General features: G+C 74.6%; 57 protein-coding genes, 1 pseudogene and 1 riboswitch (1 of these 59 only partly in view). Of the genes and pseudogenes, 28 read left to right on the top strand and 30 right to left on the bottom strand.

Annotated elements, in window-relative coordinates; translation table 11 throughout:
• Positions 1-440 carry the 5' portion of a mycothiol-dependent nitroreductase Rv2466c family protein gene (locus tag PKE99_RS32605; protein ID WP_037052380.1) on the bottom strand. It extends 271 nt beyond the left edge of the window, so 440 of the gene's 711 nt are visible here — the first part of the coding sequence; it begins with the start codon at positions 438-440; the stop codon falls past the left edge of the window.
• Positions 441-510: 70 nt separating this feature from the next.
• On the opposite strand from PKE99_RS32605, the gene PKE99_RS32600 reads away from it, so the two are divergent.
• Entirely contained in the window at positions 511-951 is a 441-nt protein-coding gene (locus PKE99_RS32600) for a DUF2795 domain-containing protein (RefSeq protein WP_231498403.1), read from the top strand.
• Between the two features lie 18 nt (positions 952-969).
• Here PKE99_RS32600 and PKE99_RS32595 read toward each other — a convergent pair whose 3' ends face one another.
• Positions 970-1,617: an alpha/beta fold hydrolase gene (locus PKE99_RS32595; protein WP_037052327.1), complete on the bottom strand. Its 648-nt coding sequence runs from the start codon at positions 1,615-1,617 to the stop codon at positions 970-972.
• An 8-nt stretch (positions 1,618-1,625) separates the two neighbouring features.
• Positions 1,626-2,432, bottom strand: coding sequence for an SDR family oxidoreductase (locus PKE99_RS32590; RefSeq protein ID WP_051738150.1), 807 nt, complete (start codon positions 2,430-2,432; stop codon positions 1,626-1,628).
• Between the two features lie 150 nt (positions 2,433-2,582).
• On the opposite strand from PKE99_RS32590, the pseudogene gvpJ reads away from it, so the two are divergent.
• Positions 2,583-2,867 (top strand): annotated as a pseudogene (gene gvpJ / locus PKE99_RS32585) (gas vesicle protein GvpJ); the annotation flags it as partial.
• Positions 2,868-2,891: 24 nt separating this feature from the next.
• Here gvpJ and PKE99_RS32580 read toward each other — a convergent pair.
• The 3 genes from PKE99_RS32580 to PKE99_RS32570 are packed head-to-tail and all read right to left on the bottom strand — an operon-like array spanning position 2,892 to position 6,446.
• Positions 2,892-4,532, bottom strand: coding sequence for an HlyD family efflux transporter periplasmic adaptor subunit (locus PKE99_RS32580; RefSeq protein ID WP_037052325.1), 1,641 nt, complete (start codon positions 4,530-4,532; stop codon positions 2,892-2,894).
• Positions 4,533-4,560: 28 nt separating this feature from the next.
• The gene (locus PKE99_RS32575) at positions 4,561-5,781 is read right to left on the bottom strand and encodes an ABC transporter permease (protein WP_037052323.1); all 1,221 of its coding nucleotides are present in this window, start codon (positions 5,779-5,781) and stop codon (positions 4,561-4,563) included.
• On the bottom strand, positions 5,778-6,446 hold the full coding sequence (locus PKE99_RS32570; RefSeq protein ID WP_037052320.1) for an ABC transporter ATP-binding protein: 669 nt from the start codon (positions 6,444-6,446) through the stop codon (positions 5,778-5,780). The genes PKE99_RS32575 and PKE99_RS32570 overlap by 4 nt, the downstream gene beginning before the upstream one ends.
• 169 nt (positions 6,447-6,615) lie before the next feature.
• On the opposite strand from PKE99_RS32570, the gene PKE99_RS32565 reads away from it, so the two are divergent.
• Positions 6,616-8,211, top strand: a complete 1,596-nt coding sequence (locus PKE99_RS32565) for an FAD-dependent monooxygenase (RefSeq protein WP_037052318.1) — start codon at positions 6,616-6,618, stop codon at positions 8,209-8,211.
• A 115-nt stretch (positions 8,212-8,326) separates the two neighbouring features.
• Positions 8,327-8,644 (top strand): hypothetical protein, encoded by a 318-nt coding sequence (locus PKE99_RS32560; RefSeq protein ID WP_037052316.1) that lies wholly within the window; start codon positions 8,327-8,329, stop codon positions 8,642-8,644.
• Positions 8,645-8,661: 17 nt separating this feature from the next.
• Here the strand turns inward: PKE99_RS32560 and PKE99_RS32555 are convergent, their stop codons facing one another.
• The gene (locus PKE99_RS32555; RefSeq protein WP_037052302.1) at positions 8,662-9,246 is read right to left on the bottom strand and encodes a dihydrofolate reductase family protein; all 585 of its coding nucleotides are present in this window, start codon (positions 9,244-9,246) and stop codon (positions 8,662-8,664) included.
• A 204-nt stretch (positions 9,247-9,450) separates the two neighbouring features.
• Here PKE99_RS32555 and PKE99_RS32550 point away from each other — a divergent pair, with 204 nt between their 5' ends.
• On the top strand, positions 9,451-10,515 hold the full coding sequence (locus PKE99_RS32550; protein WP_037052300.1) for a PIN domain-containing protein: 1,065 nt from the start codon (positions 9,451-9,453) through the stop codon (positions 10,513-10,515).
• A gap of 9 nt (positions 10,516-10,524) precedes the next feature.
• Here PKE99_RS32550 and PKE99_RS32545 read toward each other — a convergent pair whose 3' ends face one another.
• Together PKE99_RS32545 and PKE99_RS32540 are read right to left on the bottom strand one after the other, a co-directional pair.
• Complete coding sequence (locus PKE99_RS32545; protein ID WP_051738149.1) at positions 10,525-11,091, bottom strand: hypothetical protein; 567 nt, start codon at positions 11,089-11,091, stop codon at positions 10,525-10,527.
• A 230-nt stretch (positions 11,092-11,321) separates the two neighbouring features.
• A complete protein-coding gene (locus tag PKE99_RS32540) occupies positions 11,322-12,101 on the bottom strand; it encodes an SDR family NAD(P)-dependent oxidoreductase (RefSeq protein WP_037052297.1) in 780 nt (259 codons plus the stop codon).
• An 80-nt stretch (positions 12,102-12,181) separates the two neighbouring features.
• Here PKE99_RS32540 and PKE99_RS32535 point away from each other — a divergent pair, with 80 nt between their 5' ends.
• Positions 12,182-12,694, top strand: a complete 513-nt coding sequence (locus PKE99_RS32535) for a MarR family winged helix-turn-helix transcriptional regulator (protein ID WP_037052293.1) — start codon at positions 12,182-12,184, stop codon at positions 12,692-12,694.
• 3 nt (positions 12,695-12,697) lie between these two features.
• Entirely contained in the window at positions 12,698-13,555 is an 858-nt protein-coding gene (locus PKE99_RS32530) for an EamA family transporter (RefSeq protein ID WP_037052290.1), read from the top strand.
• A 3-nt stretch (positions 13,556-13,558) separates the two neighbouring features.
• Here the strand turns inward: PKE99_RS32530 and PKE99_RS32525 are convergent, their stop codons facing one another.
• The 4 genes from PKE99_RS32525 to PKE99_RS32510 all read right to left on the bottom strand — a co-directional run bounded on the left by PKE99_RS32525 (position 13,559) and on the right by PKE99_RS32510 (position 16,069).
• Complete coding sequence (locus PKE99_RS32525) at positions 13,559-13,978, bottom strand: hypothetical protein (protein ID WP_037052288.1); 420 nt, start codon at positions 13,976-13,978, stop codon at positions 13,559-13,561.
• A gap of 53 nt (positions 13,979-14,031) precedes the next feature.
• Positions 14,032-14,394 (bottom strand): VOC family protein, encoded by a 363-nt coding sequence (locus PKE99_RS32520; protein ID WP_037052287.1) that lies wholly within the window; start codon positions 14,392-14,394, stop codon positions 14,032-14,034.
• Between the two features lie 37 nt (positions 14,395-14,431).
• Positions 14,432-15,205, bottom strand: coding sequence for a sulfite exporter TauE/SafE family protein (locus PKE99_RS32515; protein WP_037052285.1), 774 nt, complete (start codon positions 15,203-15,205; stop codon positions 14,432-14,434).
• 159 nt (positions 15,206-15,364) lie between these two features.
• Positions 15,365-16,069, bottom strand: a complete 705-nt coding sequence (locus tag PKE99_RS32510) for a GntR family transcriptional regulator (protein WP_231498402.1) — start codon at positions 16,067-16,069, stop codon at positions 15,365-15,367.
• A gap of 292 nt (positions 16,070-16,361) precedes the next feature.
• On the opposite strand from PKE99_RS32510, the gene PKE99_RS32505 reads away from it, so the two are divergent.
• Genes PKE99_RS32505 through PKE99_RS32485 form a run of 5 tightly spaced genes read left to right on the top strand, consistent with a single transcriptional unit; the run spans position 16,362 to position 20,618 of the window.
• Positions 16,362-17,525 carry an NRAMP family divalent metal transporter gene (locus PKE99_RS32505; protein WP_037052360.1) on the top strand — a complete coding sequence of 388 codons (1,164 nt, stop codon included), beginning with the start codon at positions 16,362-16,364 and terminating at the stop codon, positions 17,523-17,525.
• A 25-nt stretch (positions 17,526-17,550) separates the two neighbouring features.
• Positions 17,551-18,309, top strand: coding sequence for a LamB/YcsF family protein (locus PKE99_RS32500; protein WP_037052283.1), 759 nt, complete (start codon positions 17,551-17,553; stop codon positions 18,307-18,309).
• Positions 18,306-18,920: a 5-oxoprolinase subunit B family protein gene (locus PKE99_RS32495; protein ID WP_037052281.1), complete on the top strand. Its 615-nt coding sequence runs from the start codon at positions 18,306-18,308 to the stop codon at positions 18,918-18,920. The genes PKE99_RS32500 and PKE99_RS32495 overlap by 4 nt, the downstream gene beginning before the upstream one ends.
• Positions 18,917-19,762 carry a 5-oxoprolinase subunit C family protein gene (locus PKE99_RS32490; protein ID WP_037052279.1) on the top strand — a complete coding sequence of 282 codons (846 nt, stop codon included), beginning with the start codon at positions 18,917-18,919 and terminating at the stop codon, positions 19,760-19,762. Before PKE99_RS32495 ends, PKE99_RS32490 begins: the two co-directional genes overlap by 4 nt.
• Before the next feature lie 58 nt (positions 19,763-19,820).
• Complete coding sequence (locus tag PKE99_RS32485; protein WP_081924656.1) at positions 19,821-20,618, top strand: putative hydro-lyase; 798 nt, start codon at positions 19,821-19,823, stop codon at positions 20,616-20,618.
• Here the strand turns inward: PKE99_RS32485 and PKE99_RS32480 are convergent.
• Complete coding sequence (locus tag PKE99_RS32480; RefSeq protein ID WP_051738148.1) at positions 20,615-21,205, bottom strand: TetR/AcrR family transcriptional regulator; 591 nt, start codon at positions 21,203-21,205, stop codon at positions 20,615-20,617. The two genes, PKE99_RS32485 and PKE99_RS32480, sit on opposite strands and share 4 nt — an antisense overlap.
• A gap of 292 nt (positions 21,206-21,497) precedes the next feature.
• Between PKE99_RS32480 and PKE99_RS32475 the strand changes: the two genes are divergently transcribed.
• Together PKE99_RS32475 and PKE99_RS32470 are read left to right on the top strand one after the other, a co-directional pair.
• Complete coding sequence (locus PKE99_RS32475; protein ID WP_051738152.1) at positions 21,498-22,700, top strand: cytochrome P450; 1,203 nt, start codon at positions 21,498-21,500, stop codon at positions 22,698-22,700.
• A gap of 155 nt (positions 22,701-22,855) precedes the next feature.
• Positions 22,856-24,100, top strand: a complete 1,245-nt coding sequence (locus PKE99_RS32470; RefSeq protein ID WP_037052276.1) for a cytochrome P450 — start codon at positions 22,856-22,858, stop codon at positions 24,098-24,100.
• 66 nt (positions 24,101-24,166) lie between these two features.
• Here PKE99_RS32470 and PKE99_RS32465 read toward each other — a convergent pair whose 3' ends face one another.
• On the bottom strand, positions 24,167-24,871 hold the full coding sequence (locus PKE99_RS32465) for a type 1 glutamine amidotransferase (protein WP_037052272.1): 705 nt from the start codon (positions 24,869-24,871) through the stop codon (positions 24,167-24,169).
• Between the two features lie 63 nt (positions 24,872-24,934).
• Positions 24,935-25,510, bottom strand: a complete 576-nt coding sequence (locus tag PKE99_RS32460) for a TetR/AcrR family transcriptional regulator (RefSeq protein WP_037052269.1) — start codon at positions 25,508-25,510, stop codon at positions 24,935-24,937.
• Positions 25,511-25,616: 106 nt separating this feature from the next.
• Here PKE99_RS32460 and PKE99_RS32455 point away from each other — a divergent pair, with 106 nt between their 5' ends.
• On the top strand, positions 25,617-26,630 hold the full coding sequence (locus PKE99_RS32455; RefSeq protein WP_231498401.1) for a phosphotransferase family protein: 1,014 nt from the start codon (positions 25,617-25,619) through the stop codon (positions 26,628-26,630).
• 2 nt (positions 26,631-26,632) lie between these two features.
• Here PKE99_RS32455 and PKE99_RS32450 read toward each other — a convergent pair whose 3' ends face one another.
• Positions 26,633-27,370: a CDP-alcohol phosphatidyltransferase family protein gene (locus tag PKE99_RS32450; RefSeq protein ID WP_231498400.1), complete on the bottom strand. Its 738-nt coding sequence runs from the start codon at positions 27,368-27,370 to the stop codon at positions 26,633-26,635.
• A 46-nt stretch (positions 27,371-27,416) separates the two neighbouring features.
• On the opposite strand from PKE99_RS32450, the gene PKE99_RS32445 reads away from it, so the two are divergent.
• Complete coding sequence (locus PKE99_RS32445) at positions 27,417-28,220, top strand: class I SAM-dependent methyltransferase (protein ID WP_051738146.1); 804 nt, start codon at positions 27,417-27,419, stop codon at positions 28,218-28,220.
• Here PKE99_RS32445 and PKE99_RS32440 read toward each other — a convergent pair.
• Both PKE99_RS32440 and PKE99_RS32435 read right to left on the bottom strand, forming a co-directional pair.
• Positions 28,213-29,877, bottom strand: a complete 1,665-nt coding sequence (locus tag PKE99_RS32440; protein WP_037052263.1) for an alkaline phosphatase family protein — start codon at positions 29,875-29,877, stop codon at positions 28,213-28,215. The two genes, PKE99_RS32445 and PKE99_RS32440, sit on opposite strands and share 8 nt — an antisense overlap.
• An 87-nt stretch (positions 29,878-29,964) precedes the next feature.
• A complete protein-coding gene (locus PKE99_RS32435) occupies positions 29,965-30,783 on the bottom strand; it encodes an MOSC domain-containing protein (protein ID WP_037052260.1) in 819 nt (272 codons plus the stop codon).
• 69 nt (positions 30,784-30,852) lie between these two features.
• Between PKE99_RS32435 and thpR the strand changes: the two genes are divergently transcribed.
• The gene (thpR, locus tag PKE99_RS32430; protein WP_197040846.1) at positions 30,853-31,389 is read left to right on the top strand and encodes an RNA 2',3'-cyclic phosphodiesterase; all 537 of its coding nucleotides are present in this window, start codon (positions 30,853-30,855) and stop codon (positions 31,387-31,389) included.
• On the opposite strand, the gene PKE99_RS32425 is transcribed toward thpR, so the two are convergent.
• Together PKE99_RS32425 and PKE99_RS32420 are read right to left on the bottom strand one after the other, a co-directional pair.
• Positions 31,376-32,206, bottom strand: coding sequence for an LLM class flavin-dependent oxidoreductase (locus PKE99_RS32425; protein WP_037052258.1), 831 nt, complete (start codon positions 32,204-32,206; stop codon positions 31,376-31,378). The genes thpR and PKE99_RS32425 overlap by 14 nt on opposite strands.
• The gene (locus PKE99_RS32420) at positions 32,203-32,892 is read right to left on the bottom strand and encodes a DUF4386 domain-containing protein (protein ID WP_231498399.1); all 690 of its coding nucleotides are present in this window, start codon (positions 32,890-32,892) and stop codon (positions 32,203-32,205) included. Before PKE99_RS32420 ends, PKE99_RS32425 begins: the two co-directional genes overlap by 4 nt.
• 75 nt (positions 32,893-32,967) lie before the next feature.
• Here PKE99_RS32420 and PKE99_RS32415 point away from each other — a divergent pair, with 75 nt between their 5' ends.
• From PKE99_RS32415 to PKE99_RS32405, 3 genes are read left to right on the top strand one after another with little or no spacing between them, the layout of a single operon-like run.
• Positions 32,968-33,429 (top strand): MarR family winged helix-turn-helix transcriptional regulator, encoded by a 462-nt coding sequence (locus PKE99_RS32415; protein ID WP_037052256.1) that lies wholly within the window; start codon positions 32,968-32,970, stop codon positions 33,427-33,429.
• Positions 33,430-33,476: 47 nt separating this feature from the next.
• Complete coding sequence (locus PKE99_RS32410) at positions 33,477-34,952, top strand: peptide MFS transporter (RefSeq protein WP_037052253.1); 1,476 nt, start codon at positions 33,477-33,479, stop codon at positions 34,950-34,952.
• Positions 34,949-35,944 carry a Gfo/Idh/MocA family protein gene (locus tag PKE99_RS32405; RefSeq protein ID WP_037052250.1) on the top strand — a complete coding sequence of 332 codons (996 nt, stop codon included), beginning with the start codon at positions 34,949-34,951 and terminating at the stop codon, positions 35,942-35,944. The genes PKE99_RS32410 and PKE99_RS32405 overlap by 4 nt, the downstream gene beginning before the upstream one ends.
• Positions 35,945-36,028: 84 nt before the next feature.
• On the opposite strand, the gene PKE99_RS32400 is transcribed toward PKE99_RS32405, so the two are convergent.
• Positions 36,029-36,304 carry a hypothetical protein gene (locus PKE99_RS32400; protein ID WP_037052248.1) on the bottom strand — a complete coding sequence of 92 codons (276 nt, stop codon included), beginning with the start codon at positions 36,302-36,304 and terminating at the stop codon, positions 36,029-36,031.
• Positions 36,305-36,475: 171 nt separating this feature from the next.
• Entirely contained in the window at positions 36,476-37,351 is an 876-nt protein-coding gene (locus tag PKE99_RS32395) for an NAD(P)H-binding protein (RefSeq protein ID WP_037052245.1), read from the bottom strand.
• A gap of 136 nt (positions 37,352-37,487) precedes the next feature.
• Between PKE99_RS32395 and PKE99_RS32390 the strand changes: the two genes are divergently transcribed.
• Positions 37,488-38,465 (top strand): AraC family transcriptional regulator, encoded by a 978-nt coding sequence (locus tag PKE99_RS32390; protein ID WP_197040845.1) that lies wholly within the window; start codon positions 37,488-37,490, stop codon positions 38,463-38,465.
• Here the strand turns inward: PKE99_RS32390 and PKE99_RS32385 are convergent.
• Positions 38,374-39,651 (bottom strand): MFS transporter, encoded by a 1,278-nt coding sequence (locus PKE99_RS32385; RefSeq protein ID WP_197040844.1) that lies wholly within the window; start codon positions 39,649-39,651, stop codon positions 38,374-38,376. The genes PKE99_RS32390 and PKE99_RS32385 overlap by 92 nt on opposite strands.
• 65 nt (positions 39,652-39,716) lie before the next feature.
• Positions 39,717-40,841, bottom strand: coding sequence for a DUF2332 domain-containing protein (locus PKE99_RS32380; protein WP_051738145.1), 1,125 nt, complete (start codon positions 40,839-40,841; stop codon positions 39,717-39,719).
• Between the two features lie 109 nt (positions 40,842-40,950).
• On the opposite strand from PKE99_RS32380, the gene PKE99_RS32375 reads away from it, so the two are divergent.
• Positions 40,951-41,463, top strand: coding sequence for a bifunctional nuclease family protein (locus PKE99_RS32375; RefSeq protein WP_037052238.1), 513 nt, complete (start codon positions 40,951-40,953; stop codon positions 41,461-41,463).
• On the opposite strand, the gene PKE99_RS32370 is transcribed toward PKE99_RS32375, so the two are convergent.
• Positions 41,438-42,664 (bottom strand): FAD-dependent monooxygenase, encoded by a 1,227-nt coding sequence (locus tag PKE99_RS32370; protein ID WP_051738144.1) that lies wholly within the window; start codon positions 42,662-42,664, stop codon positions 41,438-41,440. The genes PKE99_RS32375 and PKE99_RS32370 overlap by 26 nt on opposite strands.
• Before the next feature lie 150 nt (positions 42,665-42,814).
• Between PKE99_RS32370 and PKE99_RS32365 the strand changes: the two genes are divergently transcribed.
• The gene (locus PKE99_RS32365; protein WP_037052236.1) at positions 42,815-43,699 is read left to right on the top strand and encodes a TetR/AcrR family transcriptional regulator; all 885 of its coding nucleotides are present in this window, start codon (positions 42,815-42,817) and stop codon (positions 43,697-43,699) included.
• Positions 43,700-43,714: 15 nt separating this feature from the next.
• Here the strand turns inward: PKE99_RS32365 and PKE99_RS32360 are convergent, their stop codons facing one another.
• Positions 43,715-45,586, bottom strand: a complete 1,872-nt coding sequence (locus PKE99_RS32360; RefSeq protein WP_037052234.1) for an ABC transporter ATP-binding protein — start codon at positions 45,584-45,586, stop codon at positions 43,715-43,717.
• 146 nt (positions 45,587-45,732) lie between these two features.
• Positions 45,733-46,590, bottom strand: coding sequence for a bifunctional 5,10-methylenetetrahydrofolate dehydrogenase/5,10-methenyltetrahydrofolate cyclohydrolase (locus PKE99_RS32355; protein WP_037052232.1), 858 nt, complete (start codon positions 46,588-46,590; stop codon positions 45,733-45,735).
• A 14-nt stretch (positions 46,591-46,604) separates the two neighbouring features.
• A riboswitch (ZMP/ZTP riboswitch) is annotated at positions 46,605-46,693 on the bottom strand.
• Between the two features lie 96 nt (positions 46,694-46,789).
• Here PKE99_RS32355 and yczE point away from each other — a divergent pair.
• Positions 46,790-47,452, top strand: coding sequence for a membrane protein YczE (gene yczE, locus PKE99_RS32350; protein WP_081924652.1), 663 nt, complete (start codon positions 46,790-46,792; stop codon positions 47,450-47,452).
• Positions 47,453-47,503: 51 nt separating this feature from the next.
• On the opposite strand, the gene PKE99_RS32345 is transcribed toward yczE, so the two are convergent.
• Positions 47,504-48,868, bottom strand: a complete 1,365-nt coding sequence (locus PKE99_RS32345; protein ID WP_037052231.1) for a carotenoid oxygenase family protein — start codon at positions 48,866-48,868, stop codon at positions 47,504-47,506.
• A 73-nt stretch (positions 48,869-48,941) separates the two neighbouring features.
• Between PKE99_RS32345 and PKE99_RS32340 the strand changes: the two genes are divergently transcribed.
• Positions 48,942-49,475 carry a PadR family transcriptional regulator gene (locus PKE99_RS32340; protein WP_037052228.1) on the top strand — a complete coding sequence of 178 codons (534 nt, stop codon included), beginning with the start codon at positions 48,942-48,944 and terminating at the stop codon, positions 49,473-49,475.
• 87 nt (positions 49,476-49,562) lie between these two features.
• On the opposite strand, the gene PKE99_RS32335 is transcribed toward PKE99_RS32340, so the two are convergent.
• On the bottom strand, positions 49,563-50,870 hold the full coding sequence (locus tag PKE99_RS32335) for a multidrug effflux MFS transporter (protein ID WP_231498398.1): 1,308 nt from the start codon (positions 50,868-50,870) through the stop codon (positions 49,563-49,565).
• A gap of 153 nt (positions 50,871-51,023) precedes the next feature.
• Here PKE99_RS32335 and PKE99_RS32330 point away from each other — a divergent pair, with 153 nt between their 5' ends.
• From PKE99_RS32330 to PKE99_RS32320, 3 genes are read left to right on the top strand one after another with little or no spacing between them, the layout of a single operon-like run.
• On the top strand, positions 51,024-52,694 hold the full coding sequence (locus tag PKE99_RS32330; RefSeq protein ID WP_037052226.1) for an SDR family oxidoreductase: 1,671 nt from the start codon (positions 51,024-51,026) through the stop codon (positions 52,692-52,694).
• Positions 52,695-52,703: 9 nt separating this feature from the next.
• Positions 52,704-53,699 carry an alanine racemase gene (locus tag PKE99_RS32325; RefSeq protein ID WP_037052223.1) on the top strand — a complete coding sequence of 332 codons (996 nt, stop codon included), beginning with the start codon at positions 52,704-52,706 and terminating at the stop codon, positions 53,697-53,699.
• Positions 53,700-53,701: 2 nt separating this feature from the next.
• Positions 53,702-54,844: a pyridoxal phosphate-dependent aminotransferase gene (locus tag PKE99_RS32320; protein ID WP_037052220.1), complete on the top strand. Its 1,143-nt coding sequence runs from the start codon at positions 53,702-53,704 to the stop codon at positions 54,842-54,844.
• Positions 54,845-55,098 lie beyond the last annotated feature (254 nt).

The raw sequence follows: 55,098 nt of genomic DNA, 5'->3' as shown, positions 1-55,098 counted from the left end.
GCGAGGGCCTCGTCGGTCTCCGCGCGGACCACCGCGTCGAGCCCCTCGTCGTCGAGCGCGGTGCCGAGCCGGGCCGGCAGCCCGACCGCTTCGAGCGCCCCGGTCGCGATCGCGCGCGTGCGCGAGCCCCCCTCGTCCGGTTGCTCCGTGCGCTCGTAGAGGAGCCGGCCGAGCGCCTCGTACAACGGGGCGACCACGTCGGGCCCGTGCTCCTCGCGCACCCGGGCGGCGAGCCGCAGCAGCCGCAGGCCCGCGGTGTGGCCGGCCTCGTAGCCGGCGGGGAAGTGGGCGTCGTAGTCGACGTGGGCGTTGAGCAGGCGCAACGAGACGAACCGCCACTCGACCTCGTAGGCGCGCCGGCGCTGCACGGTGCGCACCCACTTGCTGGTCATCCACGCGAACGGGCACGCCGGGTCGAAGTAGAACCGCAGATCGGGCACATGCCCACGGTAGGCGCGCCGACCGTCGATCGTGGGGCGTGAGCCCGCGCGCCCCGGGTACGCCCCCGCCATGGCGTTCCAGGTGACCGAGGTCCAGAAGGCGCTCAAGGGCGCGGACTACCCCATGAACGGCGACCAGCTCGCCGAGCTGGCGCAGAAGAACGGCGCCGACGAGGAGTTGGTGCAGAACCTGCGCGGGCTCCGCCAGGTCGACGGCCCCAACGCGGTGATGGCCGAGCTGAAGGGTGAGCTCGGCGGGTCGACGCCGGGCGGCAACTCGCAGGCCGAGCGGCCGACCAAGGACATCGACGGCCCGGCCTTCCAGGTCAACGAGGTGCAGCGGTACCTCAAGGGGGTCGACTACCCGGCCGACGGCTCGCGGCTCGCGGAGACCGCGAAGCAGAACGGCGCGCCGGACGACCTGGTCGACACGCTGAAGGGCCTGCGCGAGGTCGACGGGCCCAACACCGTGATGAAGGAGATCAAGGACCACCTCGGCGGTCCGGCCTGACCTGCGGCGCCCCGGTCGTCAGCCGAGCCGGCTGACGACCGGGGCCAGCAGCTCCGGATGGGTGATCGGCACCATGTGCCCGCCCGCCGGCAGCGTGAAGGCCCGGCCCCTCGGCGCGGTGCGTGCGAGGTGTTCGGCCCAGCCCGCGGGGGCGATCCGGTCGTGCCGCCCCCGCACCACGAGCACGGGGCAGCGGACGGCCGCGAGCGCCGGCTCGATCCGGTGCCGGCGGGCGACGTGCAGCGTGCGCGCCATCCCGCCGAGCCCGGTCCGCAGGTAGTCCCGCACGAGCAGCGGCGCCTGCGCAGGCCACTCGTGCGCGGCCGTGCGCAGCCAGCGCTCCACCAGCCGCGGCCAGGTGCCGCCGGAGGGGTCCGTCGTCGGCCCGACGAGCACCAGCGCCCTCGGCGGGCGCGGTGCCCGCGCTGCCGCCTCCGCCACCACCTGGCAGCTCGCCGAGTGCCCCAGGACGACCCGGTCGGCGAGATTCGCCGCTTCCAGCACGCGACAGGCCTGCGCCGGCGGATCGAGCCGGTCGCCCCGGCGGACGCGCTCGCCGAACCCGGGCAGTGTGACGACGTCGGCGCCCGCCCCGAGCTCGCTCAGCGTCGGGCCCCAGCTCGCCCCGGACAGACCGAGCCCGGGGACCAGCACGAACGGGTGCACCGGGCCGCTCAGCCGCGCCGCCAGTCGTCGGACGGGAGGTGGGAGCCCGCCATCGGGCCCATCTGCAGCATGCCGCCGTCGACGACCCACGAAGCGCCCGTGACGTACGACGCCGCGGGCGAGGCGAGGAACGCGATCACGTCGGCGATCTCGGCGGCGTGCCCGGGCCGCCCGAGCGGCACGCCGGGCCGCGAGGTCCCCGTCGGGTCCTCGTCCTCCTGACCCGTCATCGGCGTCGCGATCTCCCCGGGCGCCACCGCGTTGACGGTGATCCCGTGCTCGGCGAGCTCGATCGCCGCGGTCCTCGTGAGCAGGCCGAGGCCGCCCTTCGCCGCGCAGTACGGCGCCGCGCCGACCCGCGGCGCGTGCTCGTGCACGCTGGTGATGTTGACGATCCGCCCGCCGCGGCCCGCGTCGACCATGCGCCGGGCGGCCCGCTGCAGGCAGAGGAAGGCGCCGTCGAGGTCGGTGGAGATCACCTCGCGCCACTGGTCGAAGCCCAGCTCGAGCAGCGGCGTCGAGGTTCCGGTGCCCGAGCCGTTGACCAGCACGTCCACCCCGCCGAGAGCGTCGGCGAGCTCGTCGACGACGTCGGCCGCGCCGGGCAGCCCGGTCAGGTCGAGCCGGCGCACCTCCGCGCGGCGGCCCAGGCCGCGGACCTCCTCCGCGGTGGCCTCGGCGCCCTTGTCGTCCTCGTGCCAGGTGATGCCGAGGTCGCAGCCGGCCCTCGCCAGCGCGACGGCGGTGGCCCGCCCGATGCCGGAGTCCGAGCCGGTGACGATCGCGGTGCGGGGGAAGTCGTGGGGAGTCTGCACGGGGCACGGGTGCCCGTTCCGCGCGGAGTCACGCTCCGCTGAGCGACCACCGACGGCCGTCCGCCGTCACCCGCGCGGCCCAACTTCGCGTCACCGCGCGTTCCGCATCACCGGATCGGGTACCTGATGCCGTCGACGGAGGGAGACACGGTGACGGTGGCGACGACGGGCGGCGGCCACGTTCAGCGTTCGGGCGGTGGCGGCTCCAGCGGGCTCGCCGACGTCGTCGAGCTGATCCTCGACAAGGGGCTCGTGATCGACGTGTTCGTGCGCGTGTCGATCGTCGGCATCGAGCTCCTCACGATCGACGCGCGCGTGGTCGTGGCCAGCGTGGACACGTTCCTGCGGTTCGCCGAGGCCACCAACCGGCTCGACCTCTACAGCAGCGAGAAGCGGGGCACCGACCTCCCGGAGATCCTGCAGAAGACCACCGAGAAGGCGATGCGCTGACGCCGCGCCTCAGTTGCCGCGGGGGCCCCCGCCGCCGTTGGCGGTGGCCTGGACGGTCGCCTGCGGCAGGAGCACCTCCTGGCCCTCGTCGAGGCCCGCGCGGACCTCGGTGAAGCTGTCGCCGACCACGCCGGGCGTGAACTCGCGGGTGACCGCCTGGCCGTCGGAGCCCGGTACCGACACCACGGTCCGCCCGTTCTCCTGGCGCACGGCGGCGGCCGGGACGCGGAGCACGTCGTCGACGACCTTCGTGAGGACGTCGGCCTGCGCGGTCTGGCCGTCCTTGAGCTGCGGGTCGACCTGGGTGAGCACGATCGTCGCGTAGAAGCTGACCACGCCGGAGATCTGGTCGGCGGTCGGCGCGACGGCGACCACCGTCCCCGGCGAGGTCAGGCCCGGCACCGCGTCCACCGTCACGTCGACGCGCTGGTTGGGCGCGACCTGCGCCGCGTCGCTCTCCTCGAACGGGACGACGAGCTGGAAGGTCTGCAGGTCGTTCAGCGTGATGAAGGCGCCGTTCGAGGCGGAGTCCGCGGCTGCCGCGTCGGCCGAACCGGCGGCCGCCGGGATGCGGGCGTCCGTGCCGGGGGCCAGCGGGGTGGCGCCGCCGGCCGCGGCGACGAAGTCCCCGACCGCGCCGTTGACCGCGGACACGGTCCCGGCCACCGGAGCGCGGAGCACGGCGTTGTCGACGGCCCGCTGGGCGTCGGCGACGGTGTTCTCGGCGTCGCGGACCACGGCCGCCTGCACGTCGATGTCGGCCGGGGCGTCGTTGCCGGCGCTGTCGAGCTGGCTCTGGGCGTCGGAGACGGTGCTCTCGGCGTTGGCGATGTTCACCCGGCCCTGAGCCCGATCGGTGTCGCGCTGGTGCTCGGCGGCGTCGAGGGCGGTCTGGGACGAGACCACGTTGGCCTTGGCGGTCTGCACGGCCTGCTGGTCGGTGCGGAGGGCTGTGCAGGCCGGGTCGGTGCTGGTGTCCCCGTCGGCCCCGGTCCCTGTGCCGGTCCCTGTCGACCCGGTGTCAGCGGCACCTCCCGTGCTTCCCAGCGGAAGCAGCGTCGTGCTCGACGATTCAGTCGCAGCCGCGGTCGCCGCCGCACACGCCTTCTGGTCCTTCTGCAACTGCCGCTTGGCCAGTTCCAGCTGCTTCTTGTCGAAGGCGAGCTGCACCCTCGCCCGGTCGACCGCGGAGGCGTCCGCCGCGTCGGTGGCCGCGACCTGGTCGCGGGTGGCGTCGAGGACCTCGTGGGCGGAGTCGAGCGCCGCCTGCGCCGCCTCGACCGAGTTCCCGCCGGTCAGCTTGCCGAGCGAGGCCTGCTGCTGGTCCAGCTTGGCCTGGGCGGAGGCGAGCTGGGAGCGGGCGGCGGCGTCGTCGAGCCGGGCGAGCGGCTGTCCGGCCTGGACGGCGTCGCCCACCTTCACGAACAGCTCGGCGATCTGCCCCCGGTCGGCGAAGCCGAGGTTCTGCTGGGTGATCGAGACGAGGCTGCCCGACGCCGAGACGGCCGAGGACACCGTGCCCCGGTCGACGGCGGCGGTCGGCGGCGCCGGGGTGTCCCCGGTGCACGCCGCGGCCAGGGCGAGCAGGCCGGCCAGTCCGGCGGCGCGCAGCACCCGGGTCCGGGCCTTCGCTGTGGTCCGTGCGGTCACGACGGGATCACTCCCCGGGTCGTCGGGATCATTGGTGCCGGAGGGCGTCGATGGGCCGCATCCGGGCGGCGCGGTTGGCGGGGTAGCCGCCCGCGACCAGCCCGATGAGCAGGCTGACGGTGAAGGCGAGCACCACCGAGCCCACCGACACGGACGGGGCGGGGAAGTCGGTGACGAGCTGCGGGAGCACGATGCCCGCGGTCACCGAGAGGCCGATGCCGAGCAGGATGCCCAGCACCCCGCCGACCCCCGTGAGGATCATCGACTCGATCAGGAACTGCTGGAGGATCGCGCGCCGGCGCGCGCCGATGGCCTTGCGGATGCCGATCTCGCGGGTCCGCTCGGTGACCGTGACCAGCATGATGTTGGCGACGCCGATGCTGCCCACGATCAGCGAGATCCCGGCGACGGCGGCCACGAAGATCGTCACGAAGGACAGGACCTGCGAGGACTGGTCGAGCAGGCTCTGCAGCGCCGTCACCGTGAAGTCCCGCTCGCCCGGGTCCCGGATCTGGTGCCGCTGGTCGAGGATCGCCGAGGCCTGCTGCACGGCCTGGGGCACGACGTCGGTCGAGGCGGCCCGCACCGTGATCGAGTCGACGACGTCGCCGCCGCCGAGCAGGTAGCTGCGCGCGGCGCCGAGCGGCATGACCGCGACGTCGTCCTGCTGGCCGTTGCCCTTGAGTACGCCGATCACGCGGAAGGTCGTGCGGCCGACGCGGACGTCCTTGCCCAGCGCCTCGCCCGCCTGCCCGCCGAAGAGGGTGGCGACCGGGTTCGGCCCGAGCACCACGACCTTGGCCTTGTTGCGGGCCTGCTGGTCGTCGAAGAAGGAGCCGACCACGAGCTCGCGGTTGGCGACGTCGAGGTAGTCGGCCTGGGTGCCCAGGATCGACGACCGGTACTGCCCGTCGCCGACCACCTGCAGCAGCGCGCTGCCGTTGACGGACGGCGTGACCGACCCGATGGCAGGGGCGCGGCTCCGGTCGGACAGGGCGTCGACGTCGGCGTCGGTGAGGTCGCGGGCGGCCCGGTTGCCGCTGATCGCGCCCTGGGTCTTGGTGATCTGGATCTGGTTGGCCAGGGGGCCGAAGGCGTCGGCGACGAAACGCTGCAGCCCGTTGCCGAACGCGACCAGCACGATCACCGCGGCGACGCCGATGATGATCCCGAGCATGGTCAGGACCGACCGCAGCTTGTTGGTGCGCAGCCCGCGTGCGGCGATCCGGGCGGCTTCGGCGAGGTTCACCGGCGCTCGTCCCCCACGATGTGACCGTCGCGCAGGGTGACCACGCGCGAGGCGAACTCGGCGACCTCGGGCTCGTGGGTGATCAGCACGATCGTGCGCCCGGCCTCGTTGAGCTCCACGAAGAGGTTCATGACGTCGACCGTCGAGGCGGTGTCGAGGTTCCCGGTCGGCTCGTCGGCGAGGATCATCGTCGGGTCCGTGACCAGGGCGCGGGCCACCGCGACGCGCTGCTGCTGTCCGCCGGACAGCTCGTTGGGCTGGTGGTTCGCGCGCTCGGCCAGGCCCACCCGCGCCAGCGCGCGCCGGGCGCGCGTGCGGCGGTCCTTCGTGCCGGCGTAGACCATCGGCAGCTCGACGTTGCGGATCGCCGAGGTCCGCGGCAGCAGGTTGAAGGACTGGAAGACGAAACCGATCTTGCGGTTCCGGATGTCGGCGAGCCGGTTGTCCGACAGGCCGCCCACGTCCGTGCCGTCGAGGCGGTACACGCCCGAGCTCGGGACGTCGAGGCAGCCGAGGATGTTCATCATCGTCGACTTGCCGGACCCGGAGGGCCCCATGATCGCGACGAGGTCGCCGTCGTCGATCCGCAGGCTCACGTCGTCGAGCGCCCGCAGCGCGATGTCCCCGGTCCGGTAGACCTTCGACACGTGCTCCAGCTCGATCATCGTCCCCCCGGCCGTGGTCCCCCCGAACCACTCGTTCGGCCCAACGACCGGACGAGCGTTCGGTGATCACCCGGTCCGGCGAATCGGGCGGTTCTTCCGCCGACGCCCGTTGATCGGTAGCGTCCGGGCGCGCTCCCCCGAGTGACCCGGTGACACACAAGGGGGAGTCATGCCAGGAGAGAGTTCGGTCGACGTACTCGTGGTCGGTGCCGGTCCGGTCGGCCTGACCGCCGCGCTCGAGCTGCGCCGCCGCGGCGTCGCCTGCCGCGTGATCGACAAGCTCGTCGAGCCGCCGCAGTACGCGAAGGCCGTCGGCATCCAGCCGCGCACGCTGGAGCTGTGGGAGGCGGCGGGCGTGTTGCGCTCGGCCCTCGACGCCGGCATCCAGATGCGCGGCCAGATCGTGCTGCGCGACGGCGACCAGGTGGCCCGCGTGGACCTCGAGGTGCCGCCGGACGTCCCCTTCGCCTTCCTGGCGCTGCCGCAGTACGAGACCGAGCGCCTGCTGGCCGAGGCCCTGGCCGGGTACGGGACCCGGGCGGACCGCGGCGTCGAGCTGCTCTCCTTCACCCAGGACGACGAGGGCGTGACGGCCGAGCTGTCCGGCGGCGAGCGTGTGCGGGCCAAGTACCTGGTCGGGGCCGACGGCGCGCACAGCGTCGTCCGCAAGGGCCTCGAGCTCTCCTTCGAGGGCGGCGCGTTCGCCGAGGAGTACATGCTCGGCGACGTCGAGGTGGACTGGTCGCTCCCGCGCGGGTACGCCCTGCGCGCCACCCGCGACGACGACCTCCTGGTCGCCATCCCGCTCCCCGGCGACCGCCGCTACCGGATGTCCATGCTGGTCCCGCCCGACCTCGCCACCCCGGCGAGCGGCGAGATCACCCACGGCTTCGAGGCGGGCCGCACGCCGCAGCTGCACCACATCCAGGCCGTGCTCGACCGGCTCGCGCCCGAGCCGTGCACCGCGTCGACCCTGCGCTGGTCCTCGGTCTTCCGGATCAGCCACCGGATCGTCGACACCTACGGGCGGGGCCGGGTGTTCGTCGCCGGCGACGCCGCGCACATCCACCCGCCGACCGGCGCGCAGGGCATGAACACCGGCATCCAGGACGCTGTCGGGCTGGCCTGGCGACTGGCCCTGGCGGTCGACGGGGTCGCCGCGCCCGGCCTGCTCGCGACCTACGACGACGAGCGGCGGCCGGTGGGCGAGGAGGTCGTCGGGCGGACGGTCCGGGCCGCGACCAGCGGCGGCGTCCAGATCGACCGGGACGACCCGTGGACGACGGTCCGCCGCGAGGCGCAGCTGCTGGTCGGCTACCGCGGCAGCCCGGCGGTCTCGCCGGCCGACCCCGGCCTCGCTGTCGACGCGCCGCAGCCAGGCGACCGGGTGCCCGACGCCCGCGGGCTGCTCCGCGAGGTGGTGCGGTTCCCGGTGCGCCTGTTCGACGAGCTCGCGGATCCCGACCATGCGCTGCTGCTGTACGCCGAGACCGCCGAGGGCGCCGCGGCCTTCGACAAGCTCGCCGCCACCACCGCCGAGCTCGCGCACGGGCGGATGCGCGCGGTCGCCGTGCTCGCTCCCGGGATCGACGCGCCGTACCTGCGGATGCCGGTGCTGCGCGACGGGGCGGGGGAGGTCCGCGCGCACCTGCGGGCCGCGGACGGGGAGGCGTTCGTCGTCCGTCCCGACGGGTACCTGGGTCACCGCGGTCCGGCGGCCGATGTCGCCGGGGTGGGCGGGTACCTGGGGCGGGTGTTCGGCTGAGGCGAGCTCGCGGAGCGGGCGTCGGCGCTGATCACCCCTCCGTTCGGTCGTGGCAGGGGGCCCGCGCGCCGCGTTGAATGGTGGGCGAGGCGCGGTTCGAGGGGAGCGAGGCACCGTGGGCAGGACGGACGAGCTGGTGGTCACCGACGGACGGCCGGTCGTGGACGGCACGGTGCGCTCCTCGGCGCAGCTGCGCGCGGAGATCCGCGAGCAGCTCGACGCGCAGGAGGACGGGCGCGACGACGATCTCGCCCGCGAACGGGTCGAGCTCCGCGAGAGCCTCGAGCGGCTGGACTCCGGACTGCAGGCCCTGCGGGCCCGACTGAAGGAGAAGGCCGTGCATGCCGCGAAGATCGCGGGCGGGGTGGTCGGGGTGGGTGCGGCCCTCACCGGCGCCGCGATCGTGTGGTGGAAGCGGTCGGCGCCGGAGTGAGTGCGGCCGGCAGTGCCTCAGGCCGCCTCGCCCGGGCGGTGCACCCGGTACCGGAGGTGGACCACGTCCCGGCCGTCGATCCGACGGAGCAGCTCCAGCTCGGTGCGCCGACCGTCGAGGTGGTCGAACAGCCTCCGCCCCTCGCCGAGCAGGACCTGCACCAGATGGATCTCCATCTCGTCCAGGAGGCCGACACGCAGGAGTGACTGCGCTGCGCCCGCCCCGTGGACCAGGACGGCCCGGTCCCCGGCCGCAGCACGGGCCTCGCGCACGCACTCGTGGACGTCGGTGACGAACCGCGTGTGGCCGGGCGGCGCGTCCCCGTCGTCGACGTGGTGCGTGAGGACGAGGACGGGCACGCCGCCGTGGTGGTCGCCCTGCCACCGGCCGGCGAGCTCGAAGGTCCGTCGACCCGAGATCACCGCCCCGGTCTCCATGGCCTCCCGGAAGACCTGGCCGTTCGGTCCCTCGGACTCGCGGTCGTCGAGCCAGTTGAACAGTCGTCCCCCACCGCGGCCGAGCTCCTGCCCGGCCCGGTCGTCGGGACCGGCGATGTAGCCGTCGAGCGACATCGACATGTACAGCCGGATCGGACCGCTCATCGTGAGGCCTCCCGTCTCTCGTCACTCGAGCGAGGTAGTGGACGGGAGACCGTCTTCGGCCTGCGTACTCATCGGCCCTCATCCCACGGGCTGGAGGAGGGGTGGTGGTTGTCGGCGGGGTGTGCGGGTGTGGTCGATGCTGCCGCGAACCCGCACCGCGTCGTCGGGACGCTTCGCTCGGCCCCCCTCGCTAGGCTCCGCCCGGTGGAGAACGACGACGAGCGGATCGCGCTGTTCCTCGACTACGAGAACCTCGCGATCGGCGCGCGTGACGGGCTGGGCGTGGCGCCCTTCGACCTGGGCCCGGTGGCGGACGCGCTGGCCGAGCGGGGCCGGGTCGTGGCCCGGCGGGCGTACGCGGACTGGTCGGCCTTCGACGAGGACCGCAGGCTGCTCGCGCGGCAGCAGGTGGAGCTGATCGAGATCCCGCAGCGGCTCGGGGTGGCCCGCAAGAACGCCGCGGACATCAAGCTCGCCGTCGACGCGATCGAGCTGGCCTACGAGCGCGGCTTCATCACCACGTTCGCCATCGGCACCGGGGACTCGGACTTCACCCCGCTCGTCCACAAGCTCCGCGAGCTGGACAAGCGCGTGATCGGGATCGGGGTGGAGTCGTCGACGTCGCGGCTGCTGCCGCCGGCCTGCGACGAGTTCCTGTTCTACGACCGCCTGCCCGGGGTGGAGCCCCGGCCGGCCCCGCGGCGATCCAGGAGCCGGACCGTCGTCGTCGAGCCGGACCCGGTGCCGACCCCCGAGCCGGAGCCCGCGGAGGACACGGAGGACACGGAGGACGAGGAGCGGGAGGACGTCGGCAAGCTCGTGGCCAGCACGCTCGCGGGCCTGCAACGGCACACCGACGGGCCGGTCCTCGCCTCGCGCCTCAAGCGGGCGATCCTGCGCAAGGATCCGACGTTCGACGAGGCGGACTGGGGCTTCCGCGGGTTCGGCGAGCTGCTCCGCCACCTCCAGGAGGAGAGGGTGGTCGAGCTCGGCGAGGGGGCGGCCCAGGGCGACCCTTCGGTGACGTTCCCGGAGCCCGGGCCGGACGACGACGCGTTCGGCCTGCTCGTGGAGGTCGTCCGCGCCCTGGGTCGCCCGCAGCTGTCCGGGCTGAAGAACCAGCTGCGCAAGCGGCGCCCGGACTTCAGCGAGAAGCGCTACGGCTTCAACGGATTCCTGACCTTCGTCCGGGCCGCCCGCGCCCGCGGTCTCGTCGAGATGGAGCGCGACGAGGACCTGGGCGACTACGTCCTGTCGGTCCGGCGCTGAGGACGCCCGTCAGGGGGTGGCGGCCTTGGAGCCGTCGGGCGCCACGGCGAACCACGTCCCGCCGGTGCCCTGCCCCGCGGTGGTGGTGAGGCTGCCGTCGTCGCCGGCGTAGCGGTAGAGCGGCCAGCCGGCGAGGGTGACCTGCTGGGTGCCGTCCTCACGCGTGACCGTGCCGACCTTGCTCGCGTCGACGCCCATCAGCTCGGGCTGCTGTCCGTCGCCGAGCAGCACCGGCGGCCACTCCGCGGCGCAGTCCTCGGTGCAGGTCGTCGTCGACGGGGAGGCGGAGTCGTTGTCGTAGCGGTGCATCACGTGCCCCGCCGCGTCGGTGACGACCGTGCCGAGCGGCCCGCTCTGCACGGCCCACAGCTCGACGCCGCCGTCGCCGTGGTGCATGCCGGCCATGTCGCCGCTCATGTTCGACATGTCGTGGCCCTGCATGGACGACATGTCGTGACCCTGCATCTGGGTCTGTGCCTGCGGGGTGACCTGCTCGTCCTGCGCCCCGGAACCGCAGGCGCTCAGGCTGAGGACCCCGGCGGCGAGACCGGCCAGGATGAGGTGCGTGCGGCCCATCGGCGTCTCCTCTCGTGTCGGCGGAGACGGTAGGCCCGGCACGACGGGAGGACGCGCGACCTGAAGGGGAGGTTGCGTCCGCACCGCCGATTCGTGCCCACGGCGAGGCGAATGGCCACGGGTTGCTCCGGGGGGAGCAGCCGGCTCGGCCGGACGTGCGGTGCCCTGTTCTCAGGTTCGTCGACGAGCGGGCGAGCGGCCGCGCGGCACCGGGCGGCCGCTCGTGGGCTCTAGGCGTTCCGGATCGTGAGCCCCCCGTCCACCACGATCGTCGCGCCGGTGATAAACGACGACGCGGGCATCAACAGCGACACGGTGGCGTGCGCGACCTCCTCCGGGTCCCCGTAGCGCCGCAGCGCGGTCCGGCGGCGGGCGAAGACCTCCTTGTCGGCGTCCGGGATCCGGGCGGTCATGCCGGTGCGGATCGGGCCGGGGCACACGCAGTTCACGGTCACGCCGGTCTTGCCGTACTCGACGGCGAGGGACCGGGTCAGGCCGATCACGCCGTGCTTCGAGCTGGTGTACGGGGCGATCTGGGCGGTCGCGCCCAGGCCCTCGGTGGAGGCGATGTTGACGATCCGGCCGTCGCCGTTGCGGACCAGGTCGGGCAGCGCGGCGCGGGCGAACAGGGTCTGCGCGGTGAGGTTCACGGCGAGGGTGGTGGCCCAGGCCTCGGCGAACCCGTCGTCGGAGAAGGGCAGGTGGATGCTGACGCCGGCGTTGTTGACCAGCCCGTCGAGCGGGCCGAGTTCCTGGCGGACCTCGGCGACGGCGGCGGCCGGCGCGGCGGGGTCCGACACGTCCGCGACGACGGGGTGCACCGTCGCCCCGACCCCGCGGATCTCGTCGGCCACGGCCTTGAGACCGTCGGCGTCGCGGTCGACGATCCCGACCTTGGCGCCCTCGTCGGCGAGCAGGTGGGCGGTCGCGCGCCCCATCCCGCTCGCGGCGCCGGTGACGAGGACGACCCGGTCGGCGACCGACCGGCTGAGCTTCGTGAGACGGGCCATGGACCAGGACTACCAGGAAACCGGCCGGAACTGAACGCTCGCTCAGGAGTAGGGCTCTCCCACACGGGTATGCATAACTCATGCATGAGTCGCGCCTCGGCAACCTGCTCGGCGCCGCCGCGCTCGCCCTGTCCGACCTGATGCTGGCCCGGGTGCGGGAGGCGGCCGGGGTGAGCGTGAGCGGGGCCGCCGCGCTGGTGGTCCTCGCCCACGCGCCCGGGGTCAGCGTGACCGAGCTCGGCCGGCGGGTGGGGCTGTCCCAGCCGGCGACCGCGCGGATGGTGATGTCCCTGGAGGCGGCGGGCCTCGCTCTCCGCGGCCCCGGCGAGGGCCGGACGGTCCCGGTCGCGCTCACGCCGGCCGGGGAGCGGACGGTCCGGGAGGTTCTCACCTCCCGGGCGGCGGGCACGGAGCAGGTCCTGGCCGGGCTCGACGAGGACGACCGCCGCGTCCTGACCCGCCTCCTCGAGGGGCTCCTCGCGCAGCTCCACACCGAGGTCGGCAGCGCGGAGGTGCTCTGCCGGCTGTGCGACCGGGCCTGCTGCACCGCCGGCGCGGTCTGCCCCGTCGGGCAGGCCGAGCGGGAGCGGTGACCGGTGGGCGCCGCACTCGCCCTGGTCTCCGCGCTGAGCTACGGGCTGTCCGACGTCGTCGGGGGCATCGTCGCGCGCCGGATGCGGGCCGTGCACGTGGCCTTCCTCGGCCAGCTCGGCGGGCTGCTCGCGGTGGCGGTCGCCGCACCCCTCCTGACGCCTGCGCCGCCGACGCTCCCCGATCTCCTGTGGGGCGGGCTGTCCGGGCTCGGGACCGGGCTCGCGATGGCGTTCCTCTTCCGCGGCATGGGCCGGGGCGCGATGTCGGTCGTGGTTCCGGTGAGCGCGGTCGGCGGGGTCGCCCTCCCCGTCCTGGTCGGGGCCACGGTGCTCGGCGAACGGCCCACCTGGCCGACCTGGCTCGGGGTAGGGCTGGCCCTGCCCGCGCTGTGGCTCGTCTCCCGCGCGGGCGGCCCGGCACGGGGCGGGGCGACGCCGGGCGCGGTGGCGGACGGGCTGGTGTCCGGCGTCGGGATCGCGATCCAGTACCTCGCGCTGGCCCGGGCCGGCCCCGCGTCCGGGCTGTGGCCCGTCCTCGCCGGCCGGGTCACCGCGCTCGCCGCGGTCGGGTTACTGGCCTGCACGCTGATGCGCGCCGCCGGCACGGACGGCGAGCGCCGGGCCGGCGCCCGGGAGGCGGTCGCGGCGGGCGGCGCCGGCGTGCTCGCCGCCGTGGCGCTGGGCGCCTACCTGGGCGCGGCGCAGAGCGAGTTCGTGACCGTGGCGGTGGTGCTGTCCTCGCTCTACCCGCTCGTCCCGGCGGTGATCGGTGTCGCCGTGCTCGGCGAGCGCCTGTCCCGCGGGCAGGTGCTCGGCCTGGTCGTGGCGCTCGCCGCCGCCGTCCTGATCGCGCTCTCCTGATCCTCAGGGCAGGAAGAGCCGCACGACCTGCCGCTCGACGGCCGCGCCGGTCGACAGGTCGGCGACGAAGCTCGAGACGATCGTGCCGGTCGCACCGGCGTAGCGGCCGCGGCCGGCGACCCGCCACGCGATCGTGCCCTGCATGACCGGCTCGCCCTCGGCCGAGGGCTCCATCGACCCCTGCCCGATGGTCGTGAGGTCCAGCGTGCCGTCGCCGAGGTTCATGGTCCCCACCTCGTCGAACGTGGTCTGCCCCGTGAGCTGCACGCGGCTCTCGTAGCTCGCGAGGTCCGGGGCGTCGCCCGGGTCGCCGTCGAGCACCGTGACGCGGCCGCTGCCGGACTTCACCGCGAGGACGGGCGGCTCGCCCTCCGGGGGCGTGGACTGGGGCTCGAACGTCAGCAGCAGGGTCAGGCGTCGCACGGCGGCCTCCTCGCGTCGGTGTGCGGGGAGGCTCGACCCGATCTCGGCAACCGTTAGGCCGGGACCGGCTGGGTCAGGTTGACCGCGTTGCCGTCGGGGTCCTGGATGTGCGCCACCCGCTGGCCCCAGGGCATGTCGTTGGGCGGGCCGAGGACGGTGCCGCCGAGCGGCTCGACGCGCTCGAGGCGCGCCCGCACGTCGTCGACGTCGATGCTGAGCAGGACGCGGCCCGGCCCGGCGGGCGCCTTCTCGTCGTCGATCAGGCCGAACTCGGCCGCGCCCGCTCGCAGCCCGACGTAGAACGGCTCGCCCTCGGGCGGCTGGCGCACGGTCTCCTCGGCGTCGAGCAGGCCGCGGTAGAAGGCGAGCATCCCGGGCAGGTCGGCCGTCACGAGGATCGGCTGGATCGTCGTCATGCCAGGGAGGACCGGCCCGCGCGGCCGAAGTCATCGCTCACGCCTGGATCCACAGGCTCGCGGCCAGGCCGAGGCCGGCGAGCCCGATGGCGATCCGCAGCGGCGTGGCCGGCACCCGCCGGACGATCGCCGGCCCGATCCGCGCTCCGAGGAGCAGCCCGGCGGCCAGTACCCCGACCGCGGCCCAGTTCACGGGCGCGACGATCGCGAACACCACCGCCGCGACCAGGTTCGCCGCGCCGGTCGCGAGGTTCTTCGCGGCGTTGGAGCGGGCGAGGCTCTGCGACCACGCCACCGACAGCAGGGCCAGCATCATCACGCCCGCCGCGGCCCCGAAGTAGCCGCCGTAGAGCGCGACACCGAACGCGGCGGCGAGGGTGAGCGGGCCGAGCGGGGTGGCGCCCCGGATCGTGCCCGACGACTCGGCGCGGCGCTCGGCCCACCGCCGCAGCCGCGGCGCCGCCACCAGCAGCACCGAGGCCAGCGCGATCAGCCACGGCACGATCACCTCGAACGTTTCCGACGGCGTGACCAGCAGCAACGCGCCGCCTGCGGCCCCGCCGACGCCGGTGAGCAGGCAGAGCCGCAGCAGGGTCCGGCCCTGCCCGACGAGCTCGGGGCGGGACCCGGCGACCGAGCCCACGGTCGTCCCGAGCATCGCGACCGTGTTGGTGACGTTGGCGATCACCGGCGGCAGCCCGACCGCGAGCAGCGCGGGGTACGAGACCAGCGAGGCCAGCCCGGCCACGGAGCCGGTGAGGCCGCCGCCGATCCCGGCCACGAAGAGGAAGGCCAGCTGCCAGACGCTCACGGGACGGGGGTGACCAGCGTGCCGTCGGCCAGGAAGCGGAGGGTCTCCGCCGGCGAGGGCTTCATCCGGCCCATCGAGAGCACGTGCGTCATCCGGTCCCCTTCCGTGGGACTCCATCCTGCGGCAGGCGCGGTGGAGCGCTCCACGGAATGTGAGCCGTCACAGGTTCGCGAACGCCGCCAGGATCTGCGCCTCGGCGGTGCGCAGGTAGCTCGCGACCTCGGCCGCCGCCCGCTCGCGCTCGCCGGACTCGACGAGCCGGGTGATGGCGTCGTTGCCGTCGAGGTAGGGCTCGTGGAACTCCCGCACCGAGGTCATCCGGTGGAAGACCAGCCGCATCTCGGCGAGCAGCAGGCCCATCTGCTGGTCGAGCCGTGCGCTGCCGGCCAGCCCGACGAGCGCGCGGTGGAAGTGCTGGTTGGCGCCGGCGACCCCGGGCCAGTCGTCCCGCGCGGCGGCCTCGCGGCCCTCCCGCACGGCCGCCCGCAGCCGTCCGACGGCCTCCGGGTCGTCCGCGCGCTCGCCCTCCCGGACTGCGGCCGGCTCGATGAGCAGCCGGGCGCGGTAGACGTCGCGGACCGCCTCGGCGTCGGGCACGGCGACGAACACGCCGCGGTTCGGCTCGCGGACCAGCACCCGCTCCGCGACCAGCTGTGACAGGGCCTCACGCACCGTGTTCCGGGAGACCCCGAGCGCATGGGACAGCGCCTGCTCGGGTAGTCGGCCGCCAGGGCGCAAGCGACCCTCGACCACCTCGTTCCGCACGGCGTCGGCCACGCGTTCGGCCGTGGAGGTGCGGGCGACGAGGGCCCGCGCCCCGGTGAGCGAGGCGAGAGCGGCGCCGGCCGGATCCGCGATCGTCACGGGCAGAGCCTACGTGACCATCGTGTTTCCGCATCCAGGCTTCCTCTTGCTGAATTGTTGAGCAATTCTTACGCTCACCACCTGAACGACCGGGTGTGGTCCCGGTCATGGTCCGGCGGGAGGGCACGTGAGCGCGAACGGCGGCAAGGCACAGGACGGCGACCCGGCGGTGCGGGCGCGGGACGCGGGCCCGGAGGGCCCCGGCGGCGGCACCGGCAGACGGGAGGGCGACGAGCGGGGCCGCGCGGCCACGCGCCCGACCACCGCCGTCGCGAAGGGCGGCCGCGGCGCGCTGCTCGGCGCGATGTTCCTGATGGCGACCAGCGCCATCGGTCCCGGGTTCATCACCCAGACCACGACCTTCACCGTCCAGCTCGGCGCGGCCTTCGCGTTCGCGATCCTGGTGTCGATCCTGATCGACGTCGCCGTGCAGCTGAACGTCTGGCGGGTCGTCGGCGTCTCCGGCCGCCGCGCCCAGGACCTGGGCAACCGGGTGGCCCCGGGCGTCGGCTGGGTGCTCGCCGCGCTGGTGCTGATCGGCGGGTTCGTCTTCAACATCGGCAACGTCGGCGGCACCGGCCTCGGCCTCAACGCGATGCTGGGAGTCGACTCGAAGATCGGCGGCGCGATCTCGGCAGTGATCGCGATCGCGATCTTCCTGAGCAAGCGGGCCGGGGTCGCGCTGGACCGGATCGTGGTGGCGCTGGGCGTCCTGATGATCGGCATGACGACGTACGTCGCGATCGTCTCGCAGCCCCCGCTCGGCGAGGCGCTGCGCAGCTTCGTGCTGCCGGACACGGTCAACTTCCTGGCCATCACCACCCTGATCGGCGGCACGGTCGGCGGGTACATCACTTACGCCGGCGCACACCGGATGCTCGACTCCGGCGTGACCGGGCCCGAGAACGTCGGGCCGATCACCCGCAGCTCCGTGCTGGGCATCATCGTCACCGGCGTCATGCGGGTGGTGCTGTTCCTGGCGGTCCTCGGCGTGGTCGTGGGCGGCGTCGCGCTGGCGAAGGACAACCCGGCGGCGAGCGCCTTCCAGGCCGCGGCCGGCCAGGTCGGGCTGCGCCTGTTCGGCGTGATCCTCTGGGCGGCCGCGATCACCTCGGTGATCGGCGCGGCCTACACGTCCGTCTCCTTCCTGACCACCGAGCGGACCTCGCCGCGCACGCGGAACCTGCTGACCGTCGGCTTCATCGCCCTGAGCGCGCTGGCGTACCTGCTGATCGGCACCGCGCCCGTCACGCTGCTGGTGTTCGCGGGCGCCTTCAACGGCCTGATCCTGCCCATCGGGTTCACCGTGATCCTCTGGGTGGCCTGGCGGCGCCGCGACCTGTTGGGCGGCTACCGCTACCCGCGCTGGCTGCTCGGCGTGGGCGTCCTCGCCTGGCTGATCGCGCTCTACCTCGGCTGGTCCTCGCTGGCCGCGGTGGGCAGCCTGTTCTCGTGATCCTTCTCGACCCGGAGGTGCCGTCGTGACCGCCTTCGACCTCAACTCCGACCTCGGCGAGTCCTTCGGCCGCTGGGAGCTCGGCGACGACGAGGCCATGCTGGACGTGGTGACCAGTGCGAACGTCGCCTGCGGCTTCCACGCCGGGGACCCGGCGACACTGCGGCGGACGGTGGCGAGGGCCGCCGCGAACGGCGTCGTCGTGGGGGCCCAGGTCGCCTACAACGACCTGGCCGGCTTCGGTCGCCGGTTCATGGACCTGCCGGCCGCCGAGCTCACCGCCGACGTGCTCTTCCAGATCGGCGGCCTGGAGGCCATGTGCCGGGTGGCAGGGACGACCGTGCGGTACGTCAAGCCGCACGGGGCGCTCTACAACGCGACCGTGCACCACCGGGAGCAGGCGAAGGCCGTGGTCACCGCGGTCGCCGAGTACGACGCCTCGCTGCCGATCCTCGGCCTTCCCGGCTCGGAGCTGCTGCGCGCGGCCGAGGAGGCGGGCCTGCGCGGGGTGCCCGAGTTCTTCGTCGACCGCGGCTACACGCCGGAGGGCGCGCTGGTCTCGCGGCGGGAGGAGGGCGCCGTCCTGCACGATCCGGAGGAGGTCACCGCACGGCTGCTGCGGATGCTCGAGGAGGGTGTGGTCCGGGCCGTCGACGGCTCGGACGTGCGGGTGTCCGCCGAGTCGGCCTGCGTGCACGGAGACTCCCCGGGCGCAGTCGGCATGGCCGCCGCCGTGCGTGTGGGGCTGCAGAAGGCCGGCGTGGAGCTGAAGGGGTTCGTGTGAGGGTCCTGCCCTACGGCGACGCCGCGCTGCTCCTCGAACCCGAGGGGGAGATCGCGCAGGTCGTGGCGCTCGCCGACGCCTGCCGGGAGGCGGAGCTGCCCGGGGTGCTCGACGTCGTCCCCGCGGCCCGGGCCGTGCTGCTCGTCGCCGAAGCCGGCTCCGACCTGGGGCGGCTGCGGGCGGCCGTCGACGCCCTGGAGATCCGCTCGACCGAGGCGGGCGCCCCGGCCGGTACCGTGGAGATCCCGGTGGTCTACGACGGCCCGGACCTCGACGGCGTCGCGCGGCTGACGGGCCTGGACCATGCCGAGATCGTCGCCGCGCACACCGGCACGCCGTGGCGGGTGGCCTTCGGCGGGTTCGCGCCCGGCTTCGCCTACCTCTCCGGCGGCGACCCGCGGCTGCAGGTGTCGCGCCGCGAGGAGGCCCGCACCAAGGTCCCGGCCGGGTCCGTGGGGCTGGCCGGTGAGTTCAGCGGGGTCTACCCGCGGTCGTCGCCCGGCGGGTGGCAGCTGATCGGCCGCACGGACGCGCAGCTCTGGGACCTCGACCGCGACCCGCCCGCGCTGCTGCAGCCGGGCGCCGAGGTCCGGTTCGTGGAGGCGTCGTGATCGAGGTCCTCGACGCGGGTCCGCAGGCCCTGGTCCAGGACCTGGGGCGGCCCGGGCTGGCGGCGATCGGCGTCGGGCGCTCCGGGGCCGCCGACCGGGCCGCGTTGCGGCTCGGCAACCGCCTGCTGGGCAACGACGAGGGTGCCGCCGGCGTCGAGATCCTCCTCGGCGGGTTCGCCGCCCGGGTCGGGAGGGACCTGCTGGTCGCGCTGACCGGGGCGCCCGCCCCGGCGACCGTCGACGGCCGTCCGGTCGGCCACCACGCGCACGTCCGGCTCCGGCGGGGGCAGGAGCTGCGGCTCGGCCCGCCGCCCACCGGCCTGCGCACCTACCTGTGCGTGCGCGGCGGGATCACGGTGCCGCCGGTGCTGGGCTCGCGTAGCACGGACGTCCTGTCCGGTATCGGGCCCGAGCCGCTGGAGAAGGGCGCGGAGCTGCCGGTCGGTCCGGAGCCGGAGGAGTTCCCGCCGATCGACTTCGCGCCCGTCGCGACGCTCCCCACGGGGCTCGTCACGCTGCGCGCGATCTCCGGGCCGCACGCCGAGCACGCCGTCGACCCCCGGGCGCTGGCCACCGCGCGGTGGGTCGCCTCCGGCCGCACCGACCGCGTCGGGATGCGGCTCGAGGGTGCGGCACTGGAGGTCGCCGAGGGCGCCGGCTCGCTGCCCAGCGAGGGCCTCACCCGCGGGGCGATCCAGCTGCCCCCGGGCGGCGAACCCGTCGTCTTCCTCGCCGACCACCCCGTGACCGGGGGCTACCCCGTGATCGCGGTCCTGCGCGACGCCGACGTCGACCGCGCCGCCCAGGTCCGCCCCGGCCAACCCGTCCGCATCACCCTGTGAGTGGCGATAGTCGTTATAGCGACTATCGCCACTCACAGGGGCTGACCAGGGAGAACACGTGCAGAACCTGACCCCCGCCGAGGCCCGCGAGCGCTTCCGCGCCGGCCTCGTGACCCCGACCGCCGGCTGGTGTGCCGGCTTCACCCAGGCCAACCTCATCGCCCTGCCCCGCGACCTGGCCTGGGACTTCCTCCTGTTCGCGCAGCGCAACCCGCAGCCCTGCCCGGTGCTCGACGTCCTGGAGCCCGGCGAGTTCGGCGGCCCGATCCTCGACGGCGACGTCCGCACCGACATCCCGCTCTACCGGATCTACCACGACGGCGTGCAGGTCGCCGAGACGCCCGACGCCCGCGAGTTCTGGCGCGACGACCTGGTCGCCTTCCTCGTCGGCTGCAGCTTCACCTTCGAGCGGGCGCTGCTGGCCGCGGGCGTCCCGGTGCGGCATGTCGAGGAGGGCCGCAACGTCCCGATGTACCGGACGAGCCGGCGGTGCCGCGGCGCCGGGGCACTCGGCGGCCCGATGGTCGTCTCCATGCGCCCGGTCCCGGAGCACCTGGTGGACACGGCGATCGCCGTCACGGCCCGCTACCCGTCCGTGCACGGCGCGCCCGTGCACGTCGGCGACCCCGGTGAGCTGGGCATCGCCGACCTCGCCGCCCCGGACTACGGCGATGCCGTGACCGTCCGGGAGGGCGAGGTGCCGGTGTTCTGGGGGTGCGGGGTCACGCCGCAGGCCGCCGTCGTCGAGTCCCGGCCCTCGCTCGCGATCGCGCACGCGCCCGGCCACATGTTGATCACCGACGCCCATGACGCGGACTACCTCGTGGGCCCCGAGCCGCTGGTGGGCGCCAACTAGCCGCAGATCTGGTCCAGGTAGGCGGTCAGCGTGCGCCGGATCGCCTCCGGCGAGGTGAGCCGCGGCCGCGCGCTGCCCTGGAAGATCAGGCCCTGGAGCAGGGCGTCGAGGCAGAAGGCCGTGGCCTCGGGATCCAGCTCCGGCCGCAGCTCCCCGCTGGCCTCGAGGACGCCGACGGCCCGGCGGGCGAGCCGGCGGATCCCGACGCCGGTCTCCTCGCTGATCGCCGCCAGCGCCGGCGACGACCGGGCGTGCGCCGCGAGGGCGAGATAGGTCTCGGGGTCGGCGCGCTGCCGCTCGTCGACCGGCAGCAGCTCGAGCAGCATCCGCTCGACGCCCTTGCGGTCCACCGCCTCCACCAGCAGCGGCACCACCCGGGCGGCGCCGCTCGTGACCGTCTCGACCATCGCCGTCTGCAGCAGGGCGTCCTGCGACGGGAAGTAGTAGCGCAGGGCGGTGGGGGACAGGCCTGCCTCGGCGGCGACCGTCCGCACGGACACCCCGGTGAGGCCGTCGCGCCGGAGCACCCGCCAGAGGGCCTCGACGATCTCCGCCCGCCGGGCGTCGTGGTCGGCGAGGCGCGGCACGGGCTTTGTCTACCACGCCGCGGCGGGTAGGTTCTGGTACGGCCGTACTAGCAACGCTCCGTGCCGGTGGGTGACCGACGGGGGGTCGGCACGGGGTTCGTGACGTGCGGTCGGGGCGCGGTCCCGGTCCCAGGACCGGGGCCGCGCTCCCCCGAACGCCGTCTCAGGGGTGTCTCAGCGTCGTAGCGGTGCTTGCATCGGATGTTCACGAGCCACCGCTAGGGTCGGCCGCGTGCTGCCCACGCTCCGAGCACGCCTCGCGTCCTGGTTCGTCCGCCGTCAGCTGGCCCGCATGAACCGGAAGGGGCTCGACCTGGGGTCGCTGCTGCCCGACTCCGCGCTCATGCCGTTGCGCCGCGACCGGCTCGACCCGGTCCCGGCCCTGGCCGAGAGCCGGGAGGCCGCACCGGTCAGCCGGCTCGACCTGCCGCTGAAGATCGACGTCTGGCTGGTCACCGGGCGTGACGAGGTCCGGTCCGTCCTCGGCTCCGTCGACACCTACTCCAGCGACTTCAACCACCTCGCCGTGCAGGTCGGGATGGCCGAGAGCGAGAACCCCGGCGGGCTCGGCTTCTCCGACCCGCCCGTGCACACCCGGCTGCGCAAGCTCCTCACCCCCGAGTTCACGATGCGCCGGCTCGCCCGGCTCACCCCGCGCATCGAGGAGATCGTGGGGGAGTGCCTCGACCGGATGGACGCGGCCGAGGGCCCGGTCGACCTCGTCGAGGAGTTCGCGCTGCCCATCCCCTCGCTCGTGATCTGCGAGCTGCTCGGGGTGCCGTACGCCGAGCGCGAGGCCTTCCAGGAGGTCGCCACCGCGCGGTTCGACCTGCTCGGCGGGGCCAGTGCCTCGCTCGGCGCGATCTCCGACTCACTGGTCTTCCTGCGCGAGCAGGTCAAGAAGCAGCGGGACGCCCCCACGGACGGCCTGCTCGGCATGATCATCCGGGAGCACGGCGACCGGGTGGACGACGAGGAGCTCGCCGGCCTCGCCGACGGCGTCCTGACCGGCGGGTTCGAGACCACCGCCAGCATGCTCGCCCTCGGCACCCTCGCGCTGGTCGAGGACCGCGAGGCCGCCCGGATGGTCCGCGAGGACGACGCCGCGGCCGGCCCGATCGTCGAGGAGCTGCTCCGCTACCTCACCGTCGTGCAGGTCGCGTTCCCGCGGTTCGCCACCCGGGACGTCGAGATCGGCGGGGTCGTGGTGAAGGAGGGCGACGCGGTGGTCTGCTCGCTGCTCTCCGCCGACCGGGACGGCGAGCGGCTGGAGACCTTCGACCCGCACCGCGTGCCGGGCTCGCACTACGCCTTCGGCCACGGCATCCACCGCTGCATCGGCGCCGAGCTGGCCCGGATGGAGCTGCGCGCCGCCTACCCGGCGTTGTTCCGCCGGTTCCCCGACCTCCGCCTGGCCGTGCCGGTCGACGAGCTGGAGTTCCGGGACGCCTCGATCGTCTACGGGGTGGAGACGCTGCCCGTGCTCGTGCGCTGAGCGCGCCTGCTCTCGCAGAACTCGACGAACGCCGCCGCCCGGCGGGTGAGCCGGACGCCCGCCGGCGTCGCCACCACGACCGGCATCGGCGGCGGGGGTGTGCGCGGCACGCCGGCCGCGCCCATCCTGGGCGCAACCGATGACGGAGGTCGACGATGACCGCACCCGACACCCGTGGCTGCCCGGTCCGCGCGGACGTGGACCCGTTCGACCCGGCCTACCTCGCCGACCCGTACCCGCTGCTCGCGGAGCTGCGCGAGCACGAGCCGGTCGCCTACCTGCCGGTCCTCGACATGTGGGCCGTCACCCGGCACGCCGACATCGACGCGGTCTTCCGCGACCCGGCGACCTTCTCGGCCTCGATCGCGCAGGACCCGATCTTCCCGCCCGCTCGGGAGGCCCGGGAGGTCCTGGCGGGCTTCCGCGCCGCACCGACGATGTCGAACTGCGACCCGCCGAAGCACACCCGGATCCGCCGCCACACCGCCCGCGCCTTCTCGGCGCGACGGATCGCGGTGGTGGAGCCGGCGATCCGGGCGAAGGCCGGCGAGCTGATCGCCGCGATGCTCCGTGAGCCGGAGGCCGACGTCGTCGAGTCCCTGACCTTCCCGCTGCCCGCCTCGATGATCTTCACCCTGATCGGCTTCCCGCCCGGCGACACGGAGATGCTGCGCGGGTGGTGCGGCAATCGCACGGCCTTCAGCTGGGGCCGGCCGACCGTCGAGGAGCAGACCGGGATCGCCCGGAACATGGTGCGGTACTGGCGTTACTGCGAGGACTTCGTGCACGCGCGGCTCGCCGATCCGGCCGACGACTACACCAGCGACCTCCTCCGGGCCCATCTCGCCGACCCGGAGGACCTGACGGTCGACGAGATCGTCAACGTCGTCTACGGGCTGAGCTTCGCCGGCCACGAGACCACGACGAACCTCACGACCAACGGCCTGCGCCGGCTGCTGGAGGACCGCAGCCGGTGGGAGGCGCTGTGTGCCGATCCGGCGCTGATCCCGGCGGCGGTCGAGGAGGTGCTCCGGTACGACACCAGCGTGATCGCCTGGCGCCGGCGCACCACGCGCCCGGTCTCGGTCGGTGGCGTCGACCTGCCGGAGGGCGCCCGCCTGCTGCTCCTGCTCGGCGCGGCGGGTCGTGACCCGCGGGCCCACCCCGAACCGGACACCTTCGACCTCCGCCGCGAGCCCCGCCCGCACCTCGCCTTCGGCAAGGGAGTGCACTTCTGCCTCGGCGCCCCGCTCGCCCGCTCGGAGTTCCGGATCCTCCTCGAGCTGCTGCTGGCGGCGGCGCCGGATCTCGAGCTCGTCCCGGACCAGGAGCTGCGCTTCTCCCCGAACGTCAGCTTCCGCGGCCCGCGCCGGCTGCTCGTGCGCCGCGGGGGCGGGTGAGCCTGTTCGCCGGCGCCCGGCGTCGTTGCCCCTGGTGTTCACGCCCGCCGGGTGAGGCCCGGGGGCCTACGCCGCGGAGGGGAGGTCCGCCCGGGCGAGGAAATCGGCGACGAGGCTGCGGCAGGCGTCGGCGAGCTCGTCGGCCCGGGTGACCAGCTCGGCGCGCACCGCGTCGAGGTCCACCTCGGCGGCGACGGCGGCCCGGACGTCGGACGGCTTCGACTCGAACCAGGCGTCGAAGACGTCCGGGGTGATCTCGGGGTGGAACTGCAGGCCGAGGTGCGGGCCGAGGGCGAAGGCCTGCAGGGCGACGGCGTTGCGGGACAGCTCCTCCGCCCCGGGCGGCAGGGTGAAGGCGTCGTAGTGGAACTCCATCCACCGCCCGGCCGGGAGCACGTCCGGGCGGAGCGTGTCCAGGTCGACGAGCCCGCGCTCCGGCTCGGGCGCCCGGCCGACGGTCCCGCCCAACGCCCGCGCCAGTGCCTGCCCGCCGAAACAGATGCCGAGCACGGGCGTGCCGACGTCGACGGCCCGGCGCAGGAACGCCAGCTCGGGCGCGAGCCACGGCAGCGAGTCGTCGTACGCGGCGTGCGCCGAGCCCATGACCACGACGAGGTCACGGTCGGCGGGGTCCGGGACCCGACCGCCGCCCATGAACGTCGCGATCTCGGCGTCGACGCCCTGCTCGGCGAGGGCCGGCAGGACGGTCCCCGGAATCCGGCGCTGCCGGAGGGGATCGGTCTCGTGGACGACGACGAGTGCGCGGGGCATGCCCCCGTGGCTACCGCCCTCAGCCCCTCCCGTCCACCCCGCCGTGAGCTGCCCCGCCCCGACTCACCCCGCCCCCACCAACCGGAGGGCGAACTCGGTCTGCTGCCACACGACCTCGTTCTCGCTGAGCTCGCCCTCCTCGCGGTACCAGGTGGCGAGGCCCATGCCGAGGTCGAGGATCGCGTAGGAGGCCAGGCGCGCCGAGGGGACGCGGAAGCGGCCGGCCGCGACCCCCTCCTCCACCAGCCGTCGGAAGGAGCGCTCGTACTCGGCCCGCTTGCCGAGCACCGTCCCGCGGTGCGGCTCGGCCAGGCTGCGCATCTCGCTGGCGCCGACGAAGGCCTCGAGCCGGTGCCGGGCGTGGAAGCGGACGTGCGCGTCGACGGCCCGGCGCAGCCGCTCGACCGGGTCCGCGGTGCCGGCGAGTGCGACGCGCTGCAGCTCCAGGAGGCCGTCCATGGTGGTGGTCATCAGTTCGACCAGCAGGTCCTGCTTCGACGCGACGTGCTTGTAGAGGCTCGGCCCGCGGATGCCCACGGCGGCGCCGATGTCTGCCATCGTGGTGCCCTCGTAGCCGCGGGCGGCGAACAGCTCGAGCGCGGCCGCGCGGATCGCGGTACCCGTGGCGCCGGTACCCATGCCCACCCCCTCCGGGCTAACGAGTGATAGCCGCGACCGTGACAGTACCCGTCGTCGTATGGTCCGATGGCTAGCAGTCGTTAGCCGATCGATCCGAGGAGGCACCGTGGCCGTGCAGGGACTCGACCTGCCGAAGCTCCAGGCGTACGTCGAGGAGCACGTCCCGGGCACCGGCCCGCTGACCGCCGAGCTGCTGCACGGCGGCCGCTCCAACCTCACCTACCGGCTCACCGACGGCACGCAGACCTGGGTGCTGCGCCGGCCGCCGCTGGGCGGGCTCACGCCGTCGGCGCACGACATGAAGCGCGAGTACACCGTGGTCGCGGCGCTGTACGGGCACGGCGTGCCGGTCGCGCGGCCGATCGTGCAGTGCGAGGACGACTCGGTGATCGGGGCGCCGTTCGCGGTCGTCGAGTTCGTGGACGGGCGGGTGATCCGCACCCGCGACGAGCTCGACGCCCTCACCGACGCCGAGGTGCACGACTGCGCCTTCGCCCTGATCGACGCCCTCGCCGCGCTGCACGCCGTCGACCCGGCGTCGGTCGGGCTGGGGAGCTTCGGGAAGGCGCAGGGCTACCTCGGCCGGCAGGTCCGGCGCTGGTACGACCAGTGGACGCGGGTGCAGACCCGCCCGCTGCCCGACGTCGAGACCCTGCACGAGCGGCTCGCGGCGATGACCCCGGAGGAGTCCGGAGCGTCGATCGTGCACGGGGACTTCCGCATCGACAACGCGATCCTCGGCCCCTCCGACGTCACCGAGGTCCGCGCGCTCGTCGACTGGGAGATGTCCACGCTCGGCGACCCGCTCTCGGACCTGGGCCTGCACATCGCCTACTCCGACCCGGCCTTCGACCCGGTGCTCGCGGGCGGCGCGGCGGCCACCTCGACGCGGATGCCCCCGGCCGACGAGCTGGTGGCCCGCTACGCGAAGACCTCCGGCCGCGACGTCCCGGACTGGCCCTTCTACCTGGCCCTCGGCTACTTCAAGGCTGCGGTCATCGCCGAGGGCATCCACGCCCGGTTCGTGGCCGGCAAGACCGTCGGCGAGGGCTTCGAGACGGTCGGCGGCGCGGTCGAGCCGCTGGCCGCGGTCGGCGTGCGCGCACTCGGGAGCCAGTAGACCTACAGCGCGGCACGGCGCCGGTACAGCAGCAGGGTGTCGCGGCCGAAGGACCAGAGCAGCGCGGTGAGGGCGGCGGCCACGAGCACGACGGTCGCCGCCACCGGCAGGATCCCCGCCGCGGCCACCACGAGCACGATCCCCTGCACCGCGGCCACGGCCTTCGCGGAGAACCGGGCCGGGAGGCTGCCGGTGAGCCACGGCAGCATCCAGCCCGCGGCGACGAACGCGTACCGCAGCCCGCCGATGACCAGCACCCAGGGCCCGGTCACGGCGGCGACCTGCACGCTCAGCACGAGCACCAGGAAGGCGTCGGTCTCCATGTCGAACCGCGCGCCCAGCTCGCTCACGGTGCCGGTCCGCCGGGCCACCCGCCCGTCGACGAAGTCGAGCGCCAGTGCGACCGAGGCCAGCGCCACGAGCGGGACCGGCGCCGGCTGCCCCGCCACGAGCCCGTCGACGACCAGCGCCGTCACCCCGCCGATCAGCACCGCCCGGCCGAGGGTGACCAGGTCCGCGGGGCCCAGGGCCTCCGTCCGGGCGCGGCGGGCCGCGCCGGCGAGCAACGCGTGCAGCCCGGCCGCGTAGCCGACCCCGGCCAGCCAGCCGGCGGGACCGAGGCCGGCCGCCGTCGTGAGCGCGCCGAGCAGCACGAGCTGGAGGACGGCCGCGGCGGCCTGCTGCCGGTCGAGCGGCAGGGCCGTGCCGGGGGACGTCGTCAGGGGGCTCTGCAGGTACACACTCCCTACACGGACGGGCGGCGGCGACGGTTCAACGGAGGTGCGGATGGAGTGGGACGCGAGGTGGAGTACCCCGGGATCACCGGTGTGCGCACCGGACTGGCTGGCCCTGCGGGAGCCGGCCGACGCCGAGGCCCGGGCCCTGGACCTCGTCGAACCCCTGTGCGCGCTGGAGCCTCCGCTCGTGGTGCGCGATCTCGGCTGCGGCAGCGGGTCGATGGGCCGCTGGCTCGCCCCGCGGCTGCCCCGGCCGCAGCGCTGGTACCTGCACGACCGTGACCCGCGGCTGCTGGCGATCGCGGCGGAGAGCGTCCCCGGCGAGCCGGTCCAGGGGGAGCTGGCCGAGCTCACCGACCTCGCGGGCACCTCGCTGGTGACCTGCTCGGCCCTGCTCGACCTGCTCACCGCCGACGAGGTGCACCGGCTCGCCCGGTCGTGCGTCGAGGCCGGTGCCGCGGCGCTGTTCACCCTGTCCGTGACGGGCGGGGCCCGGCTGACCCCGGCCGAGCCGCTGGACACCGCGCTCGCCGCGGCGTTCGACGACCACCAGCGCCGGGTCGTCGAGGGCCGACGGCTGCTCGGGCCCGACGCGGGCGCGGTGGCGGTCGAGGCCTTCCGCGCCCTCGGCGCGACGGTGACCACCCGGTCGAGCCCCTGGCGGCTCGGCCCGGGGCACCGGGAGCTGACCGAGGAGTGGCTGCGCGGCTGGATCGCCGCCGCGTGCGAGCAGGAGCCCGCACTCGCTGACGACGCGGGCCCCTACCTGCGACGACGGCTCGCCGCACTCGCAGCGGGTGAGCTCCGGGCGGAGGTCGGGCACGTCGACCTCCGCGCGCTGCCCGCTACCTGAACGTGTCGAGGAACCGGTCGCGGAAGGCGTCCATCCGCCAGACGGGCGCGTCCGGGGCCGGCTTCAACCCGGGCTGCCACTGCCACCCGGCGACCTTGTCGAGCACGGACCTGTCCTTGGTGACCACCGAGATCGGGACGTCGTGGTTCGGGCTGCCGCCGGTGATGATCGGCGCGGCCTGGTGGTCGCCGAGCACGATCAGCACGAGGTTGTCGTTCCCGTAGTTCTTCACCCAGGACACCAGCGAGTCGAGCGAGTACTGGATCGTCCGCCGGTAGCTGTCGCGCACCCGGGCCGGGTCGCTCCAGACGACGTCCGGCGGGTCGGCCGCGCGGACCTCGTCGTCGTACACGCTGCCGTCGCCGAGGGAGTTCCAGTCCCGCATGGTCGGCACGGGGGTCCAAGGCACGTGGCTGGAGGTCAGCGTGACCTCGCTCATCAGCGGCCCGCGGCCGGGCGCCCCGTACTCGAGCTGCTGGAACCTCGACAGCGCGAACTGGTCCGGCATCGGGGACCAGCTGTAGTTCAGCCCGCGGTAGCCGAGGGCGTGGACGTCGTAGTGCTGGTCGACGCCGTAGAAGCCGCCCTCGGGCCAGGCCTCGGTGGTCCCGGGCATCACGTCGGCCGTGCGCCAGTCCGCGCGCTGGAAGGCCTTGGTCAGCGTGAGCCGGTCGCTGGAGGTGAGGCTGCGGTAGCGCTGCTGGTTGTCGATCCACAGCCCGGACAGGAAGGTCGCGTGCGCGAGCCAGCTGCCGCCGCCCGCGATCGGTGAGGTCAGCCAGCCGCTGCGGGAGTCGAAGCCGGCGGCGGCGAGGTCCCGGTCGCCCTGGGCGAGCGTCGCGCCGACACCCTGCGCGTACTGCGGGTCCTCGACGGCGCTGCGGCCGTAGCTCTCGACGTAGGCGACCACGACGTCCTTGCCCTTCAGCGCGGTGAGCAGCTGGTCGGGCGGGGTGTCGCGGAAGGCGTCGACGGCGGACAGCCGGGTGAACTCCCGCTCGTCGGCGAGGCTGACCGGCACCTGCTTCGCCGTGGCCCACGCCAGGGAGGCCGCGCTGCGGGAGGCGAACGGGACCGGCGGCAGGAGCTGGGCGCCGAGCACCGCGCACACCACCCACGCCGCCGTGAGGACCCCGACCACCCGCGCGCTCACCCGCCGGCGCTCGCCCAGGAGCCCCGCCAGCCGCCGCACCGCCAGCGCCAGGAGCACCGGCACCGCGACGACGAGCAAAACGGCCCCGACCAGCGCCGCGATCCCGCCGGCCCGGCCGAACGACTCGTTCAGGAAGTCGACGGCGTTGCCGAGCAGCACGCCGTCGAGCACGGGGTCGAAGGGCCGGACCAGGACGGAGCGGAAACCCAGGTCGGTGATCCGCAGCAGGAGCAGCACGCCGAGCAGCGCACCGAGTACGAGCGCGACGACCCGGCGGGTCCGGCCGCGCAGCACGAGCAGCAGCGCGACCCCGGCGAGGCCCTCGACCGGGAGCCGCAGGAAGGCCAGGGGCTCGAGCTGCGCGACCTCGGCGGGTGTGGTGAGCGCGACCAGCACGAGAACCGCCGCGAGCACCGTCAGCAGCACCGACCCGATCCGACGGACCCGGCGCGGGCGGTCGTCGGACGCGGGCGGCGCGGTCTCGGACGGGCTTCTCACGGTCATCGGTGGTACTCCTCGGCACGGCGCGCGGCACCCCGAGCGGGCGCCGGCACCAGACGACACGGCCCGCGGCGCTCCGCGGTTCACCCGTCAGCCGAGCAGCTCGACCTCGTCACCCATCCGGATCGTGACGCCGGGGGTGTCCGGAACGAGGTTCGTCCCGAACACGACCTTTCCGCCGATCCGCCGGTGCCGGGCGAGCGTCGCCAGCGGCTCGCGGCCCTTCTCGGCGGTGTCCGGGTCGATCGTCGTGAACACGCAGCGGCCGCAGGGCTTGACCGCGCGGAACCGGGCCCCGCCGATCCGGAGCGCGGACCAGCCGTCCTCGGCCCACGCCTCCGACCCGGCGACGACGACGTTGGGCCGGAACCGGACCATCGACACCGGGCCCTCGCCGGGGTTCGGCCCCGCGGCGACCAGCTCGTTCAGGGCCGCGAGCGAGGCATCCGTGGTGAGCAGCAGCGGGAACCCGTCGGCGAAGGAGACGGTGTCGCCGGCGGCCCCGAACTCGGGGTCGACGGCGCGGCGGGTCGGGTCGTCGAGGTGCACGAGCTGCAGCGGCCGGCCGAGGACCTCGGTGAGCCACGCGGCTGCCTCCTCGCCGGCGAACGTGGCCTTGACCCGGTCCCGCCACACCACGACGTCGACCAGCGGGCCGCCGTGGGGCACCGGCACGGCCAGCGGGGTGACGCCCGGGCCCCGCAGGGTGAGGCCCTCCCCGTCGGGTTCGGGGTGGACCAGCACGAGCCGGGGCAACGCCCGCGCGGTGACGAACGTGCCGTCGGGCTCGGTGACCATCCAGCGCCGGTCGCCGGCGAGCCCCCACGGCTCCACCCGGGCCTCCGCGACCTCGGCGCCCCGGCAGGACTTCACGGGATACCGGGCCAGCCGGCTCACGACGAGCGTCACCGACCGAGCCTAACCACCCGCGACCCGGGGCCGCGGCGCCCGTTGCCGCCGCCGGGCAGGATCGGGCTCGTGCGTGTGTTCGTCGCCGTCGTGCCGCCGCCCGAGGCGGTCGCGGAGCTGGTGGCCGCCGTGGCGCCCGTGCGCCGGGACCTCCGCGGGGTCCGGTGGACGAGCCCGGAGCAGTGGCACCTGACCCTGGCCTTCCTCGGCGAGGTCGACGGGGAGACGCTCGACGGCGTGCAGGCCGGTCTGGCCGCGGTCGCCGCCGGCGGCGCGCCCGTCGAGCTGGCGTTGTCCGGCGCCGGGCGATTCGGCGAGCGGGTGCTGTGGACCGGGCTCACGGGCGACACGGACGGGCTCGCCACCCTCGCGGCCGGGGTGGCCGCGGCCGTCCGCACCGCCGGCGTCGCGTTGGAGGACCGGCCCTTCCGGGCCCACCTCACGCTGGCCCGCGGGCGGGGCGGCGTGAGCGGGCTCGCCCAGGCCGTCCGGGCACTGGCCGGGTTCGCCGGGCGGCCGTGGCGGGCCGAGGCGCTGCACCTGGTCCGCAGCCGCCCCGGCCCGGCCTACGACGACCTGGCGACCTGGCCGCTCAGTTCCCGGTGAGCCGTTCCACCACCGGCGCGAGCGCCTCGGCGAACGGCTCGCTCACGGCCAGGTAGCTCACGCCCAGCTCGGCACGCCGACGGTCGAGCTCGGCGGCCATCTCGTCCGGCGTGCCGCGCAGCACCGCGAGGGTGTCCGGGTCGCGCAGCGCCTCCGCCGCCCCCGGGCCGGCCCAGCGAACCGCCCAGTCCGGGATCTCGTCGCCCACCACGAAGACGTTCATGCCGATCTCGAGGTCGCGGCCGGCGGCGCGGGCCCGCAGGTCCCCGGCCATGCGCTTGACCTCGGGGCGCGGGGTGGTGGGCTGCGCGGCGAGGGTGACGATGTCCGCCACCTCCGCGGCGAGCCCGAGGGCCCTCGGCCCGGACGCGGCCATCAGCACCGGGGTGTGGACCGGGGTTTCGGCCCTGCCGTCGAGCTCGCGCAGCGCCGCGATCGCCGCCCGGACCTGCGCGAGCCGCTCGGCCGCGGTGCCCCAGGGCATGCCGAGCGCCTCGGCCTCGGCGCGGGCCGCGGGCCGGCCGGTGCCGAGGCCGAGGTCGAACCGGCCGCCGGTCAGCGCGGTCATCGTGTGCGCCTCCCACGCGGTGGCGCGGGGGGTGCGCAGCGGCCCGGCCAGCACGAACGGGCAGACCCGCAGGCCGGGCGCGGCCGCGGCGGCCGTCGCGAGCGCGGGCAGTGGGGCGTGCAGGTGCAGGTTGTCCGGGGCGAGCAGGGTCGAGTAGCCGAGGTCGGCGACGCGGCGGGCGCGGGCGGCCCAGGCCTCGCCCGGCCCCTGCGGCGCCGCGACGACCCCGAAGCGGAACGGCCGGCTCATCGGGCCGGCTCCGGGTTCCGGGTCGCCGGGAGGGCCACGGCGAACGCCACGAGCACGAGGACGCCGCCGAACCGCCCGACCGGGATGAGCGGGTAGAGCGCGTCCGTGATCAGCGCGAACGTGCTGAGCACGGCGAGGCCGCCGATCACCAGCGCGGCCCACGCGAGCCAGCGCGGCACAAGCCGACGGATCAGGGCCGGCACCCCCAGGCCGAGCAGCAGCAGGCCGAGCGGCGCCGCGAAGCCGATCCCGCCCGCCGCGAACCAGAGCCAGACCAGGGCGCGGGCCAGCGCGGCGTCCCCCAGGCCGGCGGTCTGCGCCGCGACCCACCCGACCAGCGCGCTGACGCCGAGCGAGCCCGCGGCCAGCACGGCGCCGGCGAAGCCCATGAGCGGGCCGGGCGCGGTGACGCCGAGCCGCTGCAGCCGCCACACGGCCGTGGCGGCGTAGACGACCAGCGGGAACGCCGACCCGAGCAGCAGGGCGGCGCCGACCGACATCAGGGTGCCGTGGGCGGCGGTCCAGACGAGCGTCGCCTCGGCGCCGGTGCCGGGCCGTGGGCCCGACGAGCCGAGCACGGCCCCCGCGACGGTGAGCGCGGCGAAGGCGAGCGCGGGCACGAGGAGTGGAGGCCCGCCCTGACGATCGGGGCGGGTGCGTGCGGGCCGGGTGGCGGTCATGGTCATCGTTCCCCCTGTGATCCGTTACGCAGAAGAATCGTTCACTTGTGTATACAGTTTGTCAAGGGATACGGTTCTCCCGTGATCGACCCGAGCGGCCCCGGTTCCGCCTTCCTGCTGGCGCAGCTGGGCGCCCATGCCGCGGGGCGCTTCGCCGAACGGATCGCGGAGCTCGACCTGACCCCGCCGCAGACGGGCCTGCTGCGCGCGATCGCGGCCGAGCCCGGGCAGTCGCAGCAGGCCCTCGCCCGGTTGCTCGGCACACCGCCCAGCCGGCTCGTCGCACTGGTCGACGGGCTGGACGAGCGCGGCCTGGTGGAGCGCCGCCGCAATCCCGACGACCGGCGCCTGCACGCCCTGCACCTCACGGAGGCCGGGGAGGCCCTGCTGCGGCGGATCGCCGAGGTCGGCCGGGCGCACGACGACGCGATCTGCGGCCCGCTCGACGAGGCCGACCGGACCCGGCTACGCGACCTGCTCGCCCGGCTGGCCGACGCCCACGGGCTCACGCCGGGTGTCCACCCGGGATACCGGCGGTTGTAGACCTCCAGGCGATGCCGCCGGCGGCGGGCGATGACAGGGTGTCGAGCATGAGCGACACCCGGCCCGCGGCTCCGTCGGCCCAGGAGCACGCCGATCGCGGCTTCTTCGGCCAGCCGTCCATGCTCTCCGCCCTCTTCGGGGTGGAGATGTGGGAGAGGTTCTCCTTCTACGGGATGCAGGGCATCCTGCTGATCTACCTGTACTACTCCGCCGAGCAGGGCGGGCTGGGGATCCCGGAGGCCACCGCCGCCGGCATCGTCGGGGCCTACGGCGGCCTGGTCTACCTGTCCACGATCGTCGGGACCTGGCTCGCCGACCGGGTGCTGGGCGCGGAACGGACCCTCTTCTATGCCGCGATCGTGGTCATGGCCGGGCACATCGCGCTCGCGGTGATCCCGGGCCTGGCCGGGGTCGGCGTCGGCCTGGTGCTGGTCGCCCTCGGCAGCGGCGGGGTGAAGGGCAACGCGACGTCCCTGGTCGGCACCCTCTACGCCCCGGACGACGAGCGGCGCGACGCCGGGTTCTCGCTGTTCTACCTGGGCATCAACCTCGGCGCACTGGTCGGGCCGCTGCTCACCGGGCTGCTGCAGTCCACGGCGGGCTTCCACGTGGGCTTCGGCCTCGCCGCGGTCGGCATGGCCGCCGGGCTGATCCAGTACGCGATCCGGCGCAAGAACCTGCCGGCCAAGGCGCACGAGGTCCCGTCCCCGCTGGGCGACCGGGAGCGCCGCCGCGCGATCGTGGGCGGCGCCCTCGCCGTCGTCGTGATCGTGGTGCTGGCCCTGACCGGGGTGCTCAGCGCCGACCGGCTCGACCTCGCGGTGATCGTCGTGACGAGCGCCGCCGCCGTCGGCTACTTCGCCCTGATGCTGGGCAGCGGGCGGGTGACCCCCGTCGAACGGCACCGGGTGCTCGCGTTCATCCCGCTGTGGATCGCCAGCGCGGCCTTCTGGTCGCTCTACCAGCAGCAGTTCACGGTGGTGACGATCTACTCGGACCAGCGCCTCGACCGGAACCTGTTCGGCTGGGAGTTCCCGGTCGCGTGGGTCCAGTCGATCAACCCGATCTTCATCATCGTGCTGTCGGGGGTGTTCGCCGCCCTGTGGACGAAGCTCGGGTCGCGCCAGCCACCGACCCCGGTGAAGTTCGGGCTCGGCGCGGCGATCATGGGCGTGGCGTTCCTGCTGTTCCTGCCGATGGCCGGCGGCGGCCCGAACAGTGCGCCGCTGCTCGGGCTGATCGGCGTCCTGTTCGTGTTCACGATCGCCGAGCTGATGATCTCGCCGGTCGGGCTGTCGGTGTCGACGAAGCTCGCGCCGGAGGCCTTCCGGGCCCAGATGGTCGGGCTGTTCTTCCTGTCCGTGGCGCTCGGCAGCGCGCTCTCGGGGGCCCTGGCGGGCTTCTACAGCGAGGAGTCCGAGCGCGCGTACTTCGGGGTGCTCGGGGCCGTCGCGATCGCGATCGGCGTGCTCGTCGTGCTGTCGACGCCGCTGCTGAAGCGGCTCATGGAGGGGGTCAGGTGACCGTCCGCTGGGGAATCGTCGGGCCGGGGCGCATCGCGCGGAAGGTGGCGGCGGACTTCGCCCACGTGCCGGACGCCGAGGTCGTGGCGGTCGCATCGCGGTCGAAGGAGCGGGCGGAGGCGTTCGCGGCCGAGGTCGGCGCCGGCACGGTGCACGACACCTACCGCGGGATCGTCGAGGACCCCGACGTCGACGTCCTCTACATCGCCACCCCGCACCCGCTGCACCGCGCGGTGGCCCTCGCCGGGCTCCGGGCCGGCAAGGCGCTGCTGGTCGAGAAGGCCTTCACGGTGTCGCCGGAGGCCACGCGGGAGATCGCGGCGCTCGCGGCCGAGCGAGGCCTGTTCGTGATGGAGGCGATGTGGACGCGCTTCCAGCCCGCGATCGTGCGGATGCGCGAGCTCGTCGCCGAGGGCGCGATCGGCGACGTCATGGCCGTCCAGGCCGACCTCGGCGCACAGCAGCCCAGCAGCCCCGACGACCGCTTCTACAACCCCGCGCTCGGCGGCGGTGCCCTGTTCGACCTGTCCGTCTACCCGATCTCGTTCGCCCAGATGGTGCTGGGCAACCCGGAGTCGGTCACCGTGCACGGCTACATGGTCGAGGAGGGCGTCGACGTCGAGGAGGCGATCCTGCTCGGCTACCCCGAGGGCCGCAGCGCGACCCTCTTCGCCTCGCTGCGCTGCCAGTCCCCGGGGATGGCGCGGGTGGTGGGCACGGGCGGCTGGATGGAGGTGCCGCCGCGCTTCCACCACCCGTCCCGCCTGCTCGTGCACCGCAACGGCCACGAGCCCGAGGAACTGCACCTCCCCCCGACCGGCGCCGGCTACTCGCACGAGATCGCCGAGGTGACCGAGGGCGTCAAGGCCGGGCTGGCCGAGAGTGCCGTGATGCCCCTGGCCGAAACCGTGGCGGTGCAGGACATCATGGGCCAGGTCGCCGACCAGCTCGGCATGGCCGTCGCCGAGGGCCCCGCGGACCTCGAACAGTAGTTCGATCCACAGGTGTGGACGAACCTGTGGACAACTCCCTGTGAGTGGCGATAGCCGCTATAGCGACTATTGCCACTCACAGGCTCAGCGGCGGCGGGTCCGGCGGGTGGTGGGCATGTCCATCCGGTCGCCGAGCATGGTCCGGCAGATCCGGACCGCATGGGTGCGGAGGTGCTCGTCCTCGGCGGCCCGCAGGGCGATCTCGTCGAGCAGTGAGGCGAGGCCGAAGGCGTACTCCGGATGTGTGAGGCCCGCATAGCCGGCCTGGACGGCGTCGTGCCGCAGCCAGGCCGCGGCCCGGCCGATGATCTCCTGGTCCGCGCGCAGGGCGGCGTGACGGCGGCGCTCGTACGGATGCACCGGTTCCCCCGAGGGTCGTGCCGAACAAAGGACGTGGCCCGGGGGAAGCGGACCGGGGACCCACTCTGCCCCGTCCGCCCGCCCCGGGCCATCCCCCGCTCGGTCACACCACGAGCAGTACGGCCGCCGCCACCGTGAGCAGTGTGTGCAGCAGCGCAGTCCCGATAGTTGTCAGGGTGACGAGAACGGGGAGGATGATGCCGCCACCCCCAGCCCGCCGGCCCACGTCGCGACGGTCGTGGGCGTGGTCGCGTCGGCGGTCCGCCCGGACGACCGGACGAGCCCGGAGTTGAACGCCGCGTTCATCTCGACGTGCAGGGCGGCGACGTCCGGCGGCATCCCCACCTGCTCGAGCGCGCCGATCATGGCCTCTTCGGGCACCCGCACGTAGCCGAGGCCCGGCAGCCCGACCCGCGGTCCGAGGTCCGCGAGCGCCTCGGGCACGGTGAGGTCGACCGGGCCGAGCAGCTCGCGCACGCCCGTGCGGGTGCGGGTGAGCAGGGCGGCGGCGGCCGCGTCGCCGACGTCCCGGGTCGCGATCATCGGCAGCCGGGTGCCGGGGTCGATCGTGTCGGCGTGGACGCCCTCGGCCCGCATGGCGTCGAGGCTGTACAGGAACGACTCGAAGAACAGCCCGGGCCGCAGGAACAGCACGTCGGCGTCGAGGGTGCGCAGCCGCTGCTCCTGGCGGTGCAGCGCGGTGAGGTAGCCGGTGCCCGCGGGGACCTCGGCGCCCAACGCGCTCAGCGCCACGACGTACGGCACCCGGGCCGCGCGCAGCGCCGCGGTGACCGCCTCGCCGAGGCGGTCCTGCACGGTGTGGTAGTCCGGCGTGAACAGGTCGAACGGCAGCAGGACGTAGGCCGCGTCCGCCCCGGTGAAGGCCCGGGTCAGGAAGTCGCGGTCGCCGGCGTCGCCCTGCCACGGCTCGGCCCCGGGGACGGCGCGGCCGGAGCGGGAGACCGCCCGGACCTGCTCGCCGGCCTCCGCGAGCCGCGCGGCGACCCGTCCGCCGGTGTTCCCCGTGGCGCCCAGAACGGTGATCATGTCATGTCCCTTCCTCGGTGGTGTGCGTCCAGCCTGGGGCCGGCGGCGAGGACGGAGAACGGTCGAGTATCCGGGTTTCTTGCTCGATCGTCCAGATGGTCTGGACCCACGGGCACACCGCCGCGACAGTGGTGTCGTGACGTTGCACCCGCCCTGGACGCCGACGGACGCCGTCGGGGAGGCCCTGCACGTGCTGCGGATGAGCGGGACCTTCTACTGCCGCTCGGAGCTGTCCGCGCCCTGGGGCTTCACGCTGCCCGCGATGCCGGGCTGCCTGTGGTTCCACGTCGTGACCGCCGGCGGCTGCCTGCTCGAGGTGGGCGACGGCGTGCGGGAGCTCCGCGAGGGCGACCTCGTCCTGGTCCCGCGCGGCGAGGGGCACGTGCTGCGCAGCGATCCGCGGGCGTCGACGCCGTCGATCCTCGCGATCCCGCACGACATGCCGGACTCGCGCTACGCCGTGCTCCGGCACGGTGGCGGCGGGGCGCCGGCGACGATGGTCTGCGGCGCGGTCCGCTTCGACCATCCCGCCGCGCGCACGCTCGTCGGGCTGCTGCCGGACCTGATCCACGTGCCCGTCTCGCCGCTGACCGACCGGCTGCGGGACACCCTGCGCCTCATCGCCCTGGAGGTGGAGGAGCTGCGCCCCGGCGGCGAGGCCGTGATCACGCGGCTGGCCGACGTGCTGGTCATCCAGGCCATTCGGACCTGGATGGGGACCGCCGCGACCGCCCGCACGGGCTGGCTCGGCGCGCTCGCCGACCCGCAGATCGGGCGGGCGCTGGCGCTGGTGCACCGCGACCCGGCGCGGGACTGGTCGGTCGCCGCGCTGGCGGCCGAGGTCGCGATGTCCCGCTCGGCGTTCGCGGCGCGCTTCACCGCGCTGGTGGGTGAGCCCGCGATGGCGTACGTGACGCGGTGGCGGATGCACGTCGCGCTGGACCGGCTCGCGGGCGGGGACACGGTGGCCCGGATCGCGGCGGAGCTCGGCTACCGGTCGGAGGCGGCGTTCAGCCGGGCCTTCACCCGGGTGGTGGGGGAGCCGCCGGGTGCGGCGCGGCGGGCCCTCGCGGCGCGGGACGCTCCGGCGGGGTGGGAGACGGCCGTGGGGTGACGAGCGCCCGCGCGGCCGGGGTCGCCAGCCAGGCCGCGGCCAGCACGGACACCACCGCGAGCCCGGCGAGACCGGGGACGAAGCCGTGCCCGCCGCCCACGACCGCGAGCAGCACGGGCACGAAGAAGCCCAGGTAGGAGCACGCGTAGAAGGTGCCGGTGAGGGCGCCGCGGGCGGCCGGGTCGGCCAGGCGCGCGACGAGCGTGAGGCCGGTCGCGAGGCAGATCCCGTAGGCGAGGCCGAGCAGGACGGACACGGGCACGACCAGCGGCCACGCCCCGGTGAGGTCGGCCAGCAGCCCGAGGGCGATGCCGGCCGCGCCGAGCGCCAGGGCGATCGCGCCGGCCCACGTCGTCCCGAGGCGGCGGACCAGCGGCTGGACGACCACGCCGGTCCCCATCGTCAGCCCCGCCACCAGCCCGGTGACGGCCACGCCGATCCCGGGCATGACCGGCTCCAGCTCCAGCGGCAGCACGTTGACCGCGGTCGCGGCGAAGGCGAACACCCCGATCGCGATCGGCGCGACCACCAGCCCGAAGGCCCGCCCGGAGCCCGGCGGGACCCCGAGGTTCACCAGCGGGCCGCCGGTCCGCCGGTGCTCGGGCGCCAGCGTCTCCGGTACGCGCGGCAGCAGCGCGAGCGCGGGCAGCATCAGGGCGACGTGCACGAGGTAGGGCAGCACCGCGGGCCCGCGCGCCCACTGCCCGAGCAGCCCGGACACCAGCGGCCCGAGCGCCCAGCCGCCGCCCAGGGCGACCGCGGTCAGCCGGGCGGCCCGGGCGCCGCCGTCGCCGGTCGTCGACATCAGCTCGCCCAGCCAGGCCGTGCCCACGCTGAACACGACCCCCGACACCGCGCCCTGCAGGAACCGCCCCGCGAACAGCACCCACGGCGCCGCGGGTACGGCGAGGAAGGCCAGCGTGGTGACCAGCGCGAGCGCCACGAACGGGACGACCACCCGTCGCCGGCCGACCGCGTCCGACCACGGTCCGGCGAGCAGCAGGGCCGGCACGAGCCCGGCGGCGTACACCCCGAACGCCGTGGTCAGCGCGGTCGGCGAGAACCCGAGCGTCGCGCGGTAGTGCAGCAGCAAAGGGGTGGGGACGTTCGTGCCGTAGGCCACGGCGAAGACCACGAACCACAGGGCGGCCCAGCCCGGCACCGCGTGACGCCCTCGTCCCCGCACCCGGGCACCGTAACCCGATCAGGCGTCGGGCCGGGAGTCCGTTCCGGCCGGGCGGCGGTCGGACGTCAGCCCGGCAGCCATTCCAGCCAGGCCGCGCTCGGGTGGGCGCGGCCGAGGACCGTGCCGCGCCGCTCGCCGTCGCGCACCGAGACCCGCCCGATCACCCCGAACACCCCGCCCTCGCGGTTCTCCGCGATCCAGTGGTCCGGCACGGCCAGACCCTGGACCGTGCTGCGGGCCTCCGGTCCCAGCGGGACCAGCGGGTCGACCGAGATCCACTCGAGGTCCCGGCCGGCCCGGGCGAGCGCGTCGCCGAACGCGGCCAGCCGTTCCGGCCCGAGGAAGACGTGCACGTACGTGTCCACGAGGCACACCAGCGCGTCCGACGGCAGCCCGCTGACGACGTCGACCAGCACGTCGACGACGTCCCCGCGCACGATCGGCTCCGGGTCCGCCAGTGCGAGGTCGGTCGCGGTGGCGAACCGGGACACGGCGCCGGCCTCGGGCGGCACGCAGGCGGCCAGCCAGGTCCGGGTGGCGGGGTCGGCGAGGTCGTGCGGCTCGACGTCGACGCCCACCCGGGCGGTGATCACCGGCGGCTGCGGCGGGACCGGCGGCGTCCCCCCGCGGACCTCGCAGGACAGCTCCAACGGGCCCGCTCCGCAGCGCAGCTCGCGGCCGTCCGGCAGCCGGTAGCAATAGGCGTAGCGGTCGGGGCGCAGGCCCAGCCCGGCTCCCGTGCCGAGGTCGACCAGGGCGAGCGGACGGGGGTCCTCGGCGGCGACCACGGCCAGCGCCGGGAGCACGTCGAGGCACCGCGCGACCTCGGTCATCTGGTAGCGGTGTCCCGCGCACAACCGCGCGAGCTCCTCCCGTTCGGCGCGGGCGAAGGCGGCGAGCGCGGGGGTGAAGCCGGCGTCCTGCGCGGGCTGCGGTTCGCCGGGCACCGGGAAGTAGCGGGCGAGGTCACCGCCGCGCTCGACGGCGAGCTTCCGGACCGCGGCGGACAACAGCAGGGCGGGCTGGCGGTCGGGCGGGAGGTCGGCCGCGATCCCGAGCAGCACCTCGTCGTCGGCGATGCCGCGGAGCAGGGCGGCGGTGAGCCACCAGCTCGCCGGGGCACCGGGCGCGGACCAGGCGTCGGCGACCGCCCTGGCCTGGGAGACGACCTGCGCGGTCCGCTGGCTCACACGTCCGGGCTCGCGCCCGTCGCCCGTCTCGTTAGCAGGTACGGCGCCGGGTCGTGAGCAGTCTCGATCTGAGACAGGGGGTCCGCATGTGATCCAGCACACTGGATGGATGCGCGCGATGCAGGTGCTCCGGCTCGTCGTCCATGCGCGGAGCCGGCAACCGGTGCTGGTGCTCGGCGAGGTCGACGGGGAACGGTGCGTACCGATCTTCCTGCGGCCGCAGCAGGCCGAGGTGATCGCGGTGGGCCCGCGCGAGGGCGGCGACCCGGCCGCCGGCGAGACCGCCCTCGTGCAGGACGTGCTGGTCCCGCTCGTCGGAGCGCTCGGCGCCCGCCTCACCGGCGCGGAGATCACCGACCTGGTCGACGGCGTCTACACCGCCGAGCTCGTGCTGCGCGACGAGGCCGCGGCCGAGGTGCGGGTGAAGGTCCGGCCCAGCGACGCGCTCGCCGTCGCGGTGCGCGAGGGGCTGGCGATCGGGGTGGCCGACGCCATCCTCGACGAGGTCGGGCAGGACACCTCCGAGGTGTTCCCCGACGGCACCGACGCGCCGCCCCACGAGCAGCTGCGGGAGTTCCGGGAGTTCCTCGACGACGTCACGCCGGACGACTTCCGGCGGTGACCGCGCGGTCGTCGCGGTCCGCGTCGTAGTCCGGCAGGTCGATCGCCTCGGCCCGGGTGAAGAACAGCCGGCGCGCGAGCCCCCGCAGCGGTCGGCTGACCATGAGCTTCATCGTCCAGATGCGGTTGCGGATCGCGGCCCGGCTGTGCGGCGCGTAGCCGCGAATGCCGCCGGGCGGCAGCACCTGGCCCTGCGTGACGTACGGGCGCATCCGCTCCTCGTAGGCGGCGAAGGCGGCCTCGTGCGAGGCGTGCCGGCCCAGCTCGCCGGCCAGCACGTACGCCCCGACCAGGGCCAGGCTCGTGCCCATACCGGTGAGCGGGCAGGGGGCGTAGCCGGCGTCGCCGACGAGGGCGACCCGGCCCGTGCTCCAGCGGTCCATCCGGACCTGGGCGACCAGGTCGAGGTAGAAGTCGTCGGCGGTCTCCATGGCGGCCAGCAGCTGTGGGGCGACCCAGCCCGTGCCGCGCATCCGCTCGGCGACGATCGCGCGCTGGGCGGCGAGGTCGCGGCGGTCGTACTCCAGCGGCTCGGAGAGGAACGACAGCCCCGCCTTCGCACGGCCGGGCGTGCTGTCCGGGCGGATCGACGCGACGCGGCCGGGCTCGTTGTACATCTCGTACCAGCCGTCGAGGCCGACCGGGTCCGGCGCCGTGAACCAGGCCGTGTAGCCGCCGACGGGCCGCACGAACTCCTCCTCCGGCCCGAACGCGAGCCACCGGATCCCGGAGTGCGGTCCGTCCGCCCCCACCACCAGGTCGAACGTGCGCGTCCCGCCGTCGGAGAAGGTCACGGCGACGCCGTCCGGCCCGTCGTCGAGCGCGGTCACCCGCACGCCCCAGAGGTACTCCGCGGTCGTCGCCCCGAGGAGGATCCGGGACAGGTCGCCCCGGAGGATCTCGTACTCGCTGACGATGCCGTCGCCGCCGAGGTCCGCGACCCGCATCTCGGCGAGGTGCCGCCCGGTCGCGTCGACGTACGCGAGGCCCTCCTGGTCCATGCACGCGGCGCGCACGGCGGGCATGAGCCCCATCCGCTCGACGACGGTGCGCCCGGCACCCCGCAGGTCGACGGTCTGGCCGCCCGGGCGCGGGGCCGGGGCGCTCTCGACGACGGTCACGGCGACGCCGCGCCGCTCCAGCCAGTAGGCGAGGGCGGGGCCGGCGATCCCGGCCCCCGAGATGAGGACGGTGCGGGTCATGGTGCGTACCTCCTTGGTGCTGATGCACTGAAGGTACGGCGTACGCAGGTGTTCTCAATGCTTCTCGCTGCGGATACGATCGGATGGCGGAACGCGCTCTAGTGCACCTTCGTGGTGCACCCGGAGTGCACTGGGTGCGGGGGAGGGCACGTGGCGTACACGGAGGTCGTCGAGGTCATCCGGGCCCGGATCACCGCCGGCGACCTGGCTCCGGGCGACCGGATCCCGTCGACCCGGCAGATCGTCGCGGAGTTCGGCGTCGCGATGGCCACGGCGAGCAAGGTGATCGCGGCGCTACGGCAGGAGGGGCTCGTCCGGGTGCTGCCCGGCGTCGGGACGGTCGTCGCGGGCGGAGTGGCGGAGCCGGAGCCCGAGCTCGGCCGCGGGCGGATCCTGCGCGCCGCGATCCGGATCGCCGACGCCGAGGGCATCGACGCACTGTCCATGCGCCGGGTCGCCGCGGAGCTGGGGACCGGGGCGATGTCGCTGTACCGGCACGTGCCCGGCAAGGAGGAACTGCTCCTGCTGATGCGCGACGCCGTTTTCGGCGAGTTCCCGCTGCCCCCGGTCCCGCCGCCGGGGTGGCGGGCGCAGCTGGAGGTCTCCCTGCGGTCTTTGTGGGCGCTGTACCGCCGGCATCCCTGGGTGGCCCGCACGACGTCGATGACCCGGCCCTACGCCGGGCCGAACCAGATGCCGTACTCGGAGTGGAACCTGCGTGCCCTCACCGGCCTCGGCCTCGACGACCCCACGATCTTCCGGCTGCACCTCGCCCTGTTCGGGTACGTGCACGGCTCCGCCGCGAGCCTCGAGGCCGAGGCGCGGGAGGAGGCCGAGACGGGCCTGACGCTCTGGCAGTGGATCCGCGCCCGCGAGACCGAGAACCGCGCGCTCATGGAATCCGGTGCCTTCCCGAACGCGGTCCGGGTGTTCCTCCGGACCGACACGGGCTTCGACCTGGACACGATCTTCGAGACCGGCCTGGCGAGGATGCTCGACGGCATCGCGGCCCTGCTTCCCCGTGAGCAGCGGTAGTCGCACCCACCACGGTCAGGCCGCCGTCTCGACGGGCTCGTCGAACTGGGTGCGGTAGAGCTCGGCGTAGCGGCCGGACCGCGCCAGGAGCTGCTCGTGCGTGCCGCGCTCCGCGATCCGTCCCTGCTCGACGACGAGGATCTGGTCCGCGTCGCGCACCGTGGACAGCCGGTGCGCGATCACCAGCGCCGTCCGCCCGTCGAGCGCCTCGGCCAGCGCGGCCTGCACCGCCGCCTCGGAGGTGGAGTCGAGGCTGGCCGTGGCCTCGTCGAGCACCACGATCCGCGGCTTGGCGAGCAGCAGCCGCGCGATCGTCAGCCGCTGCCGCTCCCCGCCGGAGAGCCGGTAGCCCCGCTCGCCGACGACGGTGTCCAGCCCGTCCGGCAGTGTCGCGACCAGCGCGCCGAGCCGGGCCCGCCGCAACGCCGACCACAGCTCGTCCTCGCTCGCCCCCGGCGCGGCCAGCAGTAGGTTCGCGCGGATCGTGTCGTGGAAGAGGTGGCCGTCCTGGGTCACGAACCCGACGTCGCCGTGCAGGTCCGCGGCCCGCACGTCCCGGACGTCGACCGCGCCGACCGACACCGTGCCGCCGTCGACGTCGTAGAGCCGGGCGAGCAGCTGCGCGATCGTCGACTTGCCGGCGCCGGAGCTGCCGACCAGCGCGGTCAGCGAGCCGGCGGGGACGGTGAACGAGACGTCGTGCAGCACGGTGTCGCCCCCGCGGGCGTCGAGCGTCGCGACCTCCTCCAGCGAGGCCAGCGACACCCGCGCCGCGGCCGGGTAGGCGAAGTCGACGTGGTCGAACCGGACGTCGAGCGGCCCGGCCGGCAGCGCGCGCGGCTCGTCGGGGTCCTGGATCGCCGGCTCCAGGTCCAGCACCTCGAAGACCCGCTCGAAGCTGACGACCGCGCCCATCGCCTCGACCCGGGCTCCGGCCAGCGCGGTCAGGGGCGCGTAGAGCCTGGTCAGGAGCATCGCGAGGGACACGACCGCGCCCGGCGCCAACATCCCGCCGAGCGCGAGCCCGCCGCCGACGCCGTAGACCAGTGCGAGCGCCAGGGCCGAGACCAGCGTCAACGCCGTCACGAACACCCACTGCACCATCGCCGAGCGCACGCCGATGTCGCGCACGCGCCCGGCCCGCGAGGCGAACTCCGCCGACTCCTCCGCAGGCCGGCCGAACAGCTTGACGAGCGTGGCGCCGGGTGCGGAGAACCGCTCGGTCATCTGCGTGCTCATCGCGGCGTTGTGGTCCGCGGCCTCGCGCTGCAGCCGGGCGAGCCGCGAGCCCATCCGCCGCGCCGGCACCACGAACACCGGCAGCAGGACCAGCGCGAGCAGCGTGACCTGCCACGAGATGCTCAGCATCACCGCGAGCGTCAGCACCAGCGTCACGACGTTGCCGACCACCCCGGACAGCGTGTCGCTGAAAGCCCGCTGCGCGCCCAGCACGTCGTTGTTCAGGCGGCTGACCAGCGCGCCCGTGCGGGTGCGGGTGAAGAACGCGACCGGCATGCGCTGCACGTGGTCGAACACCGCCGTGCGCAGCTGCAGGATCAGGCCCTCGCCGATCGTCGCGGAGAACCAGCGGGTGAGCAGCCCCAGCCCGGCCTCGGCGACCGCGACGACGGCGATCAACCCGGCCAGCCCGCCGACGACCCGGAGCCCCTCCCGGGCGTCGATCGCGTCGACCACCCGCCCGGCGAGCAGCGGCGTGACGACGGTCAGCACCGCCCCCGCCACACTGAGCAGCACGAACGCGGCGATCCGCCGCTTGTGCGGCCGCGCGAACCCCGCGATCCGTCGCAGCGTGACGGGCACCGGCGCCCGCGTCTCTTCCCGCTCGCGGGAGGCGGTGCGCAGGGCGCTCCAGGTGTTCACGTCCATGAGGGGACGGTAGAACCTGAAGTGAACTACAGGTCAAGCGTCGCTGATCCACGGTTCGGACGTCCTGGGCGGACCGGCGCGGATCCGCAGGCACAACCCCTCGTGAGTGGCGATAGTCGCCATAGCGACTATCGCCACTCACGGGGTCACTTGGTCGCCTTCTCCGCGGCCGTGATGACGTTGCGGAAGAGCATGGCGACGGTGGTGGGGCCCACCCCGCCCACCCGCGGGGTGATGGCGCCGGCCACCTCGGCGCAGGACTCGTCGACGTCCGGGAGCAGCCGCTTCCCGGAGTACCGGACCCCGCCGCCGATCACGGTCGCGCCCGGCTTCACGTGCTCCGGCTGGATGATGCCCGGGACGCCGGCCGCGGCGATGAGGATCTCGGCGCGCCTGGTGTACCGGTCCCAGTCCGGGACGCCGGTGTGCACCACGGTGACCGCGGCGTTGGCGGTGGGCCGCTTCTGCGCGAGCAGCATCGCCAGCGGGCGGCCGAGGGTGGCGCCGCGGCCGAGGATCACGACCTCGCGGCCGGAGACCGGGATCTCGTGGAAGGCCAGCAGCTCCTCGATGCCCGCGGGCGTGCAGGGCAGCGGCCCGGGCAGGCCGACGGCGAGGCGACCCATGTTCATCGGGTGCATGCCGTCGACGTCCTTGTCCGGGTCCATCTCGGCCAGCGCGGCGTCGTAGTCGAGGTGGCCGGGCACCGGGTACTGGATCAGCAGGCCGTGCACCGCGGGGTCGTCGTTGTAGCCGCGGATGGCCGCGACCAGCCGCTCCTGGGTGGCGTCCTGCGGCAGGTGCGTGTGCGGCGAGTCGATGCCGAGCTCGGCGGCCTGCTTCTGCTTGATGCGGATGTAGCCGGCGGAGGCGTCGTCGTCGCCGACGAGGATCGTGGCCAGGCTGGGTGTGACGCCGCGGGCGCGCAGCGCGTCCGCCCGGGCGGTGACGTCGGCCAGGACGCGATCGGCGACGGGCTTGCCGGGTAGCAGTCGTGCGGTCATGGGTTCCCTCGTGACGCGGGGGCCCAGGCGGTCGACCCCCGCGGACGTCAGCTCCCCGATGGTCGTTGCCATCCTCGGTATGCCGCCAGTCGCGCGTTCGCCATGATTGTTCCACGTGCGCACCGACCGCCGCCCGGCCGCAGCCACTGCGCGGGAATTGGCCCTTGGTGGGAAGGCCACCTCGAAGGATCCTGGGAGGGTGGATCTCCGCCCGCTCCCCGTCACGCACGCCCCGCTCCGCCGGCTCCCGCAGCTGCTCGCCGGCCTCGCCCTCTATGGCACCTCCATGGCGATGCAGGTCCGCGGGGCGCTCGGGCTCAACCCGTGGGACGTCCTGCACCAGGGCCTGGAGACGCGGCTGCCGCTGAGCTTCGGGCTGATCACCGCGATCACCGGCGCCGTGGTGCTGCTGCTGTGGATCCCGCTGCGGCAGCGCCCGGGCGTGGGGACCGTGGCCAACGTCGTGGTGATCGCCGTGTCCGTCGACGCCGCCCTGGCCCTGATCCCCGAGGCCCACACCTGGCCCGCGCGGGTCGGGCTGATGGTCGGCGGGATCGTGCTCAACGGCGTGGCCTCGGCCGCGTACATCGGCGCGCGGCTCGGCCCGGGCCCGCGGGACGGCCTGATGACGGGACTCGCCGCCCGCACCGGCCGGTCGATCCGGCTGGTGCGGACGGCGATCGAGGTCGTGGTGCTGGCCACCGGCTGGCTGCTCGGCGGCACCGTCGGGATCGGGACGGCGCTCTACGCGCTGGCGATCGGCCCGCTCACGCAGGCGTTCCTCCCGCTGTTCCGGGTTACGGGCGACCCGCGGCCCGTCGCTTCTGCGCCCGCCGCACGTACCAGCCGTTCCACACCATGAGCCCGACGAACGTGGCGATCCACAGCGCCTCGGTCACGTCGACCGAGACGTCTACGGGCAGCAGGTAGACCGTCGAACGTCCTCGTCGGGGATCCACGAGCCGTGGAAGCCCGCGGGCACGCCGCGCGGCAGCGTCACCCGCGCGACGGGCGCACCGGCGACGTCCGTGGCGTCGAGCACCAGCAGTTCGGAGGCCTTGCCGTCCCGGGTGGTGGTGATGGAGAGCAGCCAGCCGTCCGCCTCGGCGCGGTCCGGCGCCCCGGACGGGACGAACACGGCCTCTCCGGCGACGACGTCCGGCCCGAGCCCGTGCGCCGCGACCGTGCCGCGCTCGGCGTCGTGCTGCAGGATCCCCTCGGTGTCGGACACGGCGTAGAGGTACCGGTTCGGCCGGCCGACCCGTTCGTCGTCGACGGTCGGGAACTCCAGGCCCGCCTCGGAGAGCTGGGCCTGGGCGACGGTCCCGGCGGCCGGGTCGATCGTCCAGCGGTGCAGCGTGGCGACGCCCGCGGCCGCGGCGGCCGCCGCGTGCCCGGACGGGCTCGGGCCGATGGCCTGCCAGGTGGCCGCGATGGCGTCGCGCGTGTAGCGGGCGACGTCGAGCACGATCCGTCCCGCCTCGTCCTCGTACGCGTTGCCGACGTGGAAGACGTAGCAGGGGTCGATCTCGAACCACCGCACCGCGCCGGGCCGGTCCAGCGGCATGACGCCGAGCCGCGCGCCGTACGCGTCGTCCCAGCCGTAGGGCAGGCCGGCCCGCATCTGGAAGGTCATCGGCAGGTCGAGGAACACGGCGTGCCGGGCGGTGACGGCGAAGTCGTGCATCATCGTCGGCCCGGCGACCGGGACCTCGGCGCTCTCCACGAGCTCGCCGCCCGCCGAGAGCCGGTGGTAGGTGAGGTACGGCGGCAGCGGCGAGTAGCCGAAGAAGTGCAGGTCCCCGGTGACCGGGTCGGTCTTGGGGTGCGCGGTCATCGCCGTGGTGAGGCGGCCGGCGAAGTCGTCCGGGCCGACGGTCTCGAGCTCCGGCGTCACGACGTACGGGAGGCCGTTCTCCACCAGCGCCAGGATCCGCCCGCCGTGCTCGATCACGTGGGTGTTGGCGTGGACGGCGGTGCGGTCGAAGGTCCCGTCCGGGCGCACGAAGGGGTGGCCCTCCAGCGCACCGGTGCGGACCCAGCGGTTGCGGTACCACTCGGCGCGGCCCTCCCGGAGTCGGACGCCGTGCAGCATCCCGTGGCCCGCGAACCAGTGCCCGGCGTTCTCGCCCGGCAGCGGGTTGGGCCCGTTACGGAGGTACCGGCCGGTGAGCTCCGGTGGGAGCGTTCCCGTGACGGGCAGGTCGACGGCCTCGATCTCGTCCGGCACCGGGGCGAGGTGGCCCTGCAGGTAGAGCGGCGTCTCCGTCGTCGTCATGGGGAGAACGGTGCACCCTCCATGCACTACATGTCAATACTGACATGTCGGGTTCGACAGGTAGGCTGTGCGCATGTCGCTGTCGCACGCACTGCTGGGTCTGCTCTCCGTCCACCCCCGGAGCGGGTACGAGCTGACCAAGGCCTTCGAGCGCGACCTGGGCCGGTACGCCTGGCAGGCGGGCCACACGAGCATCTACCCGGAGCTGAACCGGATGGCCGAGGCCGGCCTGGTGGAGGTCGCGCACGAGGGCGCCCGGGGCGCGCGGACCTACGACGTCACCCCGGCGGGCCGCGAGGAGCTGCGCACCTGGCTGCTGACCCCGCCGAAGCAGGCCAAGGTCCGCAACGAGCAGGTGCTGCGCATGTTCCTGCTGTCCGCGCTCGAGCCGGCCGACGCGCTCGTCGTGCTCCACCGGATCGCCGAGGCCACCGACCAGGGCGTCACCGACCTGCGGAAGGTCCGGGAGGAGCACGCCGACGCACCGATGACCGGCGCGGAGGGATTCGGCCAGCTCGCGGCGGAGTTCGGGCTGCGGCAGTATGAGGCGGTCCGTGACTGGGCGCGGTGGGCGATCGAGCGCCTGGAGCGCGAGCAGGGGGCCTGAGCGCTCCCGCGAGAGCCCCGAGAACGCCGACGGCCCCGGGCGCGGGCCGGGGCCGTCGGTGGGGTGCGGATCAGGCGGTGGTGCCGGTCAGGCGACGGCGGGACGCTCGTCCACGAGCTCGGGCTCGACGGCGGCGGGGGCGCTCTCCTCGTCGATGTTCCCCAGCGTCCAGGGCCGGACGACGGCGAGCAGCATGGTCAGCGCGAGCACCTGCGAGCCGGCGATGGTCAGCCCCATGGCCAGCGCGTCGTTGCCGAGCAGCCCGACGACCGGGGAGGTCAGGGCGCCGACCCCGAACTGGACCGCGCCGAGCAGCGCCGCCGCGGTGCCGGCGCGCTCGCCGTGCCGGGAGAGGGCGAGCGCCGGGGCGTTGGGCAGGGCGAGCCCGACCGAGGCCAGCACCGCCCAGAGCGGCACGACCACGCCGACGAGTCCGCCGGTCCCGGTACCGGCGAGCAGGGCGAGCACGGCCGCGGCGACGGTCCCGGACACGCTGGCGGTGAGCAGCAGCTGCCGCGGCTCGAAGCGGCGCAGCAGCGCGGCGTTGGCCTGCGTCGCCCCGATCAGGAAGATCGCGCCGGCGCCGAACAGCAGGCCGAACTGCTGGGCGTCGAGCCCGAACTCCTGCTGGAACACGAAGCTGGACCCGGAGACGTAGCCGAACATGCCGGCCATCGCGAACCCGGCGACCAGGATCAGGCCGACGTAGACGCGGTCGCGGAAGAGCGCGCCGTAGGCCCGCAGGGTGGGTCCGACGGCGGCGCTGCGGCGGCGCTCCGGCGGCAGCGTCTCGCCGAGGGCGAAGTACAGCACGCCCAGGATGACCAGGCCGTACACGGCCAGCGCGACGAACACGCCGCGCCAGTCCGCGACCCGCAGCAGTTCCCCGCCGAGGGTCGGGGCGAGCACCGGGGCCGCGCCCATCACGAGCATCAGCCGGGAGAGCAGGGTGGCCGCGGCGCGGCCGGTGAACAGGTCGCGGACCACGGCCATCGCGACGACCGCGCCGGCGGCGGACCCGACGCCCTGCAGCACGCGCAGCACGCCGAGCACCTCGACGTTCGGCGCGACCACGATGAGCAGCGAGGACACGACGTGCAGCGCCGTGCCGGCGAGGAGGGGCTTGCGGCGGCCGACGGCGTCGGCGAGCGGGCCGATGAACAGCTGGCCGAACGCCAGGCCGATCAGCGTGCCGGTGAGGGTGAGCTGGATCGTCGACGAGGACGTCTGCAGCTCGGTCGCGATGCCCGGCAGCGCGGGCAGGTACATGTCGATGGTGAGCGGGCCGAGCGCGATCAGTGCGCCCAGCAGCAGGGCGATGCGCGCGCGGCCGGGCGTCGTGGGCGCGGGTGTCGCTGGTGGTGTGGGCAACGGCGGGGCCTTCCTGGTACTCACGGGTCCGGATCGCCCGGCGACGTCGCTCGGTCGCGGTTCGTACCCGCCGGTGGTGTTCCGGGTGGTTCAAGGCCCGATGACCGGCGTGCTGTTCCGGTTCCCCGAACAGGTGTGTCATGGGTCACGTACTCGCGAGTAGCTACGCTCGGCCCCATGCGCAGCGAGGCACGTACCGTCCGCACCCCGGACGGCCTGGACCTGGCCGTCCACGTCACCGGCCCGGAGGGCGCCCCGGTCGTCGTCGCGGTGCACGGCTACCCGGACGACCACACGGTGTGGGACGGCGTCGTCCCCCTGCTGGCCGACACCTTCCGGGTGGTGACCTACGACGTCCGCGGCGCGGGCGCGTCGCAGGCCCCGGCGGACCGCGAGGGGTACCGGGTCGAGCGGCTGGCGGCCGACCTGGTCGCGGTGCTCGACGCCGTCGCCCCCGACCGGCCGGTGCACCTGCTCGCGCACGACTGGGGCTCGATCCAGGGCTGGCACGCCGTCACCGACCCGGCGCTGCGCACGCGGTTCGCCTCCTACACCTCGATCTCCGGCCCGTCCCTGGCGCACATCGGGGCGTTCGGGCGCAGCGCGCGGCTGCGTGACCGGCTCCGGCAGTTGCGCCGCTCCTGGTACGTCGGGTTCTTCCGGCTGCCGGTGCTGCCCGAGCTGGCCTGGCGCTCGGGCCTGGCGGGTGGGCTCGTCGCCCGCCGGGAGGGGATCCCGCGGCCCGCGGCGCGCGACGCCGTGCGCGGGCTCGAGCTCTACCGCGCCAACCTCGGCCGCGGCGGCGGGGAGCGGCGCACGGAGGTCCCGGTGCAGGTCCTGGCCCCGTCCGGGGACCGGTACGTCACGGAGGCCCTGCAGGCGAGCGCCGAGCGGTTCGCCGACGACTTCCGGTTCCGCAGGGTGGCGGGCGGGCACTGGCTGCCCCGCAGCCGCCCGGAGGTGGTCGCGCGCTGCGTGCGCGAGCTGGTCGACGCCGTGTCCGCGCCCACCGGGGCGCCGCGCCGCACGCGACCGACCCCGGGCCGGTGGACCGACCGGGTCGTGCTGGTGACCGGTGCGGGCAGCGGGATCGGCCGGGCGGTGGCCCGCGGCTTCGCACGGCGGGGCGCGGTGGTCGTCGCGGCGGACAAGGAGCTCTCGACGGCGCGGCAGACGGCCTTCGAGACCGGAGGGCACGCCTACCAGGTCGACGTGGCCGACCCCGACGCGATGGCCGCGTTCGCCGACCGGGTGTGCGCGGAGGTCGGGGTGCCGGACGTCGTGGTCAACAACGCCGGCATCGCGGTTTCCGGCCCCTTCCTCGCCCACGAGCCCGCGGACTGGCGGGCGATCGTCGACGTCAACCTGATGGGCGTGGTGCACGGCTGCCGGCTGTTCGCGGCCCGGATGCGTGAGCGCGGCGAGGGCGGGCACCTGGTCAACGTGGCCTCCGCCGCCGCGTTCACCCCGACGACCTTCCTGCCCGCCTACTGCGCCACCAAGTCCGCGGTGCTGATGTTGTCGGAGTGCCTGCGCGCCGAGCTCGCGGTCGACGACATCGGCGTCACGGCCCTGTGCCCCGGCTTCCTGCCCACCGGCATCGGCGGCTCCGCGCGGTTCGTCGGGGTCGACGACGCGACGGCGGCCGAGCGGCGCCGCTCCGCCGACCGGCTGCTCAAGCGCCGCCGGTACCCGCTGGACAAGGTGGCCGACGCGGTGGTCGCCGCCGTCGAGGCGAACCGGCCGATCCAGCTGCTCACAGTGGAGAGCCGCACCGCCTACGCACTGTCCAAGGTGGCTCCCGGCGCCCTCCGCCGCCTCGCCCGCCTGCCCGTCCCGAGCATGTAGCGTCCGCACGTGCGCGTCGACGACCTCACCACCCCCGCGCTGCTCGTCGAGCGCGGGGCCCTGCGCCGCAACCTCGACACCATGAGCGCCGCGCTCCCCGGCGCCCGGCTGCGCCCGCACGTCAAGGCGCACAAGTGCACGTCGCTCGCGCGCTGGCAGCGCGACAACGGCCATCCCGGCTTCACCTGCGCCACGATCCGCGAGTGCGAGGTCATGGCGGAGCACGGCCTCGGCGGCGACCTGCTGCTGGCCAACGAGGTCGTCGACGCCTCCCGGCTCGGCAAGCTCGTCCGCGACGGCGCCCGGATCACCCTGGCCGTCGACTCCCGGGAGACGATCGCGGCGGCGTTGCGCGGCAACGTCCTCGAGGTGGTGATCGACGTGAACGTCGGCCTGCCCCGCTGCGGCTGCCCGCCCGAGCGGGCCGGCGAGCTGGCCGATCTCGCCCGGCGCAACGGCCTCGAGGTGCGCGGCGTGATGGGCTACGAGGGCCACCTGATGATGGTCCAGCCCGCCGAGGAGCGGCGCCGGCTCGTGCGCGAGGCGATGGAGAAGCTCGCGGCCGCGGCCCGGGACGTCGGCGGCGAGCTCGTCAGCGCCGGCGGCACCGGCACGTACGACGTGAACGAGTGGGCCACCGAGATCCAGGCCGGCTCGTACGCGCTGATGGACAGCGCCTACACCCAGCTCGGGCACCCGTTCGAGCAGGCGGTGTTCGTACTGGGCACGGTGATCTCGATGTCGGCGGAGTGGGCGGTCGTCGACGTCGGGCTCAAGGCGCTGGGCATGGACCACGGCAACCCGACCATCCCCGGCGCCCAGGTCTGGTTCTGCTCGGACGAGCACACCACGTTCGCGCCCGGGGACCTGCGGCTGCGGGTCGGCGACCGGATCCGGGTGGTGCCGGCGCACGTCGACCCGACCGTCGCGCTGCACGATGCGATGTGGCTGGTCGACGGCGAGCAGGTCGCCGAGCGCTGGGCCGTGGACATGCGAGGGTGGTAGCCATGCTGGTCCCGCGGCTGCGCCCCTTCACGTCCACGATCTTCGCGGAGATCACCCAGCTCGCCGTCCGCACCGGCGCGATCAACCTCGGGCAGGGCTTCCCGGACACGGACGGGCCGGCATCGCTGCTGGCCGACGCCGCCGCGGCGATCATCGAGGGCGGGGTCAACCAGTACCCGCCGGCCCCGGGCCTGCCGGCGCTGCGCGAGGCGGTGGCGGCGCACCAGAAGCGCTTCCACTCCCTCTCCGTCGATCCCGCCGATGTGCTCGTCACCATGGGCGCCACCGAGGCGATCGCGTCGGCGGTGATCGCGCTCTGCGAGCCGGGCGACGAGGTCGTGGTCTTCGAGCCCTACTACGACTCCTACCCGGCCGTGATCGCGATGGCCGGGGCCACGCGCCGGACCGTCGCGCTGCGCGCCCCGGACTTCCAGCCCGACCCGGCCGAGCTGCGGGCGGCGTTCGGGCCGCGCACGCGGGCGGTGCTGGTCAACACCCCGCACAACCCGACGGGCGCGGTGTTCGGCCGGGACACCCTGCGCGCGATCGGGGACCTCGCGATCGAGCACGACGCCGTCGTGATCACGGACGAGGTCTACGAGCACATGACCTTCGGGGCCGAGCACGTCCCGATGGCCACGCTGCCGGGCATGGCCGAGCGCACGCTCACGATCTCCAGCGCCGGCAAGACCTTCTCCGTGACGGGCTGGAAGATCGGCTGGGTGCACGGGCCGGCCGAGCTCGTCGCGGCCGTGCGGGCGGTGAAGCAGTTCCTGACCTTCGCCGGCGGCGCTCCGTTCCAGCCGGCCGTCGCGAACGCCCTCGCCCTGCCCGACGACGTGTTCGCCGCGATCTCCGGCGACCTGCGGCCGAAGCGGGACCTGCTGGCCGACGGCCTGCGCGAGGCCGGGATGCGGGTGTTCGAGCCGAGCGGCACGTACTTCGTGGTCGCCGACCTCGCCCCGCTCGGCGTGACCGACGCCGCCGCCTACGCCCGCGCCATGCCCGAGCGGCTCGGCGTGGCCGCGGTGCCGGTCAGCGTGTTCTGCGACGACCCGCACCTCACCCCGACCCTCCTGCGCTTCGCCTTCTGCAAGCGCGACGAGGTGCTCCGCGAGGCGGTCCAGCGACTTCGTCCGCTGTGAGTGGCGATAGTCGCTAGAGCGACTATCGCCACTCACGAGGTCAGGCGGGTTCGGCGGGGTTGCCGCGCCGACGTGTTCTCACGCCCGTTCGAGGCGGACGACGACCCATTTCGAGGTGGGGGTGCCCGACTCGAGGGCCTGGGAGTCGAGGGGGACCAGGGGGTTGGTTTCGGGGTAGTAGGCGGCGATGCAGCCCTTGGGGGTGTCGTAGGAGACGAGCCGGAAGTTCTCCGCCCGGCGCTCTGTGATGACGC

This window comes from Pseudonocardia halophobica, assembly GCF_027922425.1.
GTDB classification, from domain to species: Bacteria; Actinomycetota; Actinomycetes; order Mycobacteriales; family Pseudonocardiaceae; genus Pseudonocardia; species Pseudonocardia halophobica.
This window is presented reverse-complemented; position numbering and strand designations above follow the sequence as displayed.

Bases quoted from the DNA above. Each gene is read 5' to 3' on its own strand.
- PKE99_RS32445 (WP_051738146.1), top strand. From the start codon at position 27,417: ATGGAGTGGGACGCGAGGTGGAGTACCCCGGGATCACCGGTGTGCGCA.
- PKE99_RS32330 (WP_037052226.1), top strand. From the start codon at position 51,024: ATGCGCAGCGAGGCACGTACCGTCCGCACCCCGGACGGCCTGGACCTG.
- PKE99_RS32425 (WP_037052258.1), bottom strand. From the start codon at position 32,206: ATGAGCCGGCCGTTCCGCTTCGGGGTCGTCGCGGCGCCGCAGGGGCCG.
- PKE99_RS32520 (WP_037052287.1), bottom strand. From the start codon at position 14,394: ATGACGACGATCCAGCCGATCCTCGTGACGGCCGACCTGCCCGGGATG.
- PKE99_RS32555 (WP_037052302.1), bottom strand. From the start codon at position 9,246: ATGAGCGGTCCGATCCGGCTGTACATGTCGATGTCGCTCGACGGCTAC.
- PKE99_RS32545 (WP_051738149.1), bottom strand. From the start codon at position 11,091: ATGGGCCGCACGCACCTCATCCTGGCCGGTCTCGCCGCCGGGGTCCTC.
- PKE99_RS32340 (WP_037052228.1), top strand. From the start codon at position 48,942: ATGTCGCTGTCGCACGCACTGCTGGGTCTGCTCTCCGTCCACCCCCGG.
- PKE99_RS32375 (WP_037052238.1), top strand. From the start codon at position 40,951: ATGCGCGCGATGCAGGTGCTCCGGCTCGTCGTCCATGCGCGGAGCCGG.
- PKE99_RS32345 (WP_037052231.1), bottom strand. From the start codon at position 48,868: ATGACGACGACGGAGACGCCGCTCTACCTGCAGGGCCACCTCGCCCCG.
- PKE99_RS32320 (WP_037052220.1), top strand. From the start codon at position 53,702: ATGCTGGTCCCGCGGCTGCGCCCCTTCACGTCCACGATCTTCGCGGAG.
- PKE99_RS32600 (WP_231498403.1), top strand. From the start codon at position 511: ATGGCGTTCCAGGTGACCGAGGTCCAGAAGGCGCTCAAGGGCGCGGAC.
- PKE99_RS32540 (WP_037052297.1), bottom strand. From the start codon at position 12,101: ATGGCCCGTCTCACGAAGCTCAGCCGGTCGGTCGCCGACCGGGTCGTC.
- PKE99_RS32420 (WP_231498399.1), bottom strand. From the start codon at position 32,892: ATGACCATGACCGCCACCCGGCCCGCACGCACCCGCCCCGATCGTCAG.
- PKE99_RS32395 (WP_037052245.1), bottom strand. From the start codon at position 37,351: ATGATCACCGTTCTGGGCGCCACGGGGAACACCGGCGGACGGGTCGCC.
- PKE99_RS32355 (WP_037052232.1), bottom strand. From the start codon at position 46,590: ATGACCGCACGACTGCTACCCGGCAAGCCCGTCGCCGATCGCGTCCTG.
- PKE99_RS32535 (WP_037052293.1), top strand. From the start codon at position 12,182: ATGCATGAGTCGCGCCTCGGCAACCTGCTCGGCGCCGCCGCGCTCGCC.
- PKE99_RS32570 (WP_037052320.1), bottom strand. From the start codon at position 6,446: ATGATCGAGCTGGAGCACGTGTCGAAGGTCTACCGGACCGGGGACATC.
- PKE99_RS32440 (WP_037052263.1), bottom strand. From the start codon at position 29,877: ATGACCGTGAGAAGCCCGTCCGAGACCGCGCCGCCCGCGTCCGACGAC.
- PKE99_RS32460 (WP_037052269.1), bottom strand. From the start codon at position 25,510: ATGGGTACCGGCGCCACGGGTACCGCGATCCGCGCGGCCGCGCTCGAG.
- PKE99_RS32470 (WP_037052276.1), top strand. From the start codon at position 22,856: ATGACCGCACCCGACACCCGTGGCTGCCCGGTCCGCGCGGACGTGGAC.
- PKE99_RS32410 (WP_037052253.1), top strand. From the start codon at position 33,477: ATGAGCGACACCCGGCCCGCGGCTCCGTCGGCCCAGGAGCACGCCGAT.
- PKE99_RS32565 (WP_037052318.1), top strand. From the start codon at position 6,616: ATGCCAGGAGAGAGTTCGGTCGACGTACTCGTGGTCGGTGCCGGTCCG.
- PKE99_RS32360 (WP_037052234.1), bottom strand. From the start codon at position 45,586: ATGGACGTGAACACCTGGAGCGCCCTGCGCACCGCCTCCCGCGAGCGG.
- PKE99_RS32475 (WP_051738152.1), top strand. From the start codon at position 21,498: ATGAACCGGAAGGGGCTCGACCTGGGGTCGCTGCTGCCCGACTCCGCG.
- PKE99_RS32370 (WP_051738144.1), bottom strand. From the start codon at position 42,664: ATGACCCGCACCGTCCTCATCTCGGGGGCCGGGATCGCCGGCCCCGCC.
- PKE99_RS32465 (WP_037052272.1), bottom strand. From the start codon at position 24,871: ATGCCCCGCGCACTCGTCGTCGTCCACGAGACCGATCCCCTCCGGCAG.